The sequence below is a fragment of the Rhodobacterales bacterium HKCCA1288 genome (assembly GCA_015693905.1).
Taxonomy (GTDB): Bacteria; Pseudomonadota; Alphaproteobacteria; order Rhodobacterales; family Rhodobacteraceae; genus M30B80.
Window position 1 is genome coordinate 2507770 of the sequence record CP065161.1, and the last position, 57671, is coordinate 2565440.

Here is a 57671-nt window from a genome sequence, read left to right on the forward strand (position 1 = left end):
ACCACAGCGTAGCGGCAAGCCGCGATTGATAGAGTTTGCGCCGGTTGGGTTGCGCGATAAAACTTTCGCGGTGATAGGCGGCAGCCAACTGCCCTGCATTCTCGGTGGTGACGCTATCTGGTGCTGTTTCACAATGCGCCATCAAAGGGGGCGCATCAAAAAACCTTTGCCCTGAAACTTGGCTGAGTGGATCAACCGCCGCCATGCTCGCGCGTGCGCCCACAAATGCGATGCTTTGTAGGTTCAAAGGTGTGCGGCGCGGTGGCAAAGGTTGTGACAAGGTCGCCACACGATCAATCAACTGGGCCTTCAATAGCGCCAGTTGCAGCGGCGCATTTACAAGCGAGGCGCAAAAATCAGGCGATAATTGCTTTTGTAAAACCCGAAACTGCACCGCAGTCAGACTTTCCGTCAATTCGCGGAATAGCTTTTCGATCCGAACAGCAAGACTTGGCTCCTCTGCGCTGAGGAAGCCGCCAAATATCCGCCCGTCACCCATGTGCTCCGTAAGGATAGCAGCGCGCGCAATATCGGGGATATGTTCAAGCCCAACCAAAGCGATGTGCACTGGCAGATCGACACCGAATTCATCCGCGGCCACATTCAAAATGCGATTAATATTCGAGACATTACCCGTCTCTGCCGCAGCGGTTTGCATCAGCCCCGCAAGCTCATATTCAACAAACGCCCCGTTAACGGCTAGGCTTGGGCGGTTTTTCATTAGGCATCCCAAAACGATGCTGAGTAGATCAAATGACAACTCTGACCCTGGCGCGACTTCAATGCGATAAGCGATCCCTGTAGGGGATGTCCATGTCGTAAAGGTTAACCCTTTATGTGAAAGAGGATCCCCAAACTCCACATAGCCCAATTCGGCCATCGTAGTCGCCCGACTGTCCTTTTGCATAGCCAAGAACAGCACCCATGACACACTCATTGGATCACGATTGATGATCTTAGCTCTTGCGCGGGCTTGGCGGAATTGTCGCAACGCCGATGCACGCAACGCCCGCAATTCTGCTGCCATAGGATCATGCACCCAGATGCGCTTGCGGAAAATGAAAATGAGCACCGCACCAAGGATCGTTAGGGTTACAACGACCCCCAGCCAGATCAACAAAGTCAGATCAAACGTCCCACCAACCAAAAACCGATAGCCAAAATAGGCCAACTGCACGGTCATGATGGCCGCGAAAATGACAACCAATAGTTTTTGCCACACACCCTGCTTCATGGTCGCGCTCGGGTCACAACTGTCCCGCTTTCACTGCTGTAGATATAATCAACCGCACTTTCAGATTGGGCGATTTCGCGCCGCTCGGAAAAGCTTTGATATGTAAGATGATCCATACGACTGCGTGCGCCCCAAACAACGAGAGCCACAGATAGAACTAATCCGACTGTTGCAGCGATTTTGCGACTTGCAGGCACGATGCGTCTTGGTGGTTTAGTATCCTGGATTGGCCGCCCAATCGCTGCAGGCTTGTCGTGGCGAGGCACAAGATTTAACGCCGTCTCGATGCGGTTTAACAATTGATCCCGCTCAGATTCATTGCCAGTGGTATATTTCCCACGATACCCAAGCTTCAGGAAAATATAGATGATCTCAAGAAACTCGGTGAGGGCTTTGGGTTGACGCAAGGCGCGCTCTGCCACGCTATAAAAACGATCACCCCCGTCACGAAACCCAAAGAGATCTGCCACAAGGCTGCGGTTTTCCCATCCGCGATCTTTGCTCCATGGGCTGAGCATCACAAACTCATCAATGACAATCGCAAAAAGGAGACACAGATTTTCCGCGACAGACGGAGGATAGTCTAAGTTAATTGCTCTATATTTCAGATCAATAATCGCGCGTGACATCTCCATACGCGTTGTGCCCAACTCACCGGCGGGGGACATCCGCACCATCACACCACAAAGCGCTAATAGATCGGCAGACACATTGATGAGACGGTTTCGTGAACCGTCAAAACCCCGAAGGGCACGATCAAGGTTTTGCAAATCAGCGGTCGAGACAGGCGAGAGTTGCGCCATTCCCATCACGGGCGGCCGCGCAACACGCGCGGCATTCTCTACCTCGTCCCCTGCTGTTTCGGAAAAAACATCCGTCATGATTAACCTAACATATAAAGGGTCGCGTCCACCGTGGCGATCCTGTCATCCACGTGCAGAGCAAGGGCCTCGCGCTTACTCAAGAACCGTTGCCATATCGGGCTGCTGGTGTTGATTGAGAAGAATGCAGCATCGCTGCGTGAACGTAATTCAACAGGCGGCGCGGCCAAAGGTGTCAGATCAATGCCTGGCAAACCGCGCGACACCAGTTCTGGCATGGCCGACAACCCCGCAAGTTTGCAGGCCAACGGGCCAACTTGCGCCAAGGCATTGGCCCCATCAGGCCCAGAAAGCGCGAGAATTGGGCGGCGCTGCTCTGCCAATACACGCGCGGGGATAACCAAGCGCAACAGTCTTCTGCTTTCGAAAAGCTCTGTGTTCCAAGGCAAAGACATAACGCTTGACGGCTTTTCGAGCGTTAGCTTGCGGTGCAAATCCGTCAGAACCGCATCAAAACAATCTTCCATTTTTTCTGGATCATAGAGCATGCTTTCGGGCGTTGCCCGTCCAAGAATAGCATCCAGTTCTACCGATAAGGTCGCAAACCCTTCATACAACGCGCGCGGCGAAATACGACCCGAATGCTTGGCATTTTGGAGGATCAAAAGCCAACGGTTCAAAACCTGCAACTCTAAACGCTCAGACAGAAGGCTTGCATCGCTGCGCACGCCCGTTTCACTGGTCACACGGCTTGCGGCATTTTCCGCACGCAATCGCGCGAGAGAAATAGTTTTCTCAAGCCGCTCAGCTAAAATCTTCGAGGCGCGCAGATCAATCGCCCGCGGCATGAAGGATCGGTCTAATACGACACGCCCCTCGCTGGTTTTCTCCAAAATTCGAGCGACTGGAATTGTCGCAAAGCCTGACAGATCAGAACTGCCAAGTTTCAGGCTTACCCCCACTTCGGCGAGTTCCGTTTCAACAGGCTCATTTTCGGGGTCGTTGATATCTCGCAACTCGCGGCGGGTCTTGATCATACGCGCAGTGTCGCCATCTTCACCAAATTGCGCAGCGCCCGTGATGGCCAATGGCACAGCAAGGTGAACCACTTCATCAACAAGGCCATCGGGTATATCCATGACCACTTCTTTGGCGAGGCGGAAAAACAGACGATCAGGCAAAATACCCGCCGCGTGGCGCACTGCAAATTTACCGACATCTAAAACATCGGTGTTCAGTTCCAGTTCACTGACGCCGAAATCGCCCGCATCCAAGGAAAGCTGGGCAACTTCGTTGACATAGCGCTGCAGGGAGATGTCAAAATGTTGAAAATGCTGAGGGGCGATGAACATGCCCTCTGACCATACAATCGCACCACTCATTACTCACCTCCCCCAAAGAGCTTGGAGAGGAAACCAAACCTTCTCCGTGGGCTTTCGGACTCTTCACCCGCATCGCTAGGATTACGGAACTGGATTGAAATCCCTGACGATGTCACAGATACCGTCACACCATTATCAAGTCGTTCCGCGTCAATTGGAACAGCCGCGCGAAATTCTTGGGTGCTGTAATCAGCAAATTCCGCGAATGCGCCTAAATAGAACACATCAGGCTCTAGATCAAAAGCGACCAGACGGGTCTCCCCAGGATAGAGCGGAGACAAGCTTCGCTTGTCGAGAACCACACCTGCAAGGTCGGGTGAATTGTCGTTGAAGATATCCCAGAAACTCGCCGCTTCAAATTCCGTGCGTGAGCTGAGTTGATAAAGCCGCACAACAATCGAGTTCGCGGAGTTGTTATACTGGTTCACATTAGGCCCAGCCTCAACACTCAGTGTTTTGTTCACGGGCATTGGATCTTCGGGAGGTGGCGCGCAGGCAATTAAAGCCAGACAGGCCGCTCCTAGGATGAATGGACGCACTGACATCATAGCTTGCGCATCTCCTCTGCGAAGAGTGCCATGAAGCTACGGCGAAATTCTCCACTTGCCTTTTTGCGCGCAAATTGACGGGCATGGATGCGCCAATAGCGTTTTTCTCGGCTGACGAGGCGAGGAATGAATTCATCATAATCCTCCTTGAGAACTGATGGATCGAGTTCTTCAAGAAAACGCTCAATCGCCTTTTCCATCGCAGCGGATACTTTCTCGCGCTGTAAGGTATTATGAAGAGGGGCTTGATGGAGTTGCCTGTTGGCCTCGTATGCCGCCACATCCATCACTTCAACCGCTTCATCTCGCATAGGGGCCGATTGATCTTTTTCAGCTTCGGCCTCCTCGCGCATTTCGGGGCCTTCCGCGAAAGGATCGAACATCAAATCTTGTTCAAGATCGAGGTCTGAGCCCGTAAATCCTGTCTCAGGCTCTACCAAGGTTTCTTCGACATCTTGGTCAGGCAAAAGTGGATCATCACCTGCAATGTCAGTTTCGACATGGAATTTATGATATTGTTGGTTCACTGCTTCTTCTTCCATTTCTTTCTCCACAAGCCCAAACATAAGCTTGTAACCTGCGAAGCTGACGACATCCCCATCCTTAAGGGTTTGGGGATCTTGAGAAGGCAACTCACGACCATTCAAAATGGTGCCTGTTTCGCTATTACCCGTGATCGAGTAGCTGCCGGTTTCAATCCGTTGAATTATGATATGCGTAGGGGAGATTTTTTCTGACAGGTCAGGCAAGCAGATATCGCAAGCGAAATCTCGACCAATGGTGATCCCATCTGCATCAAGATAAAACTCACGTTTCGTCACCGTTTCGGTGGCAGGTATCTGCAAGAGCTGAACACTTAACGTCATTGGATTTCCCTCACGCAGCGTTCGATTTCATTATTAAAACGACCCAAGAACAGCGGGTTGGCGTCGATGTAGGATTGCGCAAAATGCACAGACATGTCCTGACGCCCAAAAGGAATTTTCTGAAATTGATCTTCGGACAGGCCACGGGCCTCCATGAAATGCGCAAAGATCAACTCATATTCTAGGGCTACATCGATATCACCCACGATCAACATGTTCAAAAGCGACTCCGCATCACGTGGGCGCATCACAACATTATACCCATTGCGGTGAAGAAACTGCCATTTTGAGGTGGCGAATTTGGCACTGTATCTTGCGGACAATGCATCGCTGGGATCGTTTGGATCTACGTCTGAGGAGAGTAGCATATACCACGCCAAATCCTCGGACACGACAGGCGCCGAAGGAACCGAATATTCAGCCCGCGTGCTGTTCGCTGACCCCACAAAAAAACCGTCATATTCTCCTGTCTGCGTGCCCAATTGCGCATCGGCCCAGACAGTCATGATCAGCTCATAGGGCACATTCATCGCGTCAAGGGCACATTGGATACGCTCAACCGCGATACCTGTCATCTGATCCCCTTCAATCATTTGATAGGGTGGCAAATTTTGAGTGGCTAACCGCAACACAGGCCCAGTTTGGGCAATAGCTTGCACAGGAAAAATCAGTGCAGCCATGCCAAACGCAGCCGCCCTTATCCTTTGCAACAAAACATATTGCCATTGCATTGCGTTACTCCATCTTCAAGACGACATCCGTGCCATCATGCGAGACTGTGATTGACTGCATTGGCCGATCTTCAATCACGCGTGTGATGCATTCTTCGGCCAATCTAGGAAGGAATTTTTTGTTAATAATTGCCTCAAGTGCGCGCCCCCCAGACAAAGGGTCGGAATTACTGCGCACCACATAATCGACAAAACTTTTCTCCCAACCAAACGCTGCGCCATATTGCGCTGCAATTCGTTTTTTAATCCGATTGAGATGGATTTCGGTCAACTTGCTGCCAACCTCTGGGGTCAAAGGACGATAGGCAATCAATTCCGTTCGACCGATAAAGGCTGGGCTAAACCAATCCAGCAAAAGAGGCCGCAAATGATCGGCCAGTTCCTGTGAGGTTGGGGGGTGATCTGCACCATCAATATAGTCACGGATTTCCTCACCACCCGCATTTGATGTCATAATGACAATCGTGTTCCGAAAATCGACATCATTGCCTTCGCTGTCTGAAATATGGCCCTTGTCGAAAATCTGAAAAAACACATCCTGAATTTCGCGATGCGCCTTTTCCATCTCATCAAGCAACAACACGGAATAGGGGCGGCGGCGCACAGCTTCGGTCAAAACACCACCTTTGCCATAGCCAACATACCCTGCGGCGGCACCTAACAACATTGAGACTTTATGGGCCTCTTTGAACTCCGTCATGTTGATCGTTGTGACGGCTTCCTCTCCACCAAAAAACTGATCCGCTATTGCAAGGGCCGTTTCAGTTTTTCCCACGCCAGACGGCCCACACATAAGAAACACACCAATCGGCTTACGCGTATCTGTGAGGCCTGCGCGTGCGATCTTCAACGAGCGTGCAATAGCATCAATCGCATCATCTTGGCCGATGACACGTTTTTTGAGGCTTTCTTCCAGATGCAATAGGCGTTCAGCTTCGCTGGCGCTGACATTTGACATTGGCACGCCCGTCCAATCTGAAACAACCTCGGCGATGGTCGCGCGCGCCACCCATGGATGAACGAGAACAGTGCCATCTTCATCGTCTTGGCCCTGCGCACTCACCGCGCCACTGTCCTCAGCAGCGGCACGCGCCACGTTGAGCTTGGATTCAACCTTGGCCTTTTGATCCTGCCACATTGCGATACGCTCAGAGACAGTGGCTTGCAAATCTTCAATATTCGAATTGAGGTCGCTTGGATCAAAATCAGCATCACCAAACATCCGCGCATCGGCATCGAGTTTGTTCAATTCCGCCTCAAGAAAGCGGAGCTCTTCTTCCAATGTCTCAATTTGGACAGGCCGTGCATGCTGCGACAAGGCCACGCGTGCGCAGGCTGTGTCCATCAGGCTAATCGCCTTATCAGGCAAACGGCGTGATGGCATGAACTGGATCGACAAATCCACTGCCGCTTTAATCGCGTCCTCGCGCACCATGACATCATGATGCTTGCTTAGCCCCTCCGCCACGGCACGCAAAATATTCACTGATGCATCACGAGATGGCTCTTCAATTGTAATCGGCTGGAACCGGCGAGAGAGGGCTGGGTCTTTTTCAAAATACTTTTTGTATTCTGCAAAAGTCGTGGCCGCGACTGTGCGGAATTCACCGCGCGCCAAAGCAGGTTTTAACAGGTTAGCCGCATCATTCTGGCCTTCTGTGCCCCCTGCGCCAATCATTGTATGCGCTTCATCGATGAAAACGATGATTGGAGTTTCAGAGGCTTGCACCTCTTTGATCACGTTTTTCAGGCGTTCTTCGAATTCACCTTTTACACTCGCACCAGCCTGCAAAAGCCCCATATCTAGCGCCACAAGGTCTGCACCTTGAAGTTGTTCTGGGACTTCCCCCGAAGCAATTTTTTGCGCGAGCCCCTCCACCACGGCCGTCTTCCCAACGCCTGGCGCTCCCAGAAGAATGGGGTTATTCTGGCGCTTGCGTAACAATACATCAATCGCCTTGGACACTTCGGCCGTGCGACCCAGAACACGGTCAAGCTGCCCTGCACGAGCCTGCTCTGTCAAATTGACCGTGTATTTCTGAAGCGCCGTGCCTTGACCGCTGGACGCGGGCTGACCTGCACCACTGACGGATGTAGGGGCAAGGCCGGCTGCTGCTTTCGCTGATTTGGCCGCAAAATCAGATAAAGCATCGGTCGACAAAGGACGCAAAGCCGTCAACGCAACGGGCTTAGCCCCAAGCGCATTCGGTAGCTGGCTGACAAGGAAAAACAACTCGGGTGTTATCTCCCCAAACCCAAGTTCAATCGACCCATGCAGCCATGCTTGCTCAATCAATTTACTCAGATTGCCCGATAAGGTTGGCTGCGATTGGGCTTCGCCTGTGCCATAGGGCATCGCACGTTCAAGCTCAGACTGAAGATCCGACAGCGACACACCTTGGTCTTCTAAGAAACCCTGCAGAGCCGTGTTGTTTCCAAAAATCACATGGAACAACCAATGCGCAGGTTCGACTGTCGTCACCTTGCGTTTCATGGCTTCTCCCACCGCATTCTCCAAAGCGGCGCGGAGAGAGGGTGATAGTCGGGCAACAAGTTTCGTGAGGCTCGCCAAGAGAACTGATCCTATGCTGGTATTTGCGTAAGTTTTATCTGCGCCGCCGCATGGGGATGGCGAGCAGGATTAAGTAGGTTGTAAGCCCCCAAGCGATCCGCTTGAGCAGCTGTTGCTGAGAGCCGCGGCGCATTAAGGCAGGCGCGCGTGAGATTGGCAAAGAAGGTGACAGGTGCGCGATCACGCAAATATTGCGCCGCGATGCTCCGCATTTCAGCCAAGGCATCTGTATCGGCAATCATGCGGTTCAATTCAGCGCGGTTGGCGCAAGAGATATGCACTGAGATATGCCCCATCGGCGTGCGCCCAAAACGCCCCAAAATGGCTCCTTGTCCAAGGGCCACCCCCGTTTCTGGGCAGCTGGTCAACCGCCCAAGGCTATCGCGATCAATGGGACGCATTGTCTTGAAATCAGCGCTAACCTCAACTGGCGACCCCGTCCACCACGCCAAAATATCCCGCAATCCTGCAAGGCTACGCGTGCGCGACAAAAGTGGCATCAACAGTTTCAAGAGCCGCGGATCATCCTCCCCGCGCGCCAACATTTGCAAAAGTCGCGACAGGATAGAAGCTGCCCTTTGGCCTTTCTGATCCTGTGTCGACACAAGAACAGACGCTCGCTCGACCCGCAGTTGCAGTTGCAAAAGACGGCGGTCAAAAATAGCCAGGAAATCACGCAAGCCCGCATCGTCAGCGTGTAAACCCGCAAGCATTGCAAATTGAATATGATCAGGCAAAGCACCATCAAACTTGGTCAATGGGCCATGCGCCAAACGCGCATCAAAGCTTCCGCTATTTTTCGCTACAGCACCATCCGTCACACTTCCATCTGGGAAAGGGTCAAATGCGCCTTGATCTAATGCGCGTTGAAAATATGGATTATTCAGGCGATCCGCCTGCACCAATGGCAGATCAATCAAAACAGAAGGGGTATCATCCTTTATCCGCATATCTGCCCCCCATGCTGACGCTTGAAGGTTTTGAAAGGGACAGTTCTGCCACGCTCCCGCAGAGTAAGTTTAAAGAAGCGATCGTAGCTGATAAGTGACGTGAAATAGAGGTGCAGTGCCGAAGCAAACACATGTTTGGAGAGAGGCAGCGCCTCAACATCCAACACCACTTCAATATGGCTACCCGCAGAAAGCAACACCTTGCGCCCGATTTGGACAGGCGCGATGGATTGGCTAACATTCACATCCCAAATCGCATTTGCGGCATCGCAATACCCATCAGGCGCCGCAAGATGCAGGGACTCTTTGAGCACCTCGACAGGGTTATCAGCATCGAACACTGTCGCAAAATTACCGTTTATTAATGCAAGTATGTCCCACAAGCGTTCTGCGCTTACATCTGGCATAACGGCCACGCTGGGTTCACCCAGCAAACGAAACGGCGTCTCAGCCACGCGATCGTCACGGAAAAATACCGTTGTATCGGGTCGCAGATGGAAGGCGGATTTCCCATTAGAGCAATAAAGATCTGCCACAATGTCCAAAGATGGCGCATCGTCTTCAAGTTGGGCAGGGATTGAAAAGCTCACTTCACGGCGCGCTTGATCGAATTCACCCACCAAAAAGCGTTCTTGCCATATGGGCTGGTTTTTATCCTCGCGCCTGCTTAGCGAGGTGATATTCGGAAGAGCCACTTCGCCGTCAGGGGTCAATTCGTAAATATTACAAATTTGCAAACACGCGACATGCATGTCGGTCGCTGTGTCAGGTTTGATCGGCACTTGCATACGCGCATAATCATAGCGTACGGGCGCAGAACGGTCGCGATATAGATTGATCACCGGAACAACATTGATCGATATATCGCCCATCTCTAGCGCTGAGAGCTTTTGCGCCCCCTGACTGGAAAGGAAAAAGCGCAACTCAACTGGGCCGGTTTGAACTTTTGAAAATCCACCATCCGTATCCGAGAGCGTGAAATACGATGCTTTGTCAGGATAGGCTAAAAAATCGCGCAAACGGGATAATGCGGCAGGTTCAGCGGCGTGCAGCGGCATGAAACTTGACCGCGCTTGCACCATCGACAAATCAAAACTGTGTTTCGGCAGCATATAAGTCGCTTGGGCAGGGGCCGCCCCGTCACGACTTGGGGCGTAACCTACCGCAATCACATCCCCTGCCAAAACATCAATCAAGCGATGCTTGCGTCCCCCGACAGCCGACACATAGATTTCAAAGCTTGAACATCCAAAGTCAGACAAGCCTTGGCCAGCGTCAAATGGGCTGATTGTTAAACATATCGCCGCCTCGCAACCTTGCACCATGTTAGGCAAATCAAATCGCAAGGGCGCACGCTCTAGTGAGGCATTTGTAAGGGCGCATGGGTTTAACTGGGTGTCGCGGGCGACTGTGAATAGACAATCGGGGGCATCACCGCTCATCATCACAGGCATAACCGTATCTTTTTTCAAAAAGACGGGATCACCTAAGGTTTCCGCATCTGCATCCAACCGCACCGCGGCATAACTTGGCGCGCCCAACAGGAAACTTGGGGCGACCATATTAATCAAATCCAAAGCGGTTTCTGGCAAAGTGTCATCTAACCGTTTCGACAAGCGCGCAGCGTGCAATGCGACTGAATCAGCCAATCTCTGCACATCGGCGTCTGTAGATTTTCCTGCACTGATCCCAAGAGCTTTTGCTTTTTGCGGATGATGCTTTTCAAATTCCGCAAAAGCGCGGCGCATGTAATCAAGCTCGGTCTCATAATATTGGAGGATTTGTTCCATCGCTTAGACGGCCTCCTCTTTATATTGATCCATGCGCGACAGGGTCTTGGTGATCTCAACCTGATCCATACCCGCCTGACTGCGCACAGCGCCCGCTATGAAAAAAGTGACTGCGTTTTCTTCAGCCTTATCTTGAAGTGATATTTCAGACATCAGGGCCAAGCGTGGCTCAAACTTTTCCAGACGATCCCGCAACATACTGCGGACTTGCGTATTGCGCTGCCCTTCGCCCAACGCCCAATCCATGGGAACGCCGAAGCACAAGTTGGACAGTTGCACATTGGGAAATTCAGGCCCAACCACGTATTCAGGGGCGATTGAATGCAGTAAAGTTTCAACCTGCAGACCGATTTGGTCTTCAATACTCTGCCCTGCGGACTGGTTTAGAAAGGCGGATGCAAAGCTCATTTACGCGGCCTTTCCTGCTAAGCCCGCCCCAAAATCGGTGCGCAGCGTGATGTCGCCCAAAACGTTGTCAATTTGGAACTGTGGTCGAACAACAACCTCACAATGAAAACGTGCGGCATCCGTGGTCGATTCAGATATACGCACGCGCGCGCCCTGAAGCGGAAAGCGGGCTTGCAATTCGTTCGAACTGCTTGACCCTGACACATAAGGATCGAACCAATCGTTTAAAATCTGCTCACATTCGGCGGATGTTTTCACCTGCCCGATCAATGCGCGAATTTGCACTTTGAGGTAATGAACAATGCGGCAGGCAATCATGACGGACTGAAGTTGCGTCACAATTTCAGAGGCCGCATTTCCACCCGTGTTGGTGACAGAACGGTTCCCCACAAAATAAAGCAGATTGTTTTTTGGACTTTCGGCCAAGGGAATGAAGCCCTGTTCTGCATAGATATGCGCAAGGTTTCGGGTCATACGAATATGAGCCCGCACGCCACGATTGCAGCCTTCGGGGATGGGATGCTCCGTGGGGGCAAGCACCGCCCCCTCGCCAGCATACGACCCAACAAGCTTAAGAAATCCAAACCAAGCATACCGCAAAAATTCAGAAATCACCGTGCGCAAAAAGTCATAGGCAGCACTGGCCCACAAACCATCACTCTGAGACGGCCATTGGTGAAACCGAAACCCGATATCTCGGTCTTGATAGCGACTGCGCAGTTGCGTTTTGAGCATAACCAAGGACAAAAACCGCGCATTCGGACGATTGCGCAACGCCTGCCAACTGCGATATTCATCACTGTGCAGAACGTTGGACACGCGCCGCGCATCACTGAGCCAAGCTGCGTCTTTTTCTCCCAAGAAATCATCTGCAAGACCCATGATGATCGGGCACATCACCGCTTCCCCTAACTCACAGACCAGCTGTGCGGTATAGAGGTCGTCAAATTCTGTCTCAAGGCTCATGGATAGCGGGTGATCTAGCATTGCGATGCCAAAGGGCTCTCCGCCCATCGTATCCAATTCGCGCTGCCCCATGAGTTTATAAAGGATCGATTGACGCAGCTCGCTTGTGTAGTGCAAATCGCGTGACAGCTCGTTCCAGCTTAAATCTAAAAGCTTGATCTTAACCGAAGGCGCGCCGCGTTTTGCCCAAACAACGGATGCAAGACCTGTCCATCTTGCCTCCATTTCTTGAAACTCTGGATGTTCGATGATTGCGCTCATCTGATCGGATAGGGCATCTTCGATATCCAAGATCGTGCGGCGCAAAAATGACGTTAGCGCGGGAACATCACCAAACCGCGTCTTAAGCCGCTCCAACATGTCATGCGAAACGGCAATCATCCCCGCCGCCCCATCGGGCAGCGGAGATGAAGAAGTTATATGATCTGACACAAAGGTCACGATGCCCCTATCAACCGCCAGGGATCTTTGTGACCATACGAACCGAAGTTGTAAGCTCTTCGAGCTGCAACCAAGGGCGCAAGTAGGCCACCGCAGAATAGGCGCCTGGTTTGCCAGGCTGCTCGATCACCTCAATGGTGCTCTCAGCCAATGGCGTTTTAGAACGCTCGGCGTTCCCCATAGCACCAGCGTTGGTGTACTGATCAATCCATGATTGAAGCTGCGCCTTGATATCATTCGCCTCAAGGTTAGACCCAAGCATATCGCGCCCCATAACCTTGAGGTAATGCGCAATACGGCTGGACGCCATGATGTAAGGCAAACGCGCGGAAATAGCCGCGTTCGAGGTCGCATCAGGATCAACATATTCCTTCGGGCGCTGCGTTGTTTGGCTGCCGATAAAGACTGCGTGGCTTGTGTTTTTGTAATGCACAAGCGGCAGGAAGCCGAGATCAGACAGTTCCTTTTCACGTTCATCCGTCAGGCTTACCTCAGTCGGGCAGGCTTGCTGAACATCGCCCGCGTCAGACTTGAAGGTCAGGTTGGGCAATTGATCCACCTTACCACCATTGTCCAGACCACGGATCGCCGTGCACCACCCAAAGGCAGTAAAGGCTTCGTTCATCTTCAACGCCATGTCATAGGCCGCATTCGACCAAACAAGCTCGCTGTTGTTTTTTGGACGCTGGTTGCCTTCCTTGTCGACATCCAATTCGTGGAAATCGAAAGTTTTAGCCTTACCACCATTTGCACCATAGGGCAGACGCGCCAGCGTTGCAGGCAAGGTCAGCGTGACATAGCGAGATTCATCGCTGTCCCGGAACCCGTTCCACGCGGCATATGTTGGTGAGGAAAAGCCCGCCGCGACAGGGCGACCTTCGGCGAAGCTTTCATAGCTCTTATACTCGAACATCTCAGCGCCAGCGGCTGCGATGAACGGTGCGTGACAGGCGGCAGCCGTTTCCGCCATATAGGTCAGAAGGGCGACATCCTCATCACCATAGCCAAAGAAGTAATCGCCTATCAGCAGGCCATAAGGTTCGCCGCCCGCAGTGCCGAACTCATCTTGGTAAAGAGATTCAAACAATGGGCTACGATCAACCGCGGGTGCATCTTCAAATTGCTCCAGCAGTTCTTCTTTGTTGTAGTCAACAAGCTTGATCTTCTGCTGCGGCCCAAGCTCAGACTCGCGCACAACTTTTTGCACGCCGCGCCAAGAACCTTCGAGTGCCTTGAACTTTTCGTTTTGCAAGATTGCAGACATCTGCTTGGACATCAGCTTATCGATCTCGGCCACCGCCTTGCGGATGGTCACGCCAACGTTTTGATCCCAAACAATTGAACCTTCCATGGCCTGTGCAGTCAGAACCGAAAGCAATTCTTTGGTCTGGTCAGCTGGGGTTTGAGAGGTTGCTTCAAGCGCCCGATCCAAGAGGCTAACATTCGTCTCCGTGGCTGGCGCTGCGCCGCCACCTGCTTCTGTCTCTGCCATCGTTACTCTCCCTTATTCTCAGCGCTCACGCCCAGCTCTTCGCCTAGCGCTTTAACCATGTCGGCATCTTGCAGGATTTCCTTCAGAACCTTCTCCAGATCGCGTGAACGATCCGCTTTAGCGACAAGGGTCATCAGTTTCTCACGGGTCGCAGCAAGGTTGCGCAAAGGCTCCACCTTGTCGACAATCGCATCAGGCTCGAAATCCTTCATGGATTTGAAATCAAGCTCGACTTGGAACTCAGACCCGTCGTTCTGGATTTTATTTTCAACCGTGAAGCTCAACTTCGGGCCAACACGGGTCATCACATCGTTAAAGTTGTCTTTGTCGACTGTGTAGAATGTGCGATCTTCGAGGTCTTCTTTATCCTCACGATCGCCAGAATAGCCACCAATCATACCGATAATGAAAGGCAGTTCTTTCTTCTGCATCGAACCGCCGTCTTCGACATCATACGTGATGCTTACACGGTTCTTACTTACACGCTTCTGTTGGGCGTTAAGTGCCATACCATTTACTCCTTAAGGATTACTTCTTCGCTTCAGCGTTGCCTGACACAAGCTCACCGGTCTTGAGATCAAACTTGACGGTATCGCCTTTGGTGACCGCCCCTGCTTCGTCCTCGATGTAATAGGTGATCGAAACAGTGGTGAACGAAATGCTCATACTGTTTTGACCAGGGGTTACATCATAGCTCGACAGACGGCCCTGCTCGACCGTGACGATCTTGACAGGGATCAAGCCCTTACCATCGTTCTTTTGTTTGGTTTCTAAAATTTCAAATGTTTTGCCTTTGTCACCTGGGGCAAAAAATAGGGTCGACAAAACCGCAGAAGCATTATCTGCGCCGCGCGTGACTACGAGGTCGGAAATTCCGGGAACACCCACTTCGGCATCCCCCGCCGAGCCAACCGCTACATGCACTGCGCGGGAGAACCCCAACGAGTAATTATTCACAGGAAAGAAGCCTTTCTTTCCCGCAATCTCTTTGACAGTGGCCATTCCAGGGAATTTGTCGATCCCATCGATCCGCATAAACAGTCCGGACATATTATGTACCTTCTTTCTCTGTTGGATTCATTCTTCGACTACGATTTCATTCACCATTGAAAATCTTCCACTGGCAAATCTGGTTCGGCTTCCGCGGCATCACTGGCCACTGAAGCATCTGCCTCGGCTTCCGAAACAGGCTCCGCTACAGGTTCCACAACGGTCGGGGCAGGGTCTGCGACAGGCACAGATTGAGGGGCCGCAGCAGCAACTGGCGCGGCAGATTCAAGATTGGGTTTTGGCATGGCGGCCGAATAATCTGACAAAGTCGGATGGGCAATTGCCCCTGCCCCGCGCTTGCCGAACGTGTCGGCAAAACCTTGGCTCTCCAGACCTGTCATCAGTGACATTTGCGCCATGCCAACGCTGCCTTCTGACAGAATTTCACGATATAGGTCACCCGCACTGAGGCTGCCCCACCGCACGGCACGATCAAGCAGCAAGCAGATTGGTGAATGTGGTTCCGTGGTGCGAAAATAAGTGGCAAGGCGGGCTACAGCCTGCAGCGCCTCATTGCGATTGGCGAGATTGGCAGACGGGTCAAAGCCCATACCACCCCCACGCATGCCATGCGCAGCCTGCGACGGCTCAGACGCAGCGTCACTTGTGTCTGTCGCTACGTCTTCATCTGTAAGTGCCTCGTCCTCAACACCTGGCCAAACGAAATTGCTGCCTTCAACCAAACGCTGGATCGCCGCAAGGATATCAGTAACCAAACGGCGTCCATACCCAATCATGGGCGCGGTTTGACTGTGCTGTGCGGCGTATCTCTTGAGGGCTGTATCCAAGCGGTCGAATTGGCGCTGGATATCCTGCAGCCCTTCGACTTTTTGCGTCAGCGCGTCATACCCAGTCTCAAGGCCCGCACTCGTTTCGGCACGCAGCTCGTCCAATGTGCCGTTTTTATCGGCAAGAATGAACTTTCCGTAGGTGACCTCACCGATCAAACGATGCGCCGTCATGGGGGCGGCCAAGAGACCGCTGCCTTCAACTTCACCCACCAACTGAACAAAAGGGCGCAATCGCAATTCGGCAATTTCTGCTGCTTGCGCCTGTTCACCATCACCTTTCAGCTTATCCGCGGGCGGCAAGGGTTGTAGGCTATCTATGCTTTCTTCTACCAAATCAGCAATTGCTGTTAACGCGGCTGCGGTGTTTTGAATTGGTTTCTCACCATGCACTTGCGCAGCGGTGAACCATGTAAATATTTCTAAGTCTTTCGATGTCTCTTTCAGACAGGTTTCACAAAGCTCTGCCAAGTTTGCCCAAGCTGCTGAATTCGCCGCGGCAAGCTCACGGTTTTCAAGACTTTCTTGTGTTTCGGAAAGACTGCGCCAAGCGGCCTGCGCAGCGTTAAAGGCGTTTCGCAACGCGCGATAGGTTGGCTTATCCCCTTTGAGGTAAATGCCAAACGGGTCATCGCCAGCGATGGGTGCCTTTAGATGCTCCACAGCCCCCTCCTTTTGGGTAAATGTTGGTATGCGAGGGGGTGGATCACTGCACAACCTCCGCGACACCGATCAAAGATAATGGTGGATAAAGGCCAAGCTGCTGTGCAGAAGCCATGTTCAAAATTACAGAATAGCGGTTCAATGCGCTGATTGGCAGCGCATCAGGATCCTCGTTTTCCAACAAGATACCTGCCGCCTGACGGGCCGCGAGACGGCCCACGTTGGCATAGCTTGTGCCGATAGCCATCAGCGCGCCGCCTTCCTCAACCATTTGCGTGTAAGCGGAGAAAACGGGCAGGTTAACTTCGGCTGCAGCTGTCACGAATTCAACTTGATGCTCCAAGTTATACGAACTTGAACCAACATAAATAGCCTCAGCACCTTGTGCCTTGAGCGCAGCCATGGCTTGAGGGATTTGCGCAACATCAACTTCACCATCAGCATTCGGCGTGTAGAGATGCTCAAGTAAAGAAAAATCAAACTCTTCGGACAGGCTGCGAAGCTTTTCTGTGTTCAGGGTCGAATTCAACTCTCCTGGATGATTGATGACGCCCAAGCGTGACGGTCTAAAATATTCGAACATCAATCGCAGTTGCACATCTTCGGGCACGCGGTTGCGCACCCCTGTAACGTAATCACGGCCACTGCGTTCATAGCTTTCGACAAGGTCTGACCCAACGGGATCGGCGACAATCATAAACAAGGCAGGAATGTCACCAAGGGCAGAGCCAGAACCAAATTCTTCACGGGTGCCTAAAATCGCACGGGACACCGTAGTTCCCCAAGTCACGACAAGATCAGGGCGCGCGGCTATGAGTTGAGACTGAACCTGCGGCAGCAGATCACGATCCCGCGCTACATCTGTTACCTCTACCTGCACAGGTAAGTTACGATCTTGAAAATAACGGGTGAACGCTTGACAGGCTTCTTCGCATCCCCGCCAAACGACCATATGCACTGTTCGGATGTCGTCTTGGGGGTTTTGGTTTTGCGCACTTGCCGAGAGGGGCGCCATTAAAAGCGCAGAAATCAGCACTGCTTTTAGGGAGAACCGATCAAGCATGAGCAGCCCCCTTATCCCGTTTCAGGGAGAGCAGGGCCATAATCAAACCTAGTGCCGCAACACAGACACCGATAATAGCCGCAACCTGACCATAATCCAAAACCACCAACAAGGCCGCAACGACCACAGGGCCAATCACCGATCCGATCCGCTCACTTGTGCGCAATAAGCTGAGAGCGCCTGTGCGCGTTATGTCAGGGCTTTGTTCGGCGGCTTCCATTGCAGCAACAATAAGCGGGGCCTTGAGACAGGCATGCACAACACCCAAAGCAGCAACGACAGCCAAAACCGCCGCCACACTTGCACTTTGATAGAGGCCCAAAAGAACAATGCCTGACATCACAGTGGCCCCGATCACCATCCACAGATTTTTGCCTAAACGATCCGCAAACCCTGAGGCCAATGGGCTGATTGGAATAATGATTAACGAGTAGACCATCATGATACGCCCAATCTCAGACTGGCTGGCATCAAGACTGGCCAAATAAATCGGCACGAAGAGATATAGAACGCCCGTAAGGATTACTTTTGCGGGGATTGCGCAGAACAACACGATAAGCACGAATTGCGTGTTGCGCATAAGAATAGCGATCGGGCTACGGCTTGCACCTGCGGGAGATTTCTTAGCCTCTGGCGCCGGCAGGTCGGTGCTGAGCATTGACCATCCCAACAGACCCGCCAACATGGAGAATGCTGTCGCAATAAGAAAGACGGGTTTATACCCCAACCAATCTGCCAAAATCGCACCAATGGCGGTTCCGCACATTGTCGCCGTCATCAAAACGCCCACAAAAATCGCCATGCCACGCGCGCGGTTTTCTGGTGGAACAACCGCTGCAATATAGCTTTGGCTGCTGATGGTGATCACAGCATACCCAACCGCCGTCATTGAGCGGCCAATCAAAATATCATTGGCGCTGCCTGCGAAGTAACAAATCAAATACCCCGCAATCGCTGGGGTGAGCCCCGCCATAAACAGGGTCTTATTGCCAAATTTATCAACCAAACGCCCCGCAAATGGGGTAAATACGGCAATGACGAACATAAATGCCGAGATAGGCAAGCCCATCATAATATCGCGCGCGAATAGGTCACTTTCGGTGTGAAACTCTGCCACGAAAAGAGGCAGGAAGGATTTCTGCAATTCTTCCGCGAAAGAAAACACGAAAAGAGGAATACGCGCATCCATGATAGACGCGCCAGTGCGCGCATCTGTAACGTAGAGGAAACGCTTTTGCCCAAAGGCCTCTAGCGCTGTGCGTTTTGCTCCTTGTTTCAGCTTTGAAGCTGCATCCGTCAAACGGTCACGCAGATGGGCATTTTGTGCGTTAAGTCGTTGGATAAAGCGCATGATCAATCGGGAACCACGCCCCACTTGATATTGACGCAAGTCCCCTGCGACCCTCTTGTTCAATGCCGTTTCAGCGAGACGGAAAGGTTCAGTCAGCTGCGATGCTGAGACCACAACAACCACCTCTAACGCCACCAATGCCACGGCAATGAGGATGACCAATGTATCAAAGAAGATCGATGTCATCTTACCATTGAGGTAGGTTTCATCAATCGTAGCCTCGACCCGCGCTAAAGCCACACCATCCCGCGCGACATTAACGGAAACCACATCAATACCAGATGACTGGCCCAAAAGGGTTGCAGCAACAGAGCGGATTTCCTCAATGATATTTGATGCAAAGCTACCAGCAGAAGGACTGGGATCAACACCCATTCCTGCTTGCCCCATTGCGCGCTCTTCGGCATCCGTCAAAGCGACAACGCGCATCGCCTTTATCTCAGGATGGGCAGCAATTAATTCATCAACATGCTCATCAAGGCCACGGATTTCTTCAAATGGTATGCCGATCTCCATCGCATACTCAATGTCGCGCTGCACAGCCACGGCAACGGCCCGCGCTTTATCTTCCAGAAATGGACGAAGCCCTGCGTTAAACTCTGATACTGTCACCATCAGACTGAAAAATGCAGCAAGCACCATGGCGACAGTCGTGCTCAAAAATAGCCTGCGCGAGAAGCCCTGCATCAGATTGACGGGTTTAGCTTGGCTCATGCCGCCCCCCCTTCGCGCGAGGCCTTCCCTAACAAACCCTCAAATTCCTGCTCCGCCTCTTGAAAGGCCACATTTCCCGCTGCAATCGCGTCATGCAACGCCTTGGCTTCGGGTGTGTGCTGAAAATTGGCCTGATCCACTTCTGCCGCTAATGCGCTGTAGGCGTGGCGGACTGATGAAAACTGAAACACAATGAATGGGGCGACCAAGACCGAGATTACGGCGAACACCACGAGGTAGGCGTTCGTCATGCGCCGCAACGCCGCTTGCGCTTGGGCGATAAAAGTCTCGGTTTGCGTTACGATAATAACAGCCCCCATGACCGCAGCACTACTGTCAAAGAGCAGCCGCCCTGTATAAAGACGCGGGCCCGTATCGAGCCTTGTCAGCGTGTCGCCGCTTCCCAAAACACGGCGCAGAACCTGCTCCTGCTCATCTGACGACAAACCATCGGTCCCACTCGTCATGATGGGCGCTCCAATCGGCGACACAATGACAATTTGTTCAATCGAAGCATCGCGCGCGCGCTCACGATCGATCAAATCCTGCAAACCCGCCATCTCATCAATCGCAAAACCAAGCGAGTCTGCGCGCACAATTGCACTCTCAATAGCAGCGGCTGAAATCTGGAGACGTGATGAGGTAGCTTCAGCCGCAAGAGAACGCAGCTTTAGATGATTGAGGGAACTTTGCAAAAGAAGCATGGCCCCAATCACAAAAAGGATCGAGAATATTACCTTAGCATATACTTCGCGGAATACGGCCCACCCAGACAAGCGGAGTACCTCTACTCATTACTAAATTTTATACACGACTAGCGGCCCGAAATGCCCATATGCCAAAAAACAATACACACACGAGTTTAAATTGCAAACATTTGCAAAACAAAAGTGTTGTTAGACAATATATTAGGGCAAATTCTGCGCAGTTTCACTCTATCATGACAGGATATGATGTCAGATATGTTACATTAAGTTTGGAGCATAGTTTTGGCTTTACCCGCACAAAACAGTTGGGCACCCCAACACAATGGCCCCGCCATGCGCGCACTGATCGCCCATCCGTGCCACAGGTTTTTTTGAAACCAAAACGGTGGCGCTACCCTTCACAACTGTATCGGGCGGGCCCACACAAACGGCCATGCTTCCCATGCCTGCAGCGGGCAGCATCCCGATCAAAACAGTGGGCGCTGCTGGCATCACAATTGGCCCTCCAACATGGGGAACGATAACCGTCACCATGGGGCAAACATGCATGTCAGTAATTCGTGACGCTGGTAATCCAGGCATAACTGATCCTCAGGTTTCAATATTCGGCCAACCACCTTGCGCGACCGCCATTCCTTGTTGAAACGTAACTTCAACCGCCGCAGCAAATGTGTCTTCCGTATCTCCTGCAAGCAGCGAAATCGCGCCGAGCAACCCACTGACGTAAAGGCCTGCGGGCGGTAGAACGGTGGGCCCATCTATGGGCCCAATACTTCCTGATCCGTTCCATGCCACGGCGTTACATAGCCAACCAATTGGGTCTTCGTTTTCGCGCTTTTCGCCCTCTTGCATCAAGGTGATGCGGCGGGCTTCTTGGGGATCACGGACCCATTCGGCAACCTGTGCGCAGACGGCTGCATCAGCTTCGTCCATATCGGGTCGCAGATCTTTGACCACCGACAAAGCCCAGCAAACCCCTTCACGCGGCGGCATGGCATGGCCAAAGAAATGGATCAAATCAACAAAATGTTTCCCTTTGTGCAGGGCCTTTAAGGCCACATCAGGCGCCGCATCTTCCACAACCACTTCAGCAGCTTCCTCACTGAGACGAAATCGCGCCAAAACGGGGACGCATGTTTCATACGGAATTTTTCTAAGCATACCCTACGTCTCAGTTAATCATACAAATTCCGCCCTGCATTTTGATCATGCCAGAGCCTTTTACATCACAGATTGCTCCTTGCGCCTGCAGCATGGCGCTTGCCTTTAGCGAAACCTGTAACCCTTGCAGGCCAAGTGCGGTGTCCGCCTTGGCGTCAACCTTCATGCCTTTGATGCTGAGAGCACCACTAGATTTGAGGTCAACCTTCGACTTACCCTCAGCGGATAAAGACGTTGTGGAAATCTTAATCCCCGAAGATGTAAGCTCAATCGAGGACGCCCCGACCTTGAGCACCAACTTCGTATCGGCCTGCAGAGTGATGGTCTTGGCAGTAACTTTTTCGTCCTTCTCAATATCGGACGTTCTGTCTTTTGCCGTAATCTTGATGGAGTCGGAGACTTTGGTGACGAAATCCTTTTTGACCTCAAGCTTGCATGTTTCGCCAATGGTCGAGGTTTCGTTCTTTTTGATGTCCCGCGTGGCATCATTATTGACGGCAAGATTATAATCTTTGGCCGCGCGGACGGCGATCAGTTCGCTCCCTTTTTTGTCGTCAAACTCCCATTCATTCGCCTCACCCGCTAATTTGCTGCGAATACCAGAGCGCGTTGTGTTTTTCTCGATGAAGGGTGGTTTGTTTTTAGCATTATAGATCTGCCCTGTGATAATCGGCGCATCGGGGTCACCATGCAAAAACGAAACGAGCACTTCGTGACCAACACGCGGGATAAACTGCGCGCCGTAGCCTTTACCCGCGTAAGGCTCCGACACCCGCAGCCATACGGTGTTTTCTCCCTCTTTGTCCCAGAAGAACCGAACGTGGACGCGGCCCTCCGCATCACAATAGGGGTCGCCTGCCTTCGAATTACTCCCGCCAATAACGATGGCGTTATGCACACCCACGATTTGCGGCTTGGGTAGGCGCGCAGGTGCGGCGTTATGCGTTTTTGGAATAGCATCAAACTGACATTGCAGAGCATTGCCGCGCACGGGCGTGTATCGAATGGCTACAATGATGTAGTCCCCTGAAATATCGGAATGGCCGTTTGAGTTGATATTTAACGCTTGCCCTAAATACATCCCAGGATGCTCGCAAACGCCCGTTAGACCATACTCATCGCGCCGCGTAGCATCTGCGGCCACGCTGATTTCAGTGCCACTGACTTTTCCGTTCGGAACGGTGACCGGGCGATATTCCAGAACTGCGGGTTTTTCAGAAAGTTTCGCATCTAGGCTGAGGGTCTCGGCGGCATTGGCCTTATCAGCTTTTTCGGGATCATATGTGAGGAGTTCGACCTTATTGGGGCGCAAACGCTGACGCAATGTTAACGCCGAAGCCTCCATCCGTTCCACATCTGACAATTCAGAATCTGTTAGCTTGATGGCCTTTGCAGATGTCGGAAAAGGTTTTTGTGTATCATGAAGAACGAGGGTGTCAGCAGAACTGCCATCATGGAAGTAAAAGGTTAAGCCTTCTTCCGCCAAAATACGGCGCACGAAATCAAGATCATTTTCATTGTACTGGATCACCACATCCCGCGCTACGGTGGGCTTGCTGCCAGTCACTTTCAGCTTTTTCAGATTGTTGCGCTCCAAGACCAGCTTCAAAATATCAAGGGCCGTTTTCTTTTCGTATACGGCGCTGCAACTGCTCAGCCCTAAAACCGCGAGAGGCGGACGAATGGTTAGGGTCAGCGCAGGCGACCCATCACGGGTCACCACGCGCTCCACAGACATTACAATACCTGCGAATTCACGCGGCTTTGCGTCTGCATAGACATCTTTAACAAACTTGATTTGGCATGGCTTGCCGAGCAAAGCTGAGACAGATGCGACTTGATCGAGCACGGTAACCCGATAGTCGGGCACTTCAGACAATGTCTCTTCTATTTGGAATTCAGCGACATCATACGCGATTTTCCCATCGATATTGAGTTGAACAAGTATCGGTTCTTGCCGTGCCATCGTAAACCTCACCACTCATCACTGACTGCAAACCGAACATTCGTTCGCGTCTCGCCGATGAGTCTGCGTGATAATGGCGTGGTGTCAACACTTGCGATTACACAATGCAGACCCCTTATGAAGCAGCCAGAAGTGTTATAAAGTGAAGACACAGTGAGGAGCACGGCATCATTAATACAACCCCCCTCATAAAGTCCTGCCGCTAGGAGACCAGTGTGGCCTGAACGTACCCGCACCGGGTTCCTTCAGGAGGACCCTTTACGCATCTATTAGTGCGTTGCCAGGAGCGCGGCTCGGGTAGGCGGCAATACGCACGGCGATATATTCGAAACAAACATATTCATTGCGCTCTCTCCCAAGGGGGAGCGCCGCCATTATGGCGGGGTTCCAACTCTTAGGGGGTATGGGGGTATACTAGAACAGGGGCTGGAACGGGGTTGGCACGGGGGCTGGAAGGTAGCAAGGCACCCGGTTGGGAGTGGGGTTGGAAGCGAGTTAGAATGTCACCCAGATGCCTCATTAGCTTCTGGGATGTACAAGAATTTCCGCCGCTTTGATGGTGGCCCATCTTCAGCGATCTTTATCTTTCCTGCTGCCAACAAACTTTCCATGGCCGTCCGCAATACTTGCTTGGTACACCCCTCGCTCTTCGGGTTCTCATAAAACAACTTTGGCGCATAAGTTGGCCCGCCGGAATGATTGACGTTTCGTCCTTGGTCAGTGAACTCGCGAAGCAACTTTAAGAATACCCGTTCGGCCTTTGCGCTTGCCGCCTTGCGGTCCAACCCGGAGAGCGGTGCATCAGCAACAAAGACACCGTTGCGCCAAGTAAGAGCAATCTCGCCACCAACCTTGCCATAATTAGACTTCATCGTGCGAAGTAAGCGGGCGTCAGGGTTGGCTTCATAGCCGTCCTGGATCACACGATTGAGGTACAATCGGCTGCGAACGGAGTTATTCCACCCTGTGGAGCCACTGGTACCTGTGCCAGAAGCGATGCCAGCCACAGATGGATGAGCAAGCATCACAACAGCGCACCGGTGCTGCAAGGCTAAACCACGTAGCATTCCGATAAACTGCCGAGCTTGCGCACGATCATTTTCATTGCCGGGAAAAAAATCAGCAAGGGTATCGAGCACAAGCAACTGAGGGGCTTCAACTGCTAGAAGGCTATCAACAGCTTCCAATAGAGGTGTTGGCTGCAGTGTCCCGCCTTTGGACAAGTTTGCAAAGAGAGCATCTTCACCAGCTAAACTACGGAGAACTAAATTGTTCAAACTGGAAAGTGGTGTTTCCTCTGCTGTACAAATGTCATGGAGGCGTCGATGAAGTTCATCGCGATCGTCTTCAGCTGACAAGTACACCGCCTTGCCTTGGCGGGTTGATAAGCCAAACCATGCACGCCCCAAGACAGTACTAACGGCAAGTTGCAGGGAACATAGGCTTTTTCCTGTGCCCCCATCACCATTGAAAAGCGTAACCGTGTGCCCGGGTATAAGGCCATCCACATGCCAGATGCGTTCTGGTATCGGCTGCCCTTCTAGCTCGCTTGCACGAAACACCCCAGATCTGAAGTGCTCAAGATAACCCCCTGGGGCACCCAGGTGGTCGACTTTTGGCACTGGCGAAGGTGAGCTTGTGACTTCGATCTGGGAAAAGTCCAATCCTCTATGCCGCTGAGCAATTTCAGACAAGTTTGCGCCAGCCTCTTTTGCCATCGCCGCAACCGTTGCCCAAGATACACCGCCACCTCCGGAGAAGCTGTGCCATTTGGCCTCCACCTCTCCTGGCTTGAATTTATTGCCTCGCGCCGACCAATTGACTGCCAAATTGGCTAAATGTTCACCGGCATCATGAAGTGCCATCAAAACTCGTAGCCAGCTTTCATATGGCATGTCTGGATCAAGATAGCCCAACAGCTCGCTCGCTTCAGCCTCTGAAAGCGTATCGTTCCAATTAGGTACATTCAGCTGAAAGCGGCCGAACTTCTCCGGCTGATCCGGTTCTTGGAGCGGCTGCGCAGCCTGCATATGGTCCGTTGCGAGCGATATTACGCTTTTTTGCTCGCCGTCACTCGCGAAAGCAGTTTTTGCCCATAATAGGAAGTCATTAAGATCCGCTGACTGGACCACAGGCAATTCGCTCGCAACGCCCAAGAAGCCATCTGTTGGGTCGATATTCAACCAACTGTAAGGCGCTTGAGTGTCTGGGTGAATGCCGAAGGCAACAAATTGCTGCCCTGTTGCCAACACCTCGATCTTCCCGAGATCGCCGAGATCAAGCTGGCGCTTGCGCTCGCCATCTTGAGAAAAGCGGAACGGCAATAGTGTCTTTGGAGCTTTGCCAACGCGCTGCATCCAAGTCCCAGGATGTCGCTGCTCCCACTCTTTAATAATTTCGCGCACCACAGTGGCATCCAGCACATCAATATCCAACGCTGCGACGCGATTATCACCACATCTGATCCCAATATTAGTAGAGTCGTAAAAATCGGCACTCTCAAACAAACGATTTTGCCAGTCTGGGATGCGGGGGCCTTTTTGCGCCAAAGGGATGGGAATGGGCTGGTACCCATTATCAATCAGCTTTTTGGCAATTTCCGACCCTTTCGTAAGGTACGGATGGATCATGTCTGACCCGCCTGTTTTTCCGCATCATAGACATCCAGAGCTTCAACGCTCCACCGTGTTGTCCCGTTAGTAAAGCGTACGCCGCGCGGAAAAGATGGGTCACGCCGTTGAACGGAGTATACCCACTTGTTGCAAACGCCGTATCTCGCACCGACTTGAGCTGCCGTAAGCCATTTTTGTTGGGCCATTGTTCATCACTCCTGTGATAAATTTGAACTGACCCTTCCCAATATTCACACAAACAGAAATCTTGCATTGGACAAACATTTAGTCGTTGTCCAAGTCCTGACGCTTTATTCTCTCAATTCTCTTGCGCACTCTGTCACGAGCATGATCATCCGCTTCACCCCAGCCAAGAAGATCATTCTGCCGAAGAACATCAACGATCGCACCGTAAACGTCTTGATCAGATGCTTTACCTTCCCAATTCTTCCAGAAGTAAGCGATAAGGCCATTCTCCCGGGCTTCATCAGCGCCAATTTTCTTTGGTAATGACGGCAAAGTTTTATCAGAGAGCAGGAACGCGTTTATTTCCGGAGCAATTTCCGGAACTTTCATAAAGTCTGCCATTAACTCAACTGCAGCAGCGAGATGTCGACGATCACCGTTTGACTGATAATCAGAAAGTGCCAGCTTAATTCGAGCATGAGCCAAATTGTGCTTGGTCGCTTTCATGAGGTGCCCAAGGTAATGAAGGCTGCATATTTCTCTGCGAGTACGGCTCGCTGCTCAAATAGATCATCTCTGCGATAGTTTTTATCCAGCCCGATTGGGGCATGGTCAACGTATCTATCAGCCAAAAACGGGTCTACATCATGATGAAGGCACCAGGTCTTGAAGCAGTTGCGAAAGCCGTGCGTTGTGATGTCTGCAAACTTCTTAAAATTACGCCGCAGGCTTTCCGGATGTATTGGATGAATGCCATCAACGCTGAAGACAAACTCGCTTGCGCCAGAACTTAGAAGAGGTTCGAGGTCTTCCATCACTACTCGGGGAAGTCTTTGTTTGAATTCACGGCCAGACTTCATCAAGCCAAGCTCTTGTGTCGCCGGATCGCGCTCAGGGATAACCCAAAGGCCGGATGCTGCGTCAACATGAGCCTTGCGCATGAACGCCACCACTGAAGCTCTGTGCGCCGTTATGACAGCTAAACGCATCGCAGCTTTCATGGCTTGGCTATACGACTGCTCATCAATCCAACTCCACAGCTCTGGTAGCCGAGAAAAATGGAGAGAAGCTGCGTGACGTGTTTTGCGATTTGGGATTGTGAATGAACGCTGCCGCGGACATGGGTTTTGATCTAGCAGCTCATCATCGTAAGCGCGCTCCATAATCTCCCAAATATACCCCAACAAAGCCGCAGCTGTTTCAGGGTGGGTAAGAAATAGGGGCTGTATCAGCGCTTTGATTGTTTGACGGCGTATTTCATCGAGGCGGAGATTTCCAAGTGCAGCTTTGGCATGGTTTTCGTAGCAAGAAATCGGCCGCCGTCGTGATGCTGCATGTGTCCACCGGTTCGCGCGTATTTGAAGATTGTACCAATCCCGAAACGCTTGATCGAAAGTCACCATTCCGTTGGGGGTTAAAGCGGCGACCTCCTGTCTTGTCGCAAGCTCTTCCAACTCATGGGCTTTATTCGTCCGTGTGGCCAATGCCTTCAAACCGGCGGGTGTTATACGACCATCTTTGAGTAGCCGTTTGCACACGGGCACCATTGCTCGCGCTTGTTCAAGCGAGAGAGTTGGGTATCTTCCAAGCACAACCCACGTTTTTCTGGTCCGCAGCTCAAAGACCTTCGTGCCGTCCCCATATCCGCGCAAATAGAGCGAATTCCCGAACGACGCGCGCTCTCCAGGCTTTCCTGGCTTCCATTTCCTGGCTTGGACATCAGTGTTGAGCATCAAAACCTCGTGTAACGTTACATTTGAAGTTACATTTTGATGCGAAATTGATCAATACTGATTGGAACTGATCGCGCCTAGTATTACCTTTAATAGTTGAATTTAAATGATTTTATTTTCCTAAGCCATTGAAGGGGCAGATAATTCGATTCCCGCTACCCGCTCCACGCTCTCACCACTTCATCAGACTTGTATCATGGCCCAAGTTCCGCAAAGCTATGCGGTGTGAACAGGGCGCATGGGGCAAACTATGTCTAGGGCAGTCGTGATTGGTGGCACAGGCGGGATCGGCGCAGGCATTGCGCGGGTTTTGCTGCGCGAAGGATGGCAGGTCACGGCCACCGGCCTGGCCCCACAAGAGATTTCTGATTTTGCAGCGGCTATTCCACAGGTGGCCACAGCCCAGCTTGATGTCACGGACCAAGCGGCGGTGGATCAGTTTTTCGGACAGTTTGACGGGCTTGACGCTTTGGTGAATTGCGCAGGCGTTTTGTTTCGCGGCGCGGAATATGAAATGGATGTGTTCACCAAAGTGATCGAGATCAATCTGACAGGCACGATGCGCACTTGTGTTGCCGCCCATCCGCTGCTTGCGAAATCTAAAGGGGCTATTGTGAACACGGCCTCCATGCTGAGCACATTTGGAGGGCCGCTTGTTCCCGCTTATTCGGCCTCCAAGGGCGGTGTCGCGCAGTTGACAAAGGCCTTGGCGGGGAAATGGGCCGCGGACGGCGTGCGGGTCAATGCGATTGCGCCGGGATGGATCGAAACTGAGATGACCGCAGCCTTGCGCGAAGACCCCGCGCGAAACGGCCCCATTCTGGCGCGCACCCCGATGGGGCGGTGGGGCAAACCCGATGAAATAGGCGAGTTGGTTGCGTGGCTGTTATCGGCCCGTGCTGGCTTTGTGACAGGTGCCATTTATCCCGTGGATGGCGGCTATAGTGCAATGTGAGGTGACCATGCCCCTTCAGAAATCTGACCATGATCCAATGACCCCCTATCAGTTGCCCTTTCCCCAAGATGCATTGGAGGAGATTATGATCCCCAATGCCATCCCAGAAGATGAGCGGATTTGGGTGCCGCAGGCCCCGAATGTTTGGTTTCGGCCGCTCTGTCTTAATCGCTCGCAAGGGTATTGGATGAACCTGCTTAAGGTGACCAAATCGGGCGTGCTGTCGCGCCATCGCCATCCGCAGGCGGTGCATGGTTGGGTGTTGAAGGGACGGTGGCATTACCTTGAGCATGACTGGGAGGCCACAGCGGGCTCTTATGTTTACGAACCACCGGGCGAGACGCATACATTGGTCGTGCCCGAAGGGGTTGATGAGATGATCACCTTTTTTCAGGTCAATGGCGTCATGTGCTATGTCGATCCTTATGGCGAGGTTTTGGGCTATGAGGATGTCTTTACCAAGATTGATCTGTGCCGCGCGCATTACGAACGTGTCGGGCTTGGCGCAGATTACGTTGACCAATTCATCAGATGACAGATCATGCACCATCCCCGAATGCTGCGGAAGCTGGCTTTTGGGATGCGGTCTATCACGATCGCGCGGTTGATCAGCTTGGGTGGTATCAAGCAGATTACACCTACGCCCTTGCCCAAATCGCGGCGCTCAAGCTTGGGCCTGACGCGCCCATTCTAGATGCAGGGGCAGGGCGGTCAGGCTTGGCGCGTGGCTTGGCGCTTACAGGCTATCGCGATGTCACAGTCATCGATATTTCGGCCCATGCCATGACCCAAAGCAAGGCGGCCTGTCGTGATCTTGATCATCCGCCGCGCTTCATTTGTGCGGATTTGCGCAACTGGCAACCGCCCCGCCACTATCACCTTTGGCATGATCGCGCGGTGTTTCATTTCTTAACCGACCCTGACGCGCAGGCGGCCTATGTGCAGATGATGGCCCGCGCTGTGATCCCCAAGGGTCATGTGATCTTGTCGGTGTTTCACCAAGATGGCCCTGAGCGATGCAGCGGCCTGCCTGTGCAGCGTTATGATGCCGCCACGCTTGCTGGGCGACTGGGGTCAGATTTCACCTTGCACGCGGCGGAGACAGCCACGCATCACACGCCAAGCGGTGTTGCGCAGCTTTTCCTTAGGGCGCATTTTGTGCGGGCGGCAGGGGTGTCGGGGCAGAGCCCTCAACCCGCAATTTAACGCGCCCGCCGACCATCACGCTTTGCCCGAATTCCAAGACCGCGCCAGATTTTGCGCAGATGTTAATCGCGGTGATTTCTAACAGGGCCGCGCCATGGCGAATGCCCAATTGATGTGCCTGCAATTTTGTGGCCGCGCGCGCGTCAATTTGCGTGTCGCGGCGCAGGTAATCGTCAAATCCATCCGCCGCAAAGGCCGCTGTAATCGAAGGGTCGCGGGTAAGATTGTCCAATAAATTCGGCAGCCTTGCGGCAGGAAAGCAAGATGAAAACAGCGACAGAGCCACCCCATCGGCATAGGATAGACCCTCTGCGTGATGCACCAATTCCCCCTCGCGGATATCGAGCATTTCGGCCTCTTTGGCATCAGCAGGGCGGCTGAACAATGCGGTGTAACGTCTGTCGGGCACACGGCCTGTTGCGCGGATGGCTTGGGAAAACCGCACCCTTGGCCCAATCTGATAGGGGGTCTGGGCTTCGGTTACAAAAACGCCTGCGCCTTGGCGGCTAAGGGCCAGCCCTGCCTCAACCAGACTTGCGATGGCGCGGCGCACCGTATGGCGGTTCACGCCAAAGCGGGCGGCCAATTCCGCCTCCGTGGGCAATTTCGTGCCCGCTGCAAAGCGTCCCAAACGGATATCGGTTTCAAGGTCGTTTCGAATTTCTGTCCAGATCGTGGCTTTGGGCATCTGTCATCAAAATTTCATCAAAAGCCGCTTGTGAGGGGGCAGGGTTGAGCGTAAAGTTTGTCTAGTTGTATATTTTATCGGATAACTTCGCAAGATGTCGAATTTAGGCGAACACATCGAACGGCAAGCATGGCTGTCCACAATGGCACAGGCCCCCGCAGATCGCCTGATCGCGCTGTGCCAATCCGCAGGCGTTGAGGTGCCGCATAGCGTTTTGCGTGCGCCTGAAATTGGCACGGTCATGGTGCGTGGGCGCGCAGGTGCGGTGGGCGCTGCGTTTAATCTCGGTGAAATGACTGTCACCCGCGCCTCGGTGCGCCTCAATGAAAGCGGTGCGGTTGGGCACGGATATGTGCAGGGCCGCAGTCATGAGGCCGCAACCTATGCCGCGCTTGTCGATGCGCTGTGTCAGACCGATCAGGGGTCGGCTTTGATCGCCTCCGTGATCGCCCCTTTGCGTGCGGAGAAAGCGGCGCGTGAGGGCGCGCGGGCGGCGCGCGCGGCGGGAACAAAGGTTGAATTTTTCACCATGGTTCGGGGGGAATGAGCATGGCACTGTCTGAGCCAAATGTGACCGATGCGATGGGGGGCGGGTTCGCCAATCCCCCGCGCGATGCGGCAATTGCCTTTCGCGCGGCTTTGGATGTGATGGCCCGTCCTGGGGTGATCCGCGAAATTTCAGGCGGGCATCCGCCGCTGCCCTTATCCCCTGCCGCAGGCAGTTTGCTGCTGGTTCTTTGTGATCCCGAAACACGGGTTTACCTTTCCCCGTCTTGCGACAAAGACGCCATTCGCGCATGGCTGCGCTTTCACTCGGGCGCGCCTCTGGTTGCCGCGGATGAGGCGGATTTCGCCATTGGCCCATGGGATGAGCTTTGCCTTGATCTCGCGCGCATGCGTCAAGGCGTGCAAGATTACCCTGACCGCTCTGTCACATTGATCGTTGAGATGGATCATCTCGCGGCGGAGGGGGTGCGCTTGACGGGGCCAGGCATTCAGGCGGAGGCCTATCTTAATCTGCCCGAGACCGCGGCCTTTGTCGCCAATGCGCGCCGCTTCCCGCTTGGGTTTGACACGTTCTTCACATCAGACAGCCAAATAGCGGCCCTGCCGCGATCCACCCGTATTGAGGGGGCTTCCTGATGTATGTTGCGGTAAAGGGGGGCGAGCGGGCGATTGACGCCGCCCATGAATGGCTGGCCGATGAGCGGCGCGGCGCAACCGATGTGGCGGAACTGACTATTCCGCAAATTCGCGAACAGCTTAGCTTGGCTGTCAATCGGGTCATGGCCGAAGGTTCACTATACGATCCTGATTTGGCGGCTCTGGCGATCAAGCAGGCGCGCGGCGATATGATTGAGGCGATTTTTCTGATCCGCGCCTATCGCACCACCTTGCCCCGTTTTGGGGTGAGCGCCCCGATTGATACTGGCGCGATGCGCTGTGATCGGCGCATCTCGGCCACCTTTAAGGATCTGCCGGGCGGGCAGATCTTGGGGCCAACCTTTGACTACACCCACCGCCTTTTGGATTTCGCTTTGATGGCGGAGGGGGCGGTGTCGCCCGAAGCCGAAGAAGCCGCCCTAGTGGACGCCGCACCTTTGCCGCATGTCACCGAATTTCTGGATCGCGAGGGCCTATTGCAGCCCGAGCCTGAGGATAACACGCCCCCGCGTGATCTGACGCGCGAGCCGTTGGATTTCCCCGCGGATCGTCCGCTGAAACTTCAGGCCTTGGCGCGTGGCGATGAGGGTTTTGTTCTCTCCATGGCTTATTCCACGCAACGGGGCTATGCGCGCAACCACCCGTTCGTAGGCGAATTGCGGATCGGGCGCGTGGCTGTGTCGATGGATATTCCCGAATTGGGGTTTGCGATTGATCTCGGCGAGATCACGGTCAGCGAATGTGAAACCGTGAACCAATTCACAGGCAGCAAGACCGAGCCGCCGCAATTCACCCGCGGTTATGGTTTGGTCTTTGGGCAATCCGAACGCAAAGCGATTTCCATGGCCCTCGTGGATCGCGCCTTGCGATGGGAGGAATTGGGTGAGGATGATGTGGGCGCGCCCGCGCAAGACGCAGAGTTTGTCCTGTCCCATTCTGATAATGTGCAAGCAACTGGGTTCCTCGAACATATCAAACTGCCCCATTATGTGGATTTCCAATCTGAATTGGAACTGATCCGCCGCCTGCGCGCCGAGGCGATGATGGCATCTACAGGCCCACGGGAGGCTGCAGAATGAGCTATAATTTTGCCTATCTGGATGAGCAGACCAAGCGGATGATCCGCCGCGCTATTCTGAAGGGGGTGGCCATTCCAGGCTATCAGGTGCCCTTCGCAAGCCGCGAAATGCCGATGCCCTATGGGTGGGGCACGGGCGGCGTGCAGGTTTCTGCCGCCTGTCTGACCCCTGATGATGTATTCAAAGTCATCGACCAAGGCGCGGATGACACGACCAATGCCGTCTCCATTCGCCGCTTTTTCGAGAAAACCGCAGGCGTGGCCGTGACCGAGAAAACCACAGAGGCCACCGTGATCCAAACGCGCCACCGTATCCCTGAAACGCCACTCAGCGCAGATCAGATTTTGGTCTATCAAGTGCCAATCCCCGAGCCGCTGCGTTTCCTAGAGCCGCGTGAAACCGAAACGCGCAAGATGCATGGGCTTGAGGAATATGGCCTGATGCATGTCAAGCTTTACGAGGACATTGCGCGCCATGGCGAGATTGCGACCGCCTATGCCTATCCTGTGAAGGTGGAAGATCGCTATGTGATGGATCCCTCTCCAATCCCGAAATTCGACAATCCCAAATTGGAAAGCCCTGCCTTGCAATTGTTTGGGGCGGGACGTGAGCAAAGGATTTACGCGCTGCCGCCCTATACCAAGGTCGTAAGTCTCGATTTTGAAGATTACCCCTTTGATCCGTCAAAAGCGGCACATCCTTGTGCGCTATGTGGGGCTGAAGACAGCTATTTAGATGAGGTGATCGTGGATGATGCGGGTGGGCGGATGTTTGTCTGTTCCGACACAGATTACTGCGCCAGCCGCCGCGAGACAGGAGAGGCCGCATGACCCCGCTTTTGCAAGTGCGTAATATTGAGAAACGATACGGCGCGCGGATTGGCTGTGCAGATGTCTCGTTTGATCTTTATCCAGGCGAAGTCTTGGGGATTGTGGGGGAGTCTGGGTCAGGTAAGTCCACGCTGCTCAATTGCCTCGCGGGGCATCAGAGCCCTGATCAGGGGGAGGTGATTTTTGACACCCGTGCCGATGGCCCCCGTGATGTCCGTCAGATGCCCGAGGCCGAGCGGCGGATGCTGTCGCGCACTGATTGGGCCTTTGTGCATCAAAATCCGCGTGATGGATTGCGGATGCGGGTATCCGCAGGCGGCAATGTCGGCGAGCGGTTGATGGCGGTCGGCGCGCGTCATTATGGCGATATTCGCCAGACAGCGGGTGACTGGCTGAGCAAGGTTGAAATCGACACCGCCCGCATGGATGATCGCCCTTCGGCCTTTTCAGGTGGGATGCAGCAGCGCCTGCAAATCGCGCGCAATTTGGTGACAGGCCCGCGCCTTGTTTTTATGGACGAACCCACGGGCGGCTTGGATGTAAGTGTGCAGGCACGGCTGTTGGATTTGCTGCGCGGTCTTGTCCGCCGTATGGGTCTTTCGGCCATTATCGTCACCCATGATTTGGCGGTGGTGCGTCTTTTGGCAGATCGGCTGATGGTGATGAAATCGGGCCATGTTGTGGAAACAGGTTTGACCGATCAGGTCTTGGATGATCCGCAACACGCCTATACGCAGCTTTTGGTATCTTCGGTTTTGCAGGTGTGAGGGATGACGATGATCACAGTCAAAGATTTGGGAAAATCTTTTACCCTGCACAATCAAAACAGCGCGGTGATCCCCGTGCTGGAGGGCGCGAATTTTTCCGTAGCGGCGGGCGAATGTGTCGCCCTGACAGGGGAAAGCGGGGCAGGGAAATCCACTGTCATGCGCATCCTTTACGGAAATTATCTGGCGCAAGCGGGGCGTGTGGTGGTGAACGGGTTGGACATCACCACCGCTACCCCGCGTGAGATTTTGACCCTACGGCGCGAGGTTTTAGGGTATGTCAGCCAGTTCTTGCGCGTGGTGCCGCGCGTGCCCACCCTAGAGGTTGTGGCAGAACCTCTCTTGTCTCTTGGTGTGGCTGAGGACGAAGCGCGCGCGCGGGCCGCAGATTTGCTGACGCGGTTGCGTATCCCCGAACGGCTGTGGCCGTTATCGCCCACGACATTCTCGGGCGGTGAACAGCAACGCGTCAACATCGCGCGCGGATTTGCACATCGGTATCCCGTTTTGCTGTTGGATGAGCCAACCGCCAGCCTTGATGCCCAGAACCGCGAGACGGTGCTATCGCTGATCGAAGAGGCGAAGGCAGAAGGGGCTGCGATCGTTGGAATTTTCCATGACCTTGAAGCGCGCGAGCGGGTAGCGGATCGCGCCATTGATGTCAGCGTCTTTACCCCAAGGAAGATCGCATGAAGACAGGCCGCCTCATTGCGGTTGTTGGCCCCTCTGGCGTGGGCAAAGACAGCGTGATGGCAGGGCTGATGGCCCGCCATCCAGATTTGCGCGCGGCCAAACGCGTGATCACCCGCCCCAGTGATGCGGGGGGTGAGGCGTTTGATGGGGTCAGCGCAGATGAATTTGCGCGTCTCAAGGGGAAGGGGGCCTTTGCCTTGTCATGGCAGGCGCATGGCCTCTCTTATGGTATTCCCGCTGAGGTGGCCGATTGGATTGCCGCAGGTCATGATGTCCTTGCAAACCTGTCTCGCAATATGTTGAGCGAGGCTGCATTGCGATTTACGCATGTGGTGGTTCTGTCCATCACCGCAAGCCCTGCGGTTTTGGCCACGCGTCTTGCCGCGCGCGGGCGCGAGGACGCACAGGATATCGCCGCACGTCTGGCGCGACAGGTTCCTTTGCCCGAGGGCCTGAATGTCGTGGAAATTGACAATAGCGGCACGTTAGAGGTCGCCATCGCCGCCGCTGAGGCAGGCTTATTCAAAGGATAGAACAATCATGAGCAGCGAAGTGATTTTCGGCAATGCGCAGATCGTTACTGTGGATCGGGTCTTTGCAGGCAGCGTGATTGTGCAAGATGGGGTCATTGCGGATATCCATGAAGGCGCCACCTTGCCGCGTGGCGCGATTGATTGCGAGGGCGATTATCTGACGCCCGGTCTGGTTGAATTGCACACCGACAATCTTGAGCGGCACATGCAACCGCGCCCGTCAGTTGATTGGCCCCATGATGCGGCCATTATCGCCCATGATGCCGAACTGGCAGGGGCAGGGATCACGACAGTTTTCGATGCCATGCGCATTGGGTCGATTAATTCGGGCAAAACCCGTTACGAACGCTATGCCCGTCCTTTGGCCAGCGAGATGTTGGCCCTGCGCGATCAAGGGATGCTGAAGATCAGCCATTTTCTACACCTGCGTGCCGAAATCTGTTCCGAAACCTTGGCCGAAGAATTGGCAGAATTTGGCCCAGCAGACCGCGTGGGTTTGGTGAGCCTCATGGATCACACACCAGGGCAACGGCAATTCCGTGATCTGTCCAAGCTCAAAGCCTATGTGATGGGTAAGAACAATCTCAGTGAGGATGAATGGTTAGACCATATCGCACATCTGACAGAGATGCGTGCGCGGTTTGGGGATATGCACGAACAGGCCGCAGTGGATCACGCCCGCCGCTATGGTGCGCTTTTGGCAAGCCATGATGACACCACCGCGGATCATGTCGAAAAATCTGCGGGCTACGGGATCAAATTGGCCGAATTCCCCACCACGCGCGAGGCGGCTGAGGCCTGCCATAGGCATGGCATCGCGGTTATGATGGGCGCGCCCAATTTGATCCGTGGCGGGTCACATTCGGGCAATGTTTCGGCTGCCGAACTGGCCGAAGCAGGCCTGTTGGATATCATCTCCTCTGATTATGTCCCTGCTGCGCTTTTGCTGTCAGCTTATCGCTTGGGGCAAATGTGGAATGATCTGCCGCGCGCCATCGCCACAGTAACGGCCAACCCAGCTGAAGCTGCGGGTTTGCAGGATCGTGGCCGCATCGAACAAGGCTTGCGCGGTGACGTTTTGCGCCTGTCTGTTGCGGGTGGCACACCGCGTTTGCGCGGGGTCTGGTCGCGCGGCTTGCGCGTTGCCTGACCGATGATTTTTTTACGAAACGGTAACAATTCGGTCATGTAACTGACTCACTGCACAGCGATACGGCCCTCAAGATTTTGGAAGGGGGCCTTATGCTCGAAGTGCGCAACGTAACCCGGGTTTTTGGCAGCAAGATTGCCGTTGACCGTGTTAGCTTTTCTATCGACCGACCTGCCTTTGTCGGGATCATTGGTCGCTCTGGGGCGGGCAAGTCCACCTTTCTTCGAATGATGAACCGCCTGACCGATGCCACGGATGGCGAAATTCTGGTTGATGGCACCAATGTGCTTGCCTATCGCGGTGCGGATGCGCGCGCATGGCAAAGCCGCTGCGCCATGATCTTTCAGCAGTTTAATCTTGTGCCGCGCCTCGATGTTGTCTCGAATGTGTTGCATGGGAAATTGAACCACGCTTCGACCTTGGCCACGATGTTTAATCTTTGGTCAAAGGCCGATATTTCCCGCGCGATTGATATTCTTGATCGTCTGGGCATTGCCGAACAAGCACCCAAACGGGCCGAGGCGTTGTCCGGTGGTCAACAGCAACGGGTCGCTATCGCCCGCGCCTTGATGCAAGACCCCCAGATCATTCTGGCCGATGAGCCAATTGCCAGCCTTGATCCCATGAACGCCCAAATCGTGATGGATACGCTCAAGCGGATCAACACAGAAGACGGGCGCATGGTGATTGCGAACCTGCACACATTGGATACGGCGCGCCAATATTGTGACCGCGTGATCGGAATGCGGGACGGGCGCATCGTGTTTGATGGCACCCCTGAGCAACTGACCACGGGTGTCGCGCGCGACATTTATGGCGCGGATGAAACATTCAACGAATTCGCTACCTCTACCAAGATTTCGGGTGCTGAGGCGGTGGCGGAAAAGCGGGTCAAAAATCCCGCGATGCAAGGTCTGATCTAAGACCAAAACCCCAGTCCATCTGTTCGGACATCTCATCTCACGGAGACTTCTCATGAAGAAACTGGCAACCCTCCTCGCAGTGACAACAGCCCTTGCTGGGCCTGCTGCGGCACAGGAGATCACCGAATTCAATATCGGCCTTTTGGGCGGTGAAAACGCGCAAGACCGTTTGGCAAATAACGAATGCTTCCGCGCCTATGTTGAAGAGGCCCTTGGCGTTCCAACCCGTTTGTTTACCCCTGCAGATTACAACGGCGTGATCCAAGGTTTGCTTGGCGGCACGCTTGATTTCGCATGGTTGGGCGCGTCTTCCTATGCCGCGACCTATATCGCAGATGAAAACGCGGTCGAGCCAGTCTTGGTTAAGACCAATTTGGATGGCTCTTTCTCGTATCATTCCATCGGCTTTGCCCGCGTTGACAGCGGCATTACCGATTTGGCCGATCTTGAAGGCAAAACCTTCGGCTTTGGTGATCCAAACTCGACCTCTGGTTTCTTGATCCCTTCGGTTGAGATCCCACAGTTGGGTTACTCGATGGAGCCAGGCGATTTCTTTGGTGATGTTGTATTCACAGGCGGTCACGAGCAGACAATCATCGCCGTAAACAATGGCGATATTGATGCAGGCGTGACTTGGGCCGATGGTTTGGGCAACTGGGAAGACGGCTACAACTCGGGCGCGTTGCGCCGCGCGGTTGATGCAGGTCTGGTTGACATGAACGACTTGGTTGAAATCTGGCGCTCTAAGCCAATTCCAGAAGGCCCTGTTGTTCTGCGTCAATCGCTGCCTGACGATGTAAAGGCGACTGTCACCGAACTTTTGGCCAATCTGCACGAAACAGATGAGGCCTGCGCCTATGGTGTGGCGGCAGGTGAAACCGCAGGTTTCGCACCCATCAGCCACGAAGCCTATGAGACCATCATCGCTGTGCGTTTGGCACAAGGCAACTAAGCCCTTGTTGCACACTGGTGCATGACATTGGGGGGTGCGCAGATTTGCGCGCCCCCACCTTTACGAAAGGTTGACCATGACCGATATCACCTCATCCCAGATGGATCGAGAAAGACGGGAAACAGTGCGCGAAGATTATCTGCAGATGACGCAGCGCCGCCGTCTCTATTCAGGTCTGCTCATTTTGATCTTTGCGGTGATGTTGATTTCTGGCTTCTCTATTGCAGAAGATCGCAATGCAGGTGGTTTCTGGGACGGTCTACATCGCCTTTTTGATTTCCCTGCTGATCTGATTTCTGAGGCGATTGAAAAAGCAGCAAACCTGCCCGGCCATATGGTGGATGCACTGCCTGCTTTGATTGAGACGCTTAATATTGCGGCGGTCGCGACTTTGCTTGGCTGCGCGGGTGGGGTGGTGTTCTCGCTCTTGGGCACGCGCGGGCTGGCCTATTGGCCGCGTCTGATCCCGTTCTTTCGCCGTATCACCGATATCTTGCGCGCGATCCCTGAGGTTGTGGTGGCATTGGTGCTGATTTTCATCATGGGCGGTGGCCCTGTGCCTGCAATGATTGCCATCGCGCTGCACACGATGGGTGCCATGGGCAAATTGTTTTCTGAGGTGAATGAAAACACGGACATGAAACCTGTCGAAGGGTTGCAGTCTGTCGGTGCAAATTGGGGTCAACGGATTTGGTTGGGTGTCATCCCACAGGTTTTGCCCAATTACCTCAGCTATGGGTTGCTGCGCTTTGAGATCAATATCCGCGCGTCAGCCATTCTTGGTTTTGTGGGCGCGGGCGGCATTGGCTACGAGCTGAAAAATGCGCTGACCTTCGGGCAGGGCAAGTTCGATGAGGCCGCCGCCGTTTTCGTAATCCTGTTTTTGACCATTGTCGCGGTTGATCAACTCTCAAGCAGCCTGCGCAATTATTTGACCAAGGGGACGTTCTGAGATGGTCATGGCTACCCAAGATGTTGCGGCCTTGCGTGCCTCCGAAATTCGCCGCATTGGGCGCAAGAAACTATTTGGTTTTGCGATCCCAGCGGTGATCTTGGCCTATGCGGTCTATGTCTTTTTTGCCTTTGACATTCTGGGTCTGGCAGAACGGGCGCGGATGGATAACGCGGCGGTGTTGGTGTCGGATGCGGTTAGCTATAAAACCCATGTCACGCGCGATAATCGCTCAGGCGAGATCACGGTCGCCATTGAAGGTTCACGCCGTGCCACCTATGCGCCTGATCAAATCCCCGCTTGGGCCGAAGTGGCAGGTGACACAGCCGAAATCGAACTGCGCCATGGGCATCGCGTGAGCTATGCCGGGCCGCTGATCACCTATCACCATCCTGAATTTGGCGATATTGTCATTGATACATCAAATGGGGTTGATTTGCGCCTATCCGCCGAGGCGGTTCCTGATTTCATCAATGCCTCGGGCAATCGCGTCTCGATTGCGACCGAAGGCGGGCGGCTGTCTGTCACCCGCAACCGCACCGAAACGATGCGCTATTTCGCGGGATGGGAGATGTTCTTTTTCGATCTGGCCAGCCCCTATTCGGGCATGAGCGCGGGCGAGGTTTTCGCAACCATCACCCGCGGCGCACAAATTGACCCCGCGCATTCCAATTTTGGTCTGATGTTGTCGAATGTCTGGAACAATTCAATCTGGCGGCATGGGGATGTTTTTTGGGCTTTGGGGGAAACGATCCTGATGGCCTTTCTAGGCACATTCGGCGCAGCAATGATTGCGCTGCCTTTGGCATTTTTTGCAGCAACAAATTTCGCCCCGTCCAAAGCGGTGCGCTTTGTCATCCGCCGCCTGTTTGATTTCGTACGTGGCTTGGATGCGTTGATCTTTACCATCATCTTATCGCGGGCCTTTGGGCCAGGGCCGATGACGGGGGCCTTGGCGATTTTGCTGACAGATACGGGCAGCTTTGGGAAACTGTTTTCTGAGGCCCTTGAAAATGTCGATGAAAAGCAGATTGAGGGGCTGGCATCGACTGGCGCGAATGCAGTGCAGCGTAATCGTTTTGGCGTCTTGCCGCAGGTCATGCCCATTTTGCTCAGTCAGGTGTTGTATTTCTTTGAATCGAACACGCGCTCTGCCACGATTGTGGGCGCGATTGTGGGCGGGGGCATCGGTCTATTGCTGACCCAAGCCATCCAGACCACGGCAGATTGGGAAAAGGTCACTTATTATATCACCTTGATCGTGCTGATGGTGGTTGCAATGGATGCGGTTTCTGGTCGTATACGGGCGCGCCTGATCAAAGGCGATGGGTCGGGCAAGTGATAGGCCAACATGAGTGACGCAAAAAAACTGACAGCCGATACGCCCCTGATCCATCAAGGCTGCGAAATCGCCAATTCTACCTTCGGGGCTTATTGCGAGGTGGGGGCGTTCTCGCGCGTTCTGAACTCGGCTTTCGGGGACTACGCCTATTGTGACCGCATGGCCGATATTGCCAATGCAGATATCGGCAAATTTTCGAACATTGCCGCGATGACACGGATCGGTCCAACCGATCACCCGATGCACAATGCGGCACAGCATCATTTTCTCTATCGCTCTGAGCTCTATTTCGATGACGCGTCAGACGATGCTGCATTTTTTGCAGCGCGTGCGGCGCGCCGTCTTAGCCTTGGGGCCGATTGTTGGATCGGTCATGGTGCGATTATCAAACCCGAAATCCGCGTGGGCATCGGCGCGATTGTGGCCGCGGGCGCTGTGGTGACCAAGGATGTGCCAGATTTCATGATTGTGGCAGGCACGCCCGCAAAGCCCTTGCGCATGCGCTTTGCCGATGAGGTCGCGCAAGATCTGATGGATTTGGCGTGGTGGGACTGGGATCATGCCCGTCTGCGCCGCGCACTGCCTGATTTCCGCGCGATGCCTGCGGCGGAATTTGTTGCCAAATATCGTGGGCAGCGTCCCTGATTTCATTTCTGCGCGCATTAGGTCGCGCCACGCGGGGCTTGTTTGATGGGCCGTGCCGCTTTATCCCACTTTCACAGATTGAGGATAAACGCGACCATGACCACCCGAACCGATGCCGCCAAGGCAGCACCGCCTGCAAAGGCCGCCAATGCCACGGAAGAGCGTGCGCGCTCCAAAAAGATTGGATCGCTGCGTGCGCTTGTGCCCTTTCTTGTGCCGTATCGTGTCTGGATCATCGGGGCGGGTTTGGCGCTTGTGACCACGGCGCTTGTGGCGCTGATTATGCCCTTGGCCGTGCGCCGTGTCGTAGATGGGTTTGAGACAAACACCGCCGCCCTCTTGGACAGCTATTTTCTTGCTGCCTTGGGGATCGCGGGCCTTCTGGCGTTGGGGACGGGCGCGCGCTATTACCTCGTGACACGATTGGGCGAGCGCGTGATTGCCGATATTCGCAAGGCTGTGTTTTTCCGCATGATCTCCATGAGCCCAAGTTTTTATGAGAAGGTCATGACGGGTGAGGTGCTCAGCCGCATCACCACAGACACCACGCTTTTGCTCAGTGTGATCTCCTCCTCGGTGTCGGTGGCCTTGCGCAATGCGCTGATTTTGATGGGCGGCTTGGTGATGATGGTTGTCACATCGCCCAAGCTGACGGGGATGGTTCTGCTGCTTGTGCCTGCGATTATCGTTCCGATTGTGGTTTTGGGGCGCAAGCTGCGTGCGTTGTCGCGTGAAAACCAAGATTGGATTGCGCAAAGTTCTGGCGCGGCCTCCGAGGCGCTTTTGGCGGCTCAAACGGTGCAGGCCTTTACCCATGAGCGCGCCTCGTCCAACGAGTTTTCCAATGTGACCGAGGCCAGTTTCACAAGCGCCAAGCGCCGCATTTCAACCCGCGCCTTTATGACTGTCATTGTGATCTTCCTCGTTTTTGCGGGGATTGTGGGTGTGCTTTGGGTGGGCGCCCGTGATGTGCGTGCAGACGCGATGAGCATCGGCGCGCTGATCCAATTTTTAATCTATGCAATTATGGTTGCGGGTGCGGTAGGTGCGCTGTCTGAGATTTGGGGCGAATTGCAGCGGGCCGCAGGTGCGACCGAGCGGTTGGTCGAACTCGTTTATGCAGAAGATACAGTCACCGATCCCGCCCGCCCTGTGCCCCTGACCCATGGGGGCAAGGGCGATATCATGTTTGATGGCGTGGGTTTCGCCTATCCAACCCGCGCGGAAACGGCGGCCCTCACGGATGTGAGCTTCACCATTAAAGCAGGCGAGACAGTGGCACTTGTCGGGCCATCAGGCGCGGGTAAATCCACGATCTTCCAATTGCTGCAACGCTTCTATGATCCGCAAACAGGCAAGATCACCCTTGATGGGGTTGATCTGCGGGATATGCGCCGCGAGGGGTTCCGCGCGGCTATGGCGCTGGTGCCGCAAGACCCTGTGATTTTCGCGGCCTCTGCGCGTGACAATATTCGCTTTGGTCGTCCTGACGCCACCGATGCTGAGGTCGAAGCCGCCGCCCGCGCCGCCGCCGCGCATGAGTTCCTTGCGGCTTTGCCCGAAGGCTATGACAGCTATGTGGGCGAGCGGGGGATTATGCTGTCTGGGGGGCAGAAACAGCGTATTGCCATCGCCCGCGCCATTTTGCGCGATGCGCCGATCCTGCTGCTAGACGAAGCGACCAGTGCGCTTGACGCTGAAAGCGAGCGATTGGTGCAGCGCGCGGTCGCAGATCTCAGTGCCGAGCGCACGACCTTGATTGTTGCGCATCGTCTGGCAACGGTGAAAAAGGCCGACCGCATTTTGGTCTTTGATGCGGGACAGATTGTTGCCGAAGGCAGCCATGATGCGCTTGTCGCGGAAGGCGGACTTTATGCGCGTCTGGCGCGGTTGCAATTCACCGATGGAATCGCCGCTGAATAATCACAGCGTGCTTGCGAAAACGCGCTTTTCTCTTCATTCTCACGCAAAGCCTGCCGTGCGACCGCGTGCATCGTGACCGCAGGATCATTTGGGAGAATGATGGGGGGAGGCAAGGCCATGCTGCCTTTTGCGAATAATCAAGATGTGCGCAAAATTGAGACAGATCACCCGTGGCCTAAGGCCGCGCCTGCGCGAAGCATTTATGAATTGCTGACTGACGTTGCAGCGCGCCATCCCGCGCGCCCGGCGGTTACCTTTCAACTGTTTTCAGATCCTGACGCAAAAGCAGAGACATTGGACTGGCAAAGACTCAGGGCGGAGGTGACCCAACTGGCCAATCTGTTCGCGCGGCTTGGCATTGGCTCTGAGGATTCGGTGGCCTTTGTGCTGCCCAATAGCACCGAAACAGTCTTGACCCTTCTGGCGGGGATGGTTGCAGGCGTTGTGGTGCCCATAAATCCGCTGCTTGAGCCTGACCAAATTGCAAGCATCCTGCGCGAAACCAAAGCGCGGCTTGTGGTGACTTTGGCGCCATTTCCGAAAACGGATCTTGCGCAAAAGACCGCTGCCGCCGTGGCCATGGCCCCCGAAGTTGAAACAGTGTTGGAGGTTGATCTTCTGCGCTATCTGACGGGGATCAAGCGGGTGATCGTGCCCTTGCTGCGGCCCAAGGTAAAGGTGACGCATCAGGCCCGCCTGTTGTCCTTGCGCGCGGAAATGGCGGGCGAGGCGGCGGATCGCTTGCGCCACCCAGATCAGGGCCGAGATCGTATCGCGGCCTGTTTTCATACAGGCGGCACAACAGGCATGCCCAAAGTGGCGCAGCACAGCTATTCGGGCATGATCTATAATGGTTGGGTGGGTCACAGTCTGTTATTCACAGAAACCGATACCGTGCTCTGCCCGCTGCCGCTGTTTCATGTTTTTGCAAGCCATGTGATCCTGATGGGGGGATTGTGTTCAGGCGCCCATACGGTCTTTCCGACCCCGCAAGGCTATCGCGGGGCAGGGGTGTTTGATAATTTCTGGAAATTGGTCGAACGCTGGCAGGTCACCTTCTTGATCACGGTGCCAACTGCGCTTGCGGTGTTGATGCAACGGCCTGTGAATGCGGATATTTCATCGGTGAAAACCGCTTTTTCAGGGTCAGCCCCCTTGCCTTTGGAATTGTTCCGCAGATTTGAGGGGGCAACGGGCGTCAGCCTTGTCGAGGGATATGGCCTGACCGAGGCCACTTGTCTTGTCTCCTGCAACCCAGTTGAAGGTGAGAAAAAAGTGGGTTCTGTTGGGATCCCCTTTCCGCATTGTGATGTGATCATATTGAAAGATACGCCCGAAGGCCCCACGGAGTGTGCGATTGATGAGATCGGCGAAATTTGCGTGGCAAGCCCAGGTGTAACGGCGCAAGGTATTTATAAAGACGCTGCAAAATCGGCGGCGCAGATGTATCAGGGCCGATATTTGCGCACGGGCGATTTGGGGCGGTTTGATGCGGATGGGTATCTTTGGATCACGGGCCGTGCCAAGGATTTGATCAATCGTGGCGGCCACAATATCGACCCCGCCCTGATCGAGGAGGCTTTGGCCACTCATCCCGCCGTGGCCATGGCCGCGGCCATCGGGCAGCCCGACCCAATCGCAGGCGAATTGCCCTGTGCCTATGTCGAATTGGTTCAAGGCGCAGATGTGACAGTCGAGGCGCTGATGGAACACGCTCGCACGCATGTCAGCGAACGTGCAGCCGCACCCAAATATATTGAGATTCTCTCAGAACTGCCCAAAACCGCCGTGGGTAAAACCTTCAAGCCTGATCTGCGCAAGCGCGCGATTGCCCGTGTCTTGGATGCAAGCCTTGCCGAGGCGGGCTTTGCGGCCCGTGTCATGGCCGTGCGCGAAGACCCGAAATTTGGCTTGGTAGCCATGATCCATAGCGCAGATGCGGCGGAACAGGCCAAGGTGCCGTCCGTCATGGATAAATTTGCCCTTCATTGGGCATGGGGTCAGGCGTAATTTGGGGGGGATGGTGCTGCAGGGGAGGATTGAACTCCCGACCTCTCCCTTACCAAGGGAGTGCTCTACCACTGAGCTACTGCAGCACGCTTGTGGCGCGTGGATTAGACGCAATCGCAGACCCATGCAAGACCAAAGCAGGCGAAAATTTGCACCAAGGCCTAATTCCTTATGGTGGGTGCGGATGCACATGGGCAATTTTTGCCAATTTCGATTTGCATCGCGCTAGACGCGAATTGTCCGCTTCGCTATGAGAGGCGGCATGAAGCAACCATCAAACCCGCAGAAAAGATCAAATTCTGGTCAACGAAGCGCGCAAGACATTCGCACGGAGCGGTTGAAAGCAGCGCTTAAGGCCAATTTGGCCCGCCGCAAGGCGCAGGCCCGCAAAAGACGTGCGGAAGATGGCGAAAATGGCGCGGGCCCGTCATCTTGACGCGGCCTGAGCAGAGCAAAAGAGGCAGCACCCGTGGACAGTATCATCGTTAAAGGAAATGGCCCGCTTTCGGGCGAGGTTCCCATCGCGGGCGCGAAGAACACCTGCCTAAAGCTGATGTGTGCGGCCCTCTTATCGGATGAACCTTTGACGCTGACCAATGTGCCGCGCCTGTCTGATGTGGCGACACTGGGCAGCTTGTTGGAAAGCTTGGGCTGCGAAGTGGCCCGTTTGGCCGATGGCCGCGCGATGATGATCTCGTCTGCCGATGTGACCAATCTGACCGCGCATTACGACATCGTGCGCAAACTGCGCGCTTCTTTCAACGTGCTTGGGCCCTTGGTGGGCCGATTTGGTGAGGCGGTTGTCTCGCTTCCGGGCGGTTGTGCAATTGGGGCGCGCAAAGTGGATTTGCATTTGACCGCGCTTGAGGCTTTGGGGGCCACAATTGATCTGCGCGAAGGCTATGTTCACGCAACGGCAAAAAATGGCCTCAAAGGGGCTGAGATCAGCTTTCCCTTTGTTTCCGTGGGTGCCACGGAAAATGCGCTTTGCGCGGCGGTTTTGGCCAAAGGCACCACCGTTTTGCGAAATGCCGCGCGCGAGCCCGATACCGTGGCGCTGGCGCATTGTTTGCAAGGCATGGGCGCAGATATCAAAGGCGCAGGCACAGACACCATCGTTATTCGTGGCGTGGATCGTTTGCATGCAACAACGCATCGTGTCATCGCAGATCGTATTGAACTGGGCACATATATGATTGCCCCCGCGATTGCAGGCGGCAGCGTGGAATTGATCGGCGGCAGCCGTGCTATTGTGGCGGCCTTGGCCGATAAGTTGGAAGAGGCGGGGGTCGAGATTGTTGAAACCGATCGCGGCTTGCGCGTCAGCCACAAAACGGGCCGCGTGCGGGCCGTGGATGTGACCACCGCCCCATTCCCAGGGTTCCCAACTGATTTGCAGGCACAGATGATGGCGTTGATGTGCACCGCTGACGGGGTTGCCACATTGGAAGAGACCATCTTTGAGAACCGCTTTATGCATGCGCCCGAATTGATCCGCATGGGGGCCAAAATTGATGTGCATGGCGGAACAGCCAAAGTGACCGGCGTTGCACAATTGCGCGGCGCGCCTGTGATGGCCACGGATTTGCGCGCCTCGGTCAGTTTGATCCTCGCGGGGCTTGCAGCCGAAGGGGAAACCCGTGTGAACCGCGTCTATCACCTTGATCGCGGGTATGAGCGGGTTGAAGAAAAACTCAGCGGCCTTGGCGCACATATTGAACGGGTGGCAGACCATGGTTGATGCCCGATTTGAGGATGGTTTCGAAGCGCCTTTGGCGCTTGCCGCCGCAGATGCGGAGGATGTGAAAATCCTGTCTGCGCTTGCGCAAGATGCCGTCCTTACTGTGGCTGATATCAAATACACGCGCGCCAAACGTCAGGTGGTTCTGCTTCTCAATCGCTTTCGTTGGGAAAATGGGGCGCGCGTCAGCCCGCCTGAGCGGGTGCGCAGTTTGCTGATTGTGGATGATGTGCTGAGCATGGCTGCGCAAGGCATCAGCCCGCAGGCGCGCGATGTGGTTTTATCATTGCTTTCGGTCGAGTGGCAGGCGGGCGAAGATGGTATGGGGCGCCTCACCCTGACCTTTGCAGGCGATGGGGCCTTGGCGCTTGAGGTCGAGGCAATCAACCTTGCTCTGCGCGATGTGACCAAGCCCTATCAGGCCCCTTCAGGAAAAACCCCCTCGCACCCGTGACGCTTTCGCGTCTTGAGCGCGCGGCCAACACAAGGTAAGCCCCTCCTATTCTGACGGAGACGGGTATGCCTATTTTTCTGAACACGGATACGGCGGATTTTGAGGCGGCGTTTGAAGCGCTTCTCGGGATGAAGCGCGAGGATAGCCCTGATGTAGATACGGTGGTTGCCGATATCATTGCGCAGGTGCGCCGTGATGGCGATGCAGCCTTGATTGCCTTTGGCGAGAAATTTGATCGTGTCCGTCTGACGCCCGAGCAGTTGATCTTTTCCGAGGCCGAGATTGATGCGGCGATTGCCACTGTGCCCGCCGCCGAGCGCGCAGCACTGGAATTGGCCGCCACGCGCATACGCGCCTACCATGCCCGCCAACTGCCCGAAGATGCTGCGTGGCAGGACGAACTTGGTGCCAAACTTGGGTGGCGGTGGAGCCCTGTTTCACGCGCGGGTCTTTATGTGCCGGGCGGGCTGGCCAGTTATCCCTCATCCGTTTTGATGAATGCCATCCCCGCTGCCGTGGCAGGGGTTGGCCATTTGTCGATGGTGGTGCCCACGCCCGATGGCAAGGTGAACCCTCTTGTTCTCTTGGCGGCGCGTCTTGCGGGGGTGCATCGCATTTACCGCATGGGTGGTGCGCAGGCGATTGCAGCCTTGGCTTATGGCACTGAAACCGTGCTGCCCGTGGATAAGATCACAGGGCCCGGCAATGCCTATGTCGCCGCCGCAAAACGGCGGGTCTTTGGCAAGGTCGGAATTGACATGATCGCAGGCCCGTCTGAGATTTTGGTGATCGCAGATCGTGACAATGACCCCGATTGGATTGCACTGGATCTTCTGTCGCAAGCGGAACATGACGAAAGCGCGCAATCCATTCTGATCACGGATGATGCAGAATTTGGCCGCGCTGTTGCGGAGGCTGTAGAGAAACGCCTCGAAACCCTAGAGCGGCGGGCCATCGCAGGGGCCAGTTGGCGTGATTTTGGCGCTATCATTGTTGCGCGTGATTTGGATGAAGCGGCCGCGCTCTCCAACCGCATTGCGCCTGAACATCTCGAGCTTTGCGTGGCTGAGGCCGAAACCTATGCCGATAAGATCACCCATGCCGGCGCTATTTTTGTGGGGGCGTGGACGCCCGAAGCGATTGGCGATTACATCGGGGGGCCAAACCATGTGCTGCCGACCGCGCGCTCTGCGCGGTTCTCTAGCGGGCTATCGGTGCTTGATTTCATGAAACGCTCCACCATGGCGCAAATGACACCTGCAGCATTGCGGGCCATTGGCCCTGCGGCGGCAACATTGGCGAAATCAGAAAGCCTTGAGGCACATGGCCTATCCGTTTTGGCGCGGCTTGCGCGGATCAATCAGGGGGATGGTGAATGACAATGCACATTACCGATATTCAGATTGACACCTCGAATATGCCTGCGCCAACCCCTGAGATCGAACAGGAACGGCGCGTAGCGATTTTTGATCTACTCGAAGAAAACAGTTTTGTTTTGCCTGCGCGGGATGGGCGCACACCGCCCGATGGGCCCTATCATTTGGCTTTGGCCATTCGTGACAAACGTCTGGTCTTTTCTGTTGCCACCCAAGAGACGGAACTGGCCGCCGAATTTCACCTTTCACTGTCGCCATTCCGTCAGGTGGTCAAAGATTATTGGCAGATTTGTGAGAGCTATTATTCTGCCGTGAAAAAGCTACCTGCGGCCCAAATCGAGGCGATTGATATGGCGCGGCGCGGCATTCACAATGAGGGTGCGCGCGTTTTGCAAGAACGGCTTGAAGGCAAAGCCGAGATTGATACCGATACCGCGCGCCGCCTCTTTACCCTGATCTGCGTGCTGCATTTCGGGAATTGATCTGGTGGGTAAAGAATTTCCATCCTCGGTTCTGTTTTGTTGCGATCATAACGCAACCCGCTCACCCATGGCGGAAGGGCTGATGAAGAAATATTACGGCCACCGCGCCTATGTTCAATCTGCGGGTGTGCATCATGAATTGGAGATAGATGGCTTTGCCGTTTCTGTTTCCGCCGAGATTGGCGTGGCCCTTGAACGTCATCGCGTGCGCTCTTTCGATGAAATGGCGGAATGGGGGGATGATCTCTCGGGGTTTGATCTGATCGTGGCGCTTTCGCCCGCCAGTCAACGCCGCGCGCTGGATCTGACGCGTCATGCGCATCTCGATATTGAATATTGGCCCATCATTGACCCAACAGGGTTGGGCGAAACGCGCGAGGCGAAATTGGATGCCTATCGCCAAGCCCGTGATCAAATCAAAAAACGCATTCTAGATCGTTTTGGCCCCCCAGATGCGGGGCTAGAACAGGAGGGGGACTAATGGATCTGATCAATCGGTATTACGCCGCGTTTAATGCGGGCGATCTGGAGGCCATGCTTGATTGCCTCAGCGAAGATGTGGCGCATCATGTCAATGAGGGGCAGGTGCGCATGGGCAAAGCGGCCTTTGCCGATTTTTGCGCCCATATGAACCGCTGCTATAAAGAACATCTCACCGATATCGTGGTGATGCAGAATGAAGCAGGCAGTCGCGTTGCCGCCGAATTTATCGTAAATGGCACCTATCTGGCCACGGACGCAGGATTGCCCGAGGCGCGCGGACAGACATATGTCCTGCCCGCTGGCAGTTTCTTTTCCGTTGAGGACGGTAAGATCACCCGTGTTGTGACCTATTACAACCTTGCTGATTGGATCGCTCAGGTTTCGGCATGAGCCTTGACTATCGCATCTATCGCGGGGCTGAGATCGCGGCAATTGTTCCCGATCTGGCACGGCTGCGCATCACGGTCTTTCGTGATTGGCCCTATCTCTATGAGGGGGATTTGGCCTATGAGACGGGTTATCTCGCCCGCTATGCGCAAGGCGGGGCCATAGTGGTTGCCGCCTATGATGGCGCGCAGATGGTGGGCGCGGCCACGGGGATGCCCTTGCTTCAGCATGATGATGATTTCTCTGGTGCTTTGGCGGCCTGCGATATCGCCGCCGAAGATGTGTTCTACTGCGCAGAATCTGTTCTGATGCAAGACCATCGCGGGCAGGGGGCAGGGCATATATTTTTCGATGCGCGCGAGGCAGAGGCCCGCGCACAGGGAAAAACATATAGCGCCTTTTGCGCAGTGGTGCGCCCTGCGGATCATCCGATGGCCCCAAAGGACTATCGCCCGCTTGATGAATTCTGGAAAAAGCGGGGCTATCAGAAATTGGATGGCGTCTTTGCAGAATTTTCATGGCTCGATATCGGAGATTCTGAAAAAACCCAAAAGCGCCTGCAATTTTGGATCAAACAGCTATGAAATGTGCCGCCGCCGCCTATCCGCTCGATCCCTTGACCCGTTTCGCTGATTTTGACGCGAAGATCACCGCATGGGTCGCTGAGGCCGCGGATGGCGGCGCAGAGATTGCGATTTTTCCTGAATATGGCGCGATGGAATTGGCCCATCTTGCAGGGCCATCCGTTGCGGCAGATCTTGAAGGCAGCCTGCGTGCGGTCAGTGATATTTGGCCTGAGGCGGATGCCCTTTTTTCGCGGCTTGCGGTGCAGCATGGCCTTGCCCTAGTGGCCCCATCTGCGCCGATTTTTGACCAAAATTATGGGCTGCGGCCCGTCAATCGCGCCTGCATTTATGGGGCGCAGGGGCGGATTGGGCATCAAGACAAGCAGATTATGACCCGCTTTGAACGCGAGATTTGGCAGGTGCAATCGGGCGGGCCTTTGCAGGTCTTTGACCTTGGCGATCTGCGGGTGGGTGTGTTGATCTGCTATGATGCGGAGTTTCCGCTTTTGGCGCGCGCCTTGGTTGAGGCGGGGGTTGATTTGCTTCTGGTGCCATCCTGCACGGATAGTGGCGCAGGCTATTGGCGAGTGCGGGTGGGGGCGATGGCCCGCGCGCTAGAGGGACAATGCGCGGTTTTACAATCACCCACAGTCGGACAAGCGGCATGGTCGCCCGCAGTGGATGAAAACCATGGCGCAGCGGCGATCTACGGCCCGGCTGAAGCGGGCTTTTGTGACAATGGCGTGTTTGCTGAAGGCGCAATGAACAAGCCAGGATGGGTGATGGCCGATATTGACCTTGGTCGGCTGCGAGATCTGCGCCAAAACGGCACTGTTTTAACCCGCCGCGATTGGCCAGAGAGCGCCGCGCGCACAGCGCTTGTGCCGCAGGTGAAAGATTTACCTTGAAAATCCGCTCCTTTGGGCGCATTTACCGCGGCGAAGCTGCCATTTGGGGCAGTGAGAAAGCTAAGGAGAGACCATGGCCAAGGAAGAGATGCTCGAATTCCCCGGTGTCGTGAAGGAACTCCTGCCAAATGCGACATTCAGGGTCGAGCTCGAAAACGGCCATGAGATCATCGCACATACGGCAGGCAAGATGCGCAAAAACCGTATCCGCGTTCTGGCAGGCGACAAGGTGCAGGTTGAGATGACCCCCTATGACCTGACCAAGGGCCGTATCAATTACCGCTTTAAGTGATTTGTTTTGCGCCTGATTTTGGGATCAGCAAGCCCGCGCAGGCGGGAGTTACTGGCGGTGTTGGGGATCTCACCTGACGACATCGCCCCGCCTGAAATTGACGAAACCCCGCAAAAGGGGGAACATCCGCGCGCCTATGTCACCCGTATCGCGCGCGAAAAGGTTGCCGCCGTGTCATCTGCGCCCGAGGACATCGTTCTATGCGCAGATACGACCGTCTTTATGGGCCGGCGGATTTTGGGCAAGCCTGCGGATGCCGTGGAGGCTGAGGCGTTTTTGCGCCTTTTGTCGGGCCGCCGTCATCGCGTCATCACGGCCTTGGCCGCCCGAAAAGGCGCGCGCGTGATCGAGCGCGCAGTTGAAAGCCGTGTGAAGATGAAATCCCTCAGCGATGCGGAAATCGCGGCTTATCTCGCGACAGACGATTGGCGCGGCAAGGCAGGCGGTTATGCCATTCAAGGCCCTGCTGGTGCGTTTATTCCGTGGATTTCAGGCAGCTATCCCGCCATTATGGGCCTTCCTTTGGCGGAAACAGCCAGTGCCTTGGCGGCCTTGGGCTATCCCGTTTGGAGGCAAGAATGAAGGGCTGCGTTATTGCATTGGATGAGGTTGCAGGGCGCAAGGCGGCGGCATTGATCGTTGATGGCCGCTTGCAGGATATCCGTATTGATCCCCCCGAAAATGACCCAAGCCCCGAGATTGGCGAGATTTACCGCGCCAAGGTGGCCCGTGCCATGGGCGGGCAGGGCGGCGTTATGGTTACCCTTCCCGATGGGCAATCGGGATTTTTGCGCGGGGTCAAAGGCCTTGAGCAAGGGGCAAGCGTGATTGTTCAGGTGATGGGCTATGCCGAAGGCAATAAGGCCGCGCCTGTGACGACAAGTCTGTTGTTCAAAAGCCGCTACGCCATTGTCACGCCCGCGGCGGCAGGATTTAACATCGCCCGCTCGATCCGTGACGAAGAAGACCGCGATCACCTGTTGGAACTGGCCCATGATGCGATGGAGGGCGCGCCTGAGGATTTTGGCGTGATCATTCGCTCAGCCAGCGCTGAGGCGGTGGATGAAGATATAGTTGAGGATGTCAGCGCCATGCGCGCCTTGGCCGAGGCCGTGGTGGCCGATATGAATGGCGCCCCCGAATTGCTGGTTGCAGCCCCCACATCTCATGAGGTGGCGTGGCGCGATTGGACAAGCCCAATGCCTGATGAAGTGGTGGAAAGCCCCACCGCCTTTGCCGATCTCGGCGTGGAGGAGGCGGTTGATGCCCTCCTCTCCCCGCGGGTGGAGTTGGGTGGTGGCGCCTGGGCCATGTTTGAACCCACCTCTGCCCTCGTGGCGATTGATGTGAACACGGGCGGTGATTTATCCCTTGCGGCAGGGCTGAAGGCCAATTTGGCTTTGGTGCGTGATTTGCCGCGTCAATTGCGTCTGCGTGGGTTGTCGGGGCAGATTACAATGGATTTGGCCCCGATGCCGAAAAAAGACCGCCGTCTGTTCGAGGATAAATTGCGCAGTGCCTTGCGCTCTGACGCGACTGACACGGTGCTTGCGGGATGGACACCGCTTGGCCATTTTGAACTGCAGCGCAAGCGCGACCGCGCGCCTTTGCACGAGATATGGCCGTCATGAGTTGCCCGATTTGTCAAAAAGAAACAGTCGCGGCTTATCGCCCTTTTTGCTCGCGCCGCTGCGCGGATGTGGATCTGGCGCGATGGTTGAACGGATCATATGCCGTGCCGTCCAATGACCCCGAAGATATCGAAGAAGCCCTTGATCAAGCAGCCCGCGCCAAAGCATTTGGTCGCAACGGCGATGGCGAGGATGACGCAGGGCCGCTGCAATAGAAAAAACGCGATAATTTTGCGCAAACCCTATGGACAGCCCCCCACGAAGGCCCTAGAACGCCCCCACCCTGATGGTGTTCCGCCATCTCCCGTGCCCGGGTAGCTCAGGGGTAGAGCAGTGGATTGAAAATCCTCGTGTCGGTGGTTCGATTCCGCCCCCGGGCACCACTTCAAAAAACCGGATAAACTGTGTTGATCTTCCTTTTGTGCCTCAAATGTGTTGGGCCACATATTCGGGACGTGTTCGGTCAGGGCGTTTGTCAAGAAATCCTTGCGATAACGCAACGGGTTGCGGCTGTCCGGCGCTGTGCTGGACTCAAGCGGCCGACCCACATAAACTATCGGAAATCATTCGACTGCTAATATGACAGCAGAAGGAGCACTTATACGTGTCGATGAAGTTTGACATCCTCACCAATGTCGCGCGGTTGCGCTATACGTTGGAAAAAATGGAGGCGTCAGTGGGCATTCACCAACTCACTGAGGCTGAAAAATATGTGCTCAGTGCCGCGGCATTGGCCGCAAAAGCGGACGGCTCATTTTCGCTTCATGATTTAGAGGCGCAGGATTTGATTGCGGACATGCCCGTGAGCACGAAATTCCGCACGCTGCGTTGCCTGATCGATAAGGGCAAGCTGAAGCGCGCAGGCGCAGGTCGCAAGTCCGATTATATTATCGTGGCTTAATCTTTTAAGCTCCCGAGTAAGGCTGTGCGTATGCGGCATGCACTTATGACCGATCTTGTGGCCTTGGTCATGTGTTCGATCTTTTACGCGGTTGCCTTTGAGGCCGTATTTGTTGTCTCGGATAAATTGCAGCAGTCCGTGGTGCCTGGCATTATTTATGGCAGCGTGCTGTTCTTCCCGCATGGTGTTCGGGTGCTGGCGGCCTATTTATTTGGCTGGCGGAGCATCCTCTACCTTCTGCCTATCAGCGCGGTCTATGCGGGGTTTGGGGGTGATGCGGCCACGATCCTCCAAGGGCTTGTTCTGGCATTGGGGAGCCTCGTGGCCTGCGTTCTGGCCTTTGAGGTATTGAGCCGCTTTGACTTTATAGAGCGTAATTATCTCGCGGTTTCAATCGATTGGAAAAGTCTGGTTCTCGCCGGTGCTGGCGGCGCGCTGATCAACGCTGTGCTGCATTATAGCTTGAACGTCACCGATGCGCAGGCTTCGGGTGCGATATTTGTCGGAGATGTTCTTGGCTTTGCTGTGGTGTTGCTCATCGCTATGATGGGCTTTCGGCTCTTGCGAGAGTTGAAATAGCTTTGAAAAAGCGGAAACAGCAAGCGCACGCCCCGAAAAAAGGACGTGCGCTCGTTGTAAATGCTTACGCGGCCAGTTTCGAAGTTATGTCGATCTGGCGTTTGATTTGATAGTGTATCGACCTTTTCAAGGTGTCAGTCAGCTCACCTGGTTGCATGACAAAGCCGTAGGGGTTGCCGCCATCTTCAAACTTTATGGGGTCACCATACCCAGGTGCGACTGGGATCATCCCGAAATGCATGGATGAAACATAGGTTTGCTGAATCGCCCCTTCGGCGCCGCCGTTTTTATTCTGCGCCGTTGCCGCTGCTGAGAGTGTCTTGCCCGCCAAGGCGCCGCGCATCCATAAGCCGCCCAATGTGTCAAGCCATGCGCGCGTTTGGCTCGCCATGCCGCCGTACCGCGTTGGGCTCGAAATAAAGAGCCCGTTGCACCACTCCAAATCCGCTTCGGACACCAGATCAACAGTGGCCGCTTTTTCGGCTTGGGCCTTCCAACCATCTTGGCTGTTTACAACCTCTGCCGGTGCGGTTTCCGCGATGCGCCGTAGACGGACAGAAGCACCGGCTTCTTCGGCGGCTTTTGCAGCCTCGGTCGCGATGGCATGGTTGGTTCCATATGTGGAATAAAAAACGATCAGTAAATTTGTGCTAGACATATGTGCCTCCAAATTAGGTGACCTAACGTATAGCGCGCGCAGCAGGGGGGTGCTTCATACGAGAACGCACAGGGTATGTGCGTATTTTGAGGGTTGGCCACCGAGAGAAATGCCTATTTTTCAATAGGCTGCCCAGCAAGGGGCTAAGAGCGATGGATTGAAGCCCCTCAAACCTTGAATTAAATTCATTTATCCAACGGCAAGCCTGTTGCGAGATGGCGAAATCGGCCTGATCTGGCCCGCGCTGCGCGGCAGCCGCTCTCATCTGGATCGGGCCTTGTCGTTAGTCGGCCGCTTTGCCCAAGATTGATTTCAGGCTTGTATGCGGTTTGGCGGCCTCGCGCAGATCCAATGCGGATAGAATATCCAAAAGATGGCTTTTCATCAGCGCCTCGGCCTCTGCGCCATCTTTGCGGCGGAAGGCCTCGACAAGGGCGTGATGGGCGTGCTTCTCGCAAAGCGCGCTTTGGCGGCGCCAGTAAATCGCGACAATCAGCGAAGATCGCGCAACCAAGCGTTCGATGAATTCTGCAATGGTGGCTTGGTCAGCGATGTGAGAAATTTCGATGTGGAATTGACCCGAAAGGCGCACTGCCTTGCCCTGTTCGCCTGCATGGATGGCTTGATGTTCGGCCTCGATATGGGCCTCAAGCCGCGCAAGCGCCGCATCTGTCATCCGCTCGGCGGCAGAACGGGCGGTGCGCGGCTCAAGCAAGGCGCGGGCTTCGAAAATTTCGCGGGCCTCACGGACAGTCGGTTGCGAGACAAAAGCACCCCGATTGCGGCGCAATTCGACCAGTTGCAAATGCGAAAGTGCCTGCAAAGCCGCGCGCACCACGGTGCGTGAGACGTTGTAAATATCGCTCAATTCGTCTTCCCCCAGTTTTGTCCCTGGAAGAAGGCGGTGTTCATAAATTGCCATGCTGAGATCAGTGACCAGATCCCCGCTTGGGCCATTGACCACGGGATTCAGAAAGAACTGTTCTTTGGGTGCTTTGTTCATCAGGTTCTCCTTACACACAAAGATGGGGGCGAATAGAATCGAGTGCAAGGCGCGCCCGTTCAGTATCCAAGCTATTATCAGATTGTATACAATTTTGTGCGCAATCGCTGCGCAAACAGGGAAATACGTGCTTAAATTTTAAGCGTTTGCCTGCAAGGGCGAGATTCGATTTCTGTCCATCATAGACCTGCGCCGCTTTGGGC

General features: G+C 54.5%; 60 protein-coding genes and 2 tRNA genes (1 of these 62 running past the window's edge). 34 read left to right on the forward strand and 28 right to left on the reverse strand.

The annotated features are described in order from the left end of the window. The 24 genes from I3V23_12350 to I3V23_12465 all read right to left on the reverse strand — a co-directional run. Nucleotides 1-1234: the beginning of a hypothetical protein gene (locus I3V23_12350; protein QPI85318.1), read on the reverse strand. The gene continues 2180 nt to the left of window position 1, outside the view; 1234 of the gene's 3414 nt are visible here — the first part of the coding sequence; the start codon lies at nt 1232-1234; its stop codon lies beyond the left edge, outside the window. Beyond that, nucleotides 1231-2115 (reverse strand): DotU family type IV/VI secretion system protein, encoded by an 885-nt coding sequence (locus I3V23_12355; GenBank protein ID QPI85319.1) that lies wholly within the window; start codon nt 2113-2115, stop codon nt 1231-1233. The genes I3V23_12350 and I3V23_12355 overlap by 4 nt, the downstream gene beginning before the upstream one ends. 2 nt (nt 2116-2117) lie before the next feature. Further along, the gene (gene tssK, locus I3V23_12360; GenBank protein QPI85320.1) at nt 2118-3437 is read right to left on the reverse strand and encodes a type VI secretion system baseplate subunit TssK; all 1320 of its coding nucleotides are present in this window, start codon (nt 3435-3437) and stop codon (nt 2118-2120) included. Beyond that, complete coding sequence (tssJ, locus tag I3V23_12365) at nt 3437-3985, reverse strand: type VI secretion system lipoprotein TssJ (protein ID QPI85321.1); 549 nt, start codon at nt 3983-3985, stop codon at nt 3437-3439. The genes tssK and tssJ overlap by 1 nt, the downstream gene beginning before the upstream one ends. Continuing rightward, nucleotides 3982-4851, reverse strand: a complete 870-nt coding sequence (locus I3V23_12370; GenBank protein ID QPI85322.1) for an FHA domain-containing protein — start codon at nt 4849-4851, stop codon at nt 3982-3984. The genes tssJ and I3V23_12370 overlap by 4 nt, the downstream gene beginning before the upstream one ends. Beyond that, nucleotides 4848-5531: a transporter substrate-binding domain-containing protein gene (locus I3V23_12375; GenBank protein ID QPI85323.1), complete on the reverse strand. Its 684-nt coding sequence runs from the start codon at nt 5529-5531 to the stop codon at nt 4848-4850. The genes I3V23_12370 and I3V23_12375 overlap by 4 nt, the downstream gene beginning before the upstream one ends. Before the next feature lie 55 nt (nt 5532-5586). Next, nucleotides 5587-8154 (reverse strand): type VI secretion system ATPase TssH, encoded by a 2568-nt coding sequence (gene tssH / locus I3V23_12380; GenBank protein ID QPI85324.1) that lies wholly within the window; start codon nt 8152-8154, stop codon nt 5587-5589. 11 nt (nt 8155-8165) lie between these two features. Continuing rightward, nucleotides 8166-9104, reverse strand: coding sequence for a type VI secretion system baseplate subunit TssG (locus I3V23_12385; GenBank protein QPI85325.1), 939 nt, complete (start codon nt 9102-9104; stop codon nt 8166-8168). Next, nucleotides 9095-10894 (reverse strand): type VI secretion system baseplate subunit TssF, encoded by a 1800-nt coding sequence (locus tag I3V23_12390; GenBank protein ID QPI85326.1) that lies wholly within the window; start codon nt 10892-10894, stop codon nt 9095-9097. The genes I3V23_12385 and I3V23_12390 overlap by 10 nt, the downstream gene beginning before the upstream one ends. A gap of 3 nt (nt 10895-10897) precedes the next feature. Beyond that, nucleotides 10898-11302 (reverse strand): GPW/gp25 family protein, encoded by a 405-nt coding sequence (locus I3V23_12395; GenBank protein QPI85327.1) that lies wholly within the window; start codon nt 11300-11302, stop codon nt 10898-10900. Continuing rightward, nucleotides 11303-12709 (reverse strand): type VI secretion system contractile sheath large subunit, encoded by a 1407-nt coding sequence (locus I3V23_12400; protein ID QPI85328.1) that lies wholly within the window; start codon nt 12707-12709, stop codon nt 11303-11305. 10 nt (nt 12710-12719) lie between these two features. Next, entirely contained in the window at nt 12720-14201 is a 1482-nt protein-coding gene (gene tssC / locus I3V23_12405; GenBank protein QPI85329.1) for a type VI secretion system contractile sheath large subunit, read from the reverse strand. Nucleotides 14202-14203: 2 nt separating this feature from the next. After that, nucleotides 14204-14710: a type VI secretion system contractile sheath small subunit gene (gene tssB / locus I3V23_12410; protein ID QPI85330.1), complete on the reverse strand. Its 507-nt coding sequence runs from the start codon at nt 14708-14710 to the stop codon at nt 14204-14206. Nucleotides 14711-14729: 19 nt separating this feature from the next. Further along, nucleotides 14730-15251, reverse strand: a complete 522-nt coding sequence (locus tag I3V23_12415) for a type VI secretion system tube protein Hcp (protein ID QPI85331.1) — start codon at nt 15249-15251, stop codon at nt 14730-14732. A 50-nt stretch (nt 15252-15301) separates the two neighbouring features. After that, nucleotides 15302-16702 carry a type VI secretion system ImpA family N-terminal domain-containing protein gene (locus I3V23_12420; GenBank protein QPI85332.1) on the reverse strand — a complete coding sequence of 467 codons (1401 nt, stop codon included), beginning with the start codon at nt 16700-16702 and terminating at the stop codon, nt 15302-15304. 43 nt (nt 16703-16745) lie between these two features. Continuing rightward, complete coding sequence (locus I3V23_12425; GenBank protein QPI85333.1) at nt 16746-17765, reverse strand: ABC transporter substrate-binding protein; 1020 nt, start codon at nt 17763-17765, stop codon at nt 16746-16748. Then, entirely contained in the window at nt 17758-19758 is a 2001-nt protein-coding gene (locus tag I3V23_12430; GenBank protein ID QPI86830.1) for an MFS transporter, read from the reverse strand. Before I3V23_12430 ends, I3V23_12425 begins: the two co-directional genes overlap by 8 nt. 68 nt (nt 19759-19826) lie before the next feature. Continuing rightward, the gene (locus I3V23_12435) at nt 19827-20426 is read right to left on the reverse strand and encodes a hypothetical protein (GenBank protein ID QPI85334.1); all 600 of its coding nucleotides are present in this window, start codon (nt 20424-20426) and stop codon (nt 19827-19829) included. A 399-nt stretch (nt 20427-20825) separates the two neighbouring features. Then, entirely contained in the window at nt 20826-21119 is a 294-nt protein-coding gene (locus tag I3V23_12440; GenBank protein QPI85335.1) for a PAAR domain-containing protein, read from the reverse strand. 9 nt (nt 21120-21128) lie between these two features. Next, nucleotides 21129-21698, reverse strand: coding sequence for a hypothetical protein (locus I3V23_12445; protein ID QPI85336.1), 570 nt, complete (start codon nt 21696-21698; stop codon nt 21129-21131). A gap of 10 nt (nt 21699-21708) precedes the next feature. Then, a complete protein-coding gene (tssI, locus tag I3V23_12450) occupies nt 21709-23664 on the reverse strand; it encodes a type VI secretion system tip protein VgrG (GenBank protein QPI85337.1) in 1956 nt (651 codons plus the stop codon). Between the two features lie 503 nt (nt 23665-24167). Then, nucleotides 24168-26294 (reverse strand): AAA family ATPase, encoded by a 2127-nt coding sequence (locus I3V23_12455; GenBank protein QPI85338.1) that lies wholly within the window; start codon nt 26292-26294, stop codon nt 24168-24170. A 267-nt stretch (nt 26295-26561) separates the two neighbouring features. Beyond that, the gene (locus I3V23_12460; GenBank protein ID QPI85339.1) at nt 26562-26969 is read right to left on the reverse strand and encodes a hypothetical protein; all 408 of its coding nucleotides are present in this window, start codon (nt 26967-26969) and stop codon (nt 26562-26564) included. Continuing rightward, nucleotides 26966-28195: an integrase arm-type DNA-binding domain-containing protein gene (locus I3V23_12465; GenBank protein QPI85340.1), complete on the reverse strand. Its 1230-nt coding sequence runs from the start codon at nt 28193-28195 to the stop codon at nt 26966-26968. The genes I3V23_12460 and I3V23_12465 overlap by 4 nt, the downstream gene beginning before the upstream one ends. A gap of 250 nt (nt 28196-28445) precedes the next feature. On the opposite strand from I3V23_12465, the gene I3V23_12470 reads away from it, so the two are divergent. Genes I3V23_12470 through I3V23_12480 form a run of 3 tightly spaced genes read left to right on the forward strand, consistent with a single transcriptional unit; the run spans nt 28446 to nt 30356 of the window. After that, the gene (locus I3V23_12470; protein ID QPI85341.1) at nt 28446-29150 is read left to right on the forward strand and encodes an SDR family oxidoreductase; all 705 of its coding nucleotides are present in this window, start codon (nt 28446-28448) and stop codon (nt 29148-29150) included. Between the two features lie 7 nt (nt 29151-29157). Beyond that, nucleotides 29158-29685 carry a 2,4'-dihydroxyacetophenone dioxygenase family protein gene (locus tag I3V23_12475; GenBank protein ID QPI85342.1) on the forward strand — a complete coding sequence of 176 codons (528 nt, stop codon included), beginning with the start codon at nt 29158-29160 and terminating at the stop codon, nt 29683-29685. Beyond that, nucleotides 29682-30356, forward strand: a complete 675-nt coding sequence (locus tag I3V23_12480; protein QPI85343.1) for a class I SAM-dependent methyltransferase — start codon at nt 29682-29684, stop codon at nt 30354-30356. Before I3V23_12475 ends, I3V23_12480 begins: the two co-directional genes overlap by 4 nt. Here the strand turns inward: I3V23_12480 and phnF are convergent. Beyond that, a complete protein-coding gene (gene phnF, locus I3V23_12485) occupies nt 30295-31044 on the reverse strand; it encodes a phosphonate metabolism transcriptional regulator PhnF (GenBank protein ID QPI85344.1) in 750 nt (249 codons plus the stop codon). The genes I3V23_12480 and phnF overlap by 62 nt on opposite strands. Before the next feature lie 94 nt (nt 31045-31138). Between phnF and phnG the strand changes: the two genes are divergently transcribed. The 15 genes from phnG (at nt 31139) to I3V23_12560 (ending at nt 46007) form a co-directional block, all read left to right on the forward strand. After that, a complete protein-coding gene (gene phnG, locus I3V23_12490) occupies nt 31139-31591 on the forward strand; it encodes a phosphonate C-P lyase system protein PhnG (GenBank protein QPI85345.1) in 453 nt (150 codons plus the stop codon). 2 nt (nt 31592-31593) lie between these two features. Beyond that, nucleotides 31594-32187: a phosphonate C-P lyase system protein PhnH gene (gene phnH, locus I3V23_12495; protein ID QPI85346.1), complete on the forward strand. Its 594-nt coding sequence runs from the start codon at nt 31594-31596 to the stop codon at nt 32185-32187. Beyond that, a complete protein-coding gene (locus I3V23_12500) occupies nt 32187-33287 on the forward strand; it encodes a carbon-phosphorus lyase complex subunit PhnI (protein QPI85347.1) in 1101 nt (366 codons plus the stop codon). The genes phnH and I3V23_12500 overlap by 1 nt, the downstream gene beginning before the upstream one ends. After that, on the forward strand, nt 33284-34117 hold the full coding sequence (locus I3V23_12505; protein QPI85348.1) for an alpha-D-ribose 1-methylphosphonate 5-phosphate C-P-lyase PhnJ: 834 nt from the start codon (nt 33284-33286) through the stop codon (nt 34115-34117). Before I3V23_12500 ends, I3V23_12505 begins: the two co-directional genes overlap by 4 nt. Continuing rightward, the gene (phnK, locus tag I3V23_12510) at nt 34114-34884 is read left to right on the forward strand and encodes a phosphonate C-P lyase system protein PhnK (GenBank protein QPI85349.1); all 771 of its coding nucleotides are present in this window, start codon (nt 34114-34116) and stop codon (nt 34882-34884) included. The genes I3V23_12505 and phnK overlap by 4 nt, the downstream gene beginning before the upstream one ends. 9 nt (nt 34885-34893) lie before the next feature. Then, nucleotides 34894-35577 (forward strand): phosphonate C-P lyase system protein PhnL, encoded by a 684-nt coding sequence (phnL, locus tag I3V23_12515; protein ID QPI86831.1) that lies wholly within the window; start codon nt 34894-34896, stop codon nt 35575-35577. After that, entirely contained in the window at nt 35574-36110 is a 537-nt protein-coding gene (phnN, locus tag I3V23_12520; protein ID QPI85350.1) for a phosphonate metabolism protein/1,5-bisphosphokinase (PRPP-forming) PhnN, read from the forward strand. Before phnL ends, phnN begins: the two co-directional genes overlap by 4 nt. A gap of 7 nt (nt 36111-36117) precedes the next feature. Further along, a complete protein-coding gene (locus I3V23_12525) occupies nt 36118-37260 on the forward strand; it encodes an alpha-D-ribose 1-methylphosphonate 5-triphosphate diphosphatase (GenBank protein QPI85351.1) in 1143 nt (380 codons plus the stop codon). A 92-nt stretch (nt 37261-37352) separates the two neighbouring features. After that, the gene (gene phnC / locus I3V23_12530; GenBank protein QPI85352.1) at nt 37353-38183 is read left to right on the forward strand and encodes a phosphonate ABC transporter ATP-binding protein; all 831 of its coding nucleotides are present in this window, start codon (nt 37353-37355) and stop codon (nt 38181-38183) included. A gap of 52 nt (nt 38184-38235) precedes the next feature. After that, nucleotides 38236-39135, forward strand: a complete 900-nt coding sequence (gene phnD, locus I3V23_12535) for a phosphonate ABC transporter substrate-binding protein (protein ID QPI85353.1) — start codon at nt 38236-38238, stop codon at nt 39133-39135. Nucleotides 39136-39211: 76 nt separating this feature from the next. Next, nucleotides 39212-40087, forward strand: a complete 876-nt coding sequence (gene phnE / locus I3V23_12540; protein ID QPI85354.1) for a phosphonate ABC transporter, permease protein PhnE — start codon at nt 39212-39214, stop codon at nt 40085-40087. A 7-nt stretch (nt 40088-40094) separates the two neighbouring features. After that, entirely contained in the window at nt 40095-41429 is a 1335-nt protein-coding gene (gene phnE, locus I3V23_12545; GenBank protein QPI86832.1) for a phosphonate ABC transporter, permease protein PhnE, read from the forward strand. Between the two features lie 9 nt (nt 41430-41438). Next, on the forward strand, nt 41439-42074 hold the full coding sequence (locus I3V23_12550) for a chloramphenicol acetyltransferase (protein ID QPI85355.1): 636 nt from the start codon (nt 41439-41441) through the stop codon (nt 42072-42074). Nucleotides 42075-42170: 96 nt separating this feature from the next. Beyond that, complete coding sequence (locus tag I3V23_12555; protein ID QPI85356.1) at nt 42171-43997, forward strand: ATP-binding cassette domain-containing protein; 1827 nt, start codon at nt 42171-42173, stop codon at nt 43995-43997. A 117-nt stretch (nt 43998-44114) separates the two neighbouring features. Then, on the forward strand, nt 44115-46007 hold the full coding sequence (locus tag I3V23_12560; GenBank protein QPI86833.1) for an acyl-CoA synthetase: 1893 nt from the start codon (nt 44115-44117) through the stop codon (nt 46005-46007). Between the two features lie 11 nt (nt 46008-46018). Here I3V23_12560 and I3V23_12565 read toward each other — a convergent pair. Beyond that, nucleotides 46019-46093, reverse strand: a tRNA-Thr gene (locus tag I3V23_12565). A gap of 176 nt (nt 46094-46269) precedes the next feature. Here I3V23_12565 and I3V23_12570 point away from each other — a divergent pair. The 16 genes from I3V23_12570 (at nt 46270) to I3V23_12645 (ending at nt 55807) form a co-directional block, all read left to right on the forward strand. Next, on the forward strand, nt 46270-46443 hold the full coding sequence (locus tag I3V23_12570; GenBank protein ID QPI85357.1) for a hypothetical protein: 174 nt from the start codon (nt 46270-46272) through the stop codon (nt 46441-46443). A 33-nt stretch (nt 46444-46476) separates the two neighbouring features. Next, on the forward strand, nt 46477-47748 hold the full coding sequence (gene murA, locus I3V23_12575; GenBank protein ID QPI85358.1) for a UDP-N-acetylglucosamine 1-carboxyvinyltransferase: 1272 nt from the start codon (nt 46477-46479) through the stop codon (nt 47746-47748). After that, entirely contained in the window at nt 47741-48202 is a 462-nt protein-coding gene (locus I3V23_12580; GenBank protein ID QPI85359.1) for a DUF2948 family protein, read from the forward strand. The genes murA and I3V23_12580 overlap by 8 nt, the downstream gene beginning before the upstream one ends. Before the next feature lie 65 nt (nt 48203-48267). Then, the gene (gene hisD, locus I3V23_12585; protein QPI85360.1) at nt 48268-49581 is read left to right on the forward strand and encodes a histidinol dehydrogenase; all 1314 of its coding nucleotides are present in this window, start codon (nt 48268-48270) and stop codon (nt 49579-49581) included. After that, nucleotides 49578-50060 (forward strand): UPF0262 family protein, encoded by a 483-nt coding sequence (locus I3V23_12590; GenBank protein QPI85361.1) that lies wholly within the window; start codon nt 49578-49580, stop codon nt 50058-50060. The genes hisD and I3V23_12590 overlap by 4 nt, the downstream gene beginning before the upstream one ends. A 4-nt stretch (nt 50061-50064) precedes the next feature. Further along, nucleotides 50065-50541 carry a low molecular weight phosphatase family protein gene (locus I3V23_12595; GenBank protein QPI85362.1) on the forward strand — a complete coding sequence of 159 codons (477 nt, stop codon included), beginning with the start codon at nt 50065-50067 and terminating at the stop codon, nt 50539-50541. Continuing rightward, entirely contained in the window at nt 50541-50933 is a 393-nt protein-coding gene (locus I3V23_12600; protein QPI85363.1) for a nuclear transport factor 2 family protein, read from the forward strand. The genes I3V23_12595 and I3V23_12600 overlap by 1 nt, the downstream gene beginning before the upstream one ends. Continuing rightward, nucleotides 50930-51514 carry a GNAT family N-acetyltransferase gene (locus I3V23_12605; GenBank protein ID QPI85364.1) on the forward strand — a complete coding sequence of 195 codons (585 nt, stop codon included), beginning with the start codon at nt 50930-50932 and terminating at the stop codon, nt 51512-51514. The genes I3V23_12600 and I3V23_12605 overlap by 4 nt, the downstream gene beginning before the upstream one ends. Then, on the forward strand, nt 51511-52404 hold the full coding sequence (locus tag I3V23_12610) for a carbon-nitrogen hydrolase family protein (GenBank protein ID QPI85365.1): 894 nt from the start codon (nt 51511-51513) through the stop codon (nt 52402-52404). Before I3V23_12605 ends, I3V23_12610 begins: the two co-directional genes overlap by 4 nt. 73 nt (nt 52405-52477) lie before the next feature. Then, nucleotides 52478-52696: a translation initiation factor IF-1 gene (gene infA, locus I3V23_12615; protein QPI85366.1), complete on the forward strand. Its 219-nt coding sequence runs from the start codon at nt 52478-52480 to the stop codon at nt 52694-52696. A gap of 6 nt (nt 52697-52702) precedes the next feature. Then, nucleotides 52703-53278, forward strand: a complete 576-nt coding sequence (maf, locus tag I3V23_12620) for a septum formation protein Maf (GenBank protein ID QPI85367.1) — start codon at nt 52703-52705, stop codon at nt 53276-53278. After that, the gene (locus I3V23_12625; protein ID QPI85368.1) at nt 53275-54327 is read left to right on the forward strand and encodes a ribonuclease E/G; all 1053 of its coding nucleotides are present in this window, start codon (nt 53275-53277) and stop codon (nt 54325-54327) included. The genes maf and I3V23_12625 overlap by 4 nt, the downstream gene beginning before the upstream one ends. Next, complete coding sequence (yacG, locus tag I3V23_12630; protein ID QPI85369.1) at nt 54324-54542, forward strand: DNA gyrase inhibitor YacG; 219 nt, start codon at nt 54324-54326, stop codon at nt 54540-54542. Before I3V23_12625 ends, yacG begins: the two co-directional genes overlap by 4 nt. Nucleotides 54543-54635: 93 nt before the next feature. Continuing rightward, a tRNA-Phe gene (locus tag I3V23_12635) sits at nt 54636-54710 on the forward strand. Between the two features lie 221 nt (nt 54711-54931). Next, the gene (locus I3V23_12640; GenBank protein ID QPI85370.1) at nt 54932-55228 is read left to right on the forward strand and encodes a hypothetical protein; all 297 of its coding nucleotides are present in this window, start codon (nt 54932-54934) and stop codon (nt 55226-55228) included. Between the two features lie 30 nt (nt 55229-55258). Beyond that, on the forward strand, nt 55259-55807 hold the full coding sequence (locus I3V23_12645; GenBank protein ID QPI85371.1) for a hypothetical protein: 549 nt from the start codon (nt 55259-55261) through the stop codon (nt 55805-55807). A 64-nt stretch (nt 55808-55871) separates the two neighbouring features. On the opposite strand, the gene I3V23_12650 is transcribed toward I3V23_12645, so the two are convergent. Both I3V23_12650 and I3V23_12655 read right to left on the reverse strand, forming a co-directional pair. Beyond that, a complete protein-coding gene (locus tag I3V23_12650; GenBank protein QPI85372.1) occupies nt 55872-56465 on the reverse strand; it encodes an NAD(P)H-dependent oxidoreductase in 594 nt (197 codons plus the stop codon). A gap of 283 nt (nt 56466-56748) precedes the next feature. Next, on the reverse strand, nt 56749-57468 hold the full coding sequence (locus I3V23_12655) for a GntR family transcriptional regulator (protein QPI85373.1): 720 nt from the start codon (nt 57466-57468) through the stop codon (nt 56749-56751). Nucleotides 57469-57671 lie beyond the last annotated feature (203 nt).

Bases quoted from the DNA above. Each gene is read 5' to 3' on its own strand.
- I3V23_12355 (QPI85319.1), bottom strand. From the start codon at position 2,115: ATGACGGATGTTTTTTCCGAAACAGCAGGGGACGAGGTAGAGAATGCC.
- tssK (QPI85320.1), bottom strand. From the start codon at position 3,437: ATGAGTGGTGCGATTGTATGGTCAGAGGGCATGTTCATCGCCCCTCAG.
- tssJ (QPI85321.1), bottom strand. From the start codon at position 3,985: ATGATGTCAGTGCGTCCATTCATCCTAGGAGCGGCCTGTCTGGCTTTA.
- I3V23_12370 (QPI85322.1), bottom strand. From the start codon at position 4,851: ATGACGTTAAGTGTTCAGCTCTTGCAGATACCTGCCACCGAAACGGTG.
- I3V23_12375 (QPI85323.1), bottom strand. From the start codon at position 5,531: ATGGCTGCACTGATTTTTCCTGTGCAAGCTATTGCCCAAACTGGGCCT.
- I3V23_12385 (QPI85325.1), bottom strand. From the start codon at position 9,104: ATGCGGATAAAGGATGATACCCCTTCTGTTTTGATTGATCTGCCATTG.
- I3V23_12390 (QPI85326.1), bottom strand. From the start codon at position 10,894: ATGGAACAAATCCTCCAATATTATGAGACCGAGCTTGATTACATGCGC.
- I3V23_12395 (QPI85327.1), bottom strand. From the start codon at position 11,302: ATGAGCTTTGCATCCGCCTTTCTAAACCAGTCCGCAGGGCAGAGTATT.
- tssC (QPI85329.1), bottom strand. From the start codon at position 14,201: ATGGCAGAGACAGAAGCAGGTGGCGGCGCAGCGCCAGCCACGGAGACG.
- tssB (QPI85330.1), bottom strand. From the start codon at position 14,710: ATGGCACTTAACGCCCAACAGAAGCGTGTAAGTAAGAACCGTGTAAGC.
- I3V23_12415 (QPI85331.1), bottom strand. From the start codon at position 15,251: ATGTCCGGACTGTTTATGCGGATCGATGGGATCGACAAATTCCCTGGA.
- I3V23_12425 (QPI85333.1), bottom strand. From the start codon at position 17,765: ATGCTTGATCGGTTCTCCCTAAAAGCAGTGCTGATTTCTGCGCTTTTA.
- I3V23_12430 (QPI86830.1), bottom strand. From the start codon at position 19,758: ATGGTGCTTGCTGCATTTTTCAGTCTGATGGTGACAGTATCAGAGTTT.
- I3V23_12440 (QPI85335.1), bottom strand. From the start codon at position 21,119: ATGCCTGGATTACCAGCGTCACGAATTACTGACATGCATGTTTGCCCC.
- I3V23_12445 (QPI85336.1), bottom strand. From the start codon at position 21,698: ATGCTTAGAAAAATTCCGTATGAAACATGCGTCCCCGTTTTGGCGCGA.
- tssI (QPI85337.1), bottom strand. From the start codon at position 23,664: ATGGCACGGCAAGAACCGATACTTGTTCAACTCAATATCGATGGGAAA.
- I3V23_12455 (QPI85338.1), bottom strand. From the start codon at position 26,294: ATGATCCATCCGTACCTTACGAAAGGGTCGGAAATTGCCAAAAAGCTG.
- I3V23_12460 (QPI85339.1), bottom strand. From the start codon at position 26,969: ATGAAAGCGACCAAGCACAATTTGGCTCATGCTCGAATTAAGCTGGCA.
- I3V23_12465 (QPI85340.1), bottom strand. From the start codon at position 28,195: ATGCTCAACACTGATGTCCAAGCCAGGAAATGGAAGCCAGGAAAGCCT.
- I3V23_12470 (QPI85341.1), top strand. From the start codon at position 28,446: ATGTCTAGGGCAGTCGTGATTGGTGGCACAGGCGGGATCGGCGCAGGC.
- I3V23_12475 (QPI85342.1), top strand. From the start codon at position 29,158: ATGCCCCTTCAGAAATCTGACCATGATCCAATGACCCCCTATCAGTTG.
- I3V23_12480 (QPI85343.1), top strand. From the start codon at position 29,682: ATGACAGATCATGCACCATCCCCGAATGCTGCGGAAGCTGGCTTTTGG.
- phnF (QPI85344.1), bottom strand. From the start codon at position 31,044: ATGCCCAAAGCCACGATCTGGACAGAAATTCGAAACGACCTTGAAACC.
- phnG (QPI85345.1), top strand. From the start codon at position 31,139: ATGTCGAATTTAGGCGAACACATCGAACGGCAAGCATGGCTGTCCACA.
- phnH (QPI85346.1), top strand. From the start codon at position 31,594: ATGGCACTGTCTGAGCCAAATGTGACCGATGCGATGGGGGGCGGGTTC.
- I3V23_12500 (QPI85347.1), top strand. From the start codon at position 32,187: ATGTATGTTGCGGTAAAGGGGGGCGAGCGGGCGATTGACGCCGCCCAT.
- I3V23_12505 (QPI85348.1), top strand. From the start codon at position 33,284: ATGAGCTATAATTTTGCCTATCTGGATGAGCAGACCAAGCGGATGATC.
- phnK (QPI85349.1), top strand. From the start codon at position 34,114: ATGACCCCGCTTTTGCAAGTGCGTAATATTGAGAAACGATACGGCGCG.
- phnL (QPI86831.1), top strand. From the start codon at position 34,894: ATGATCACAGTCAAAGATTTGGGAAAATCTTTTACCCTGCACAATCAA.
- phnN (QPI85350.1), top strand. From the start codon at position 35,574: ATGAAGACAGGCCGCCTCATTGCGGTTGTTGGCCCCTCTGGCGTGGGC.
- I3V23_12525 (QPI85351.1), top strand. From the start codon at position 36,118: ATGAGCAGCGAAGTGATTTTCGGCAATGCGCAGATCGTTACTGTGGAT.
- phnC (QPI85352.1), top strand. From the start codon at position 37,353: ATGCTCGAAGTGCGCAACGTAACCCGGGTTTTTGGCAGCAAGATTGCC.
- phnD (QPI85353.1), top strand. From the start codon at position 38,236: ATGAAGAAACTGGCAACCCTCCTCGCAGTGACAACAGCCCTTGCTGGG.
- phnE (QPI85354.1), top strand. From the start codon at position 39,212: ATGACCGATATCACCTCATCCCAGATGGATCGAGAAAGACGGGAAACA.
- phnE (QPI86832.1), top strand. From the start codon at position 40,095: ATGGCTACCCAAGATGTTGCGGCCTTGCGTGCCTCCGAAATTCGCCGC.
- I3V23_12550 (QPI85355.1), top strand. From the start codon at position 41,439: ATGAGTGACGCAAAAAAACTGACAGCCGATACGCCCCTGATCCATCAA.
- I3V23_12555 (QPI85356.1), top strand. From the start codon at position 42,171: ATGACCACCCGAACCGATGCCGCCAAGGCAGCACCGCCTGCAAAGGCC.
- I3V23_12560 (QPI86833.1), top strand. From the start codon at position 44,115: ATGCTGCCTTTTGCGAATAATCAAGATGTGCGCAAAATTGAGACAGAT.
- I3V23_12570 (QPI85357.1), top strand. From the start codon at position 46,270: ATGAAGCAACCATCAAACCCGCAGAAAAGATCAAATTCTGGTCAACGA.
- I3V23_12580 (QPI85359.1), top strand. From the start codon at position 47,741: ATGGTTGATGCCCGATTTGAGGATGGTTTCGAAGCGCCTTTGGCGCTT.
- hisD (QPI85360.1), top strand. From the start codon at position 48,268: ATGCCTATTTTTCTGAACACGGATACGGCGGATTTTGAGGCGGCGTTT.
- I3V23_12590 (QPI85361.1), top strand. From the start codon at position 49,578: ATGACAATGCACATTACCGATATTCAGATTGACACCTCGAATATGCCT.
- I3V23_12600 (QPI85363.1), top strand. From the start codon at position 50,541: ATGGATCTGATCAATCGGTATTACGCCGCGTTTAATGCGGGCGATCTG.
- I3V23_12605 (QPI85364.1), top strand. From the start codon at position 50,930: ATGAGCCTTGACTATCGCATCTATCGCGGGGCTGAGATCGCGGCAATT.
- I3V23_12610 (QPI85365.1), top strand. From the start codon at position 51,511: ATGAAATGTGCCGCCGCCGCCTATCCGCTCGATCCCTTGACCCGTTTC.
- infA (QPI85366.1), top strand. From the start codon at position 52,478: ATGGCCAAGGAAGAGATGCTCGAATTCCCCGGTGTCGTGAAGGAACTC.
- I3V23_12625 (QPI85368.1), top strand. From the start codon at position 53,275: ATGAAGGGCTGCGTTATTGCATTGGATGAGGTTGCAGGGCGCAAGGCG.
- yacG (QPI85369.1), top strand. From the start codon at position 54,324: ATGAGTTGCCCGATTTGTCAAAAAGAAACAGTCGCGGCTTATCGCCCT.
- I3V23_12645 (QPI85371.1), top strand. From the start codon at position 55,259: ATGCGGCATGCACTTATGACCGATCTTGTGGCCTTGGTCATGTGTTCG.
- I3V23_12650 (QPI85372.1), bottom strand. From the start codon at position 56,465: ATGTCTAGCACAAATTTACTGATCGTTTTTTATTCCACATATGGAACC.
- I3V23_12655 (QPI85373.1), bottom strand. From the start codon at position 57,468: ATGAACAAAGCACCCAAAGAACAGTTCTTTCTGAATCCCGTGGTCAAT.